59 protein-coding genes, 1 tRNA gene and 1 other RNA gene (1 of these 61 only partly in view) are annotated in these 56526 nt (G+C 45.5%); 29 read left to right on the forward strand and 32 right to left on the reverse strand.

All coding sequences use genetic code 11. The features are described from left to right. Positions 1-52 precede the first annotated feature (52 nt). The 4 genes from EX191_RS13350 to mutY all read right to left on the reverse strand — a co-directional run bounded on the left by EX191_RS13350 (position 53) and on the right by mutY (position 2815). Positions 53-128: transfer RNA gene (locus EX191_RS13350), tRNA-Phe, on the reverse strand. A gap of 100 nt (positions 129-228) precedes the next feature. Next, positions 229-1368: a membrane-bound lytic murein transglycosylase MltC gene (gene mltC, locus EX191_RS13355; protein WP_005393998.1), complete on the reverse strand. Its 1140-nt coding sequence runs from the start codon at positions 1366-1368 to the stop codon at positions 229-231. A 78-nt stretch (positions 1369-1446) separates the two neighbouring features. Then, positions 1447-1719 (reverse strand): oxidative damage protection protein, encoded by a 273-nt coding sequence (locus EX191_RS13360; protein ID WP_005381002.1) that lies wholly within the window; start codon positions 1717-1719, stop codon positions 1447-1449. Between the two features lie 19 nt (positions 1720-1738). After that, a complete protein-coding gene (mutY, locus tag EX191_RS13365; protein ID WP_193447893.1) occupies positions 1739-2815 on the reverse strand; it encodes an A/G-specific adenine glycosylase in 1077 nt (358 codons plus the stop codon). 203 nt (positions 2816-3018) lie between these two features. Here mutY and trmB point away from each other — a divergent pair, with 203 nt between their 5' ends. The 3 genes from trmB (at position 3019) to glsB (ending at position 5803) form a co-directional block, all read left to right on the forward strand. Beyond that, complete coding sequence (gene trmB, locus EX191_RS13370) at positions 3019-3738, forward strand: tRNA (guanosine(46)-N7)-methyltransferase TrmB (protein WP_193447894.1); 720 nt, start codon at positions 3019-3021, stop codon at positions 3736-3738. A 17-nt stretch (positions 3739-3755) separates the two neighbouring features. Beyond that, complete coding sequence (locus EX191_RS13375; protein WP_074191811.1) at positions 3756-4784, forward strand: TRM11 family SAM-dependent methyltransferase; 1029 nt, start codon at positions 3756-3758, stop codon at positions 4782-4784. A gap of 98 nt (positions 4785-4882) precedes the next feature. Further along, the gene (glsB, locus tag EX191_RS13380) at positions 4883-5803 is read left to right on the forward strand and encodes a glutaminase B (protein WP_005393987.1); all 921 of its coding nucleotides are present in this window, start codon (positions 4883-4885) and stop codon (positions 5801-5803) included. Positions 5804-5863: 60 nt separating this feature from the next. Here glsB and hemW read toward each other — a convergent pair whose 3' ends face one another. The 7 genes from hemW to EX191_RS13415 form a co-directional block, all read right to left on the reverse strand. Then, entirely contained in the window at positions 5864-7042 is a 1179-nt protein-coding gene (gene hemW, locus EX191_RS13385) for a radical SAM family heme chaperone HemW (RefSeq protein WP_193447895.1), read from the reverse strand. Between the two features lie 18 nt (positions 7043-7060). Beyond that, entirely contained in the window at positions 7061-7663 is a 603-nt protein-coding gene (locus tag EX191_RS13390) for an XTP/dITP diphosphatase (RefSeq protein ID WP_193447896.1), read from the reverse strand. A 118-nt stretch (positions 7664-7781) separates the two neighbouring features. Beyond that, the gene (locus EX191_RS13395) at positions 7782-8213 is read right to left on the reverse strand and encodes a DUF4426 domain-containing protein (RefSeq protein WP_005393982.1); all 432 of its coding nucleotides are present in this window, start codon (positions 8211-8213) and stop codon (positions 7782-7784) included. Positions 8214-8340: 127 nt separating this feature from the next. Next, positions 8341-8631 (reverse strand): DUF167 family protein YggU, encoded by a 291-nt coding sequence (gene yggU, locus EX191_RS13400; RefSeq protein ID WP_005393980.1) that lies wholly within the window; start codon positions 8629-8631, stop codon positions 8341-8343. Further along, positions 8631-9188, reverse strand: coding sequence for a YggT family protein (locus tag EX191_RS13405; protein WP_012841393.1), 558 nt, complete (start codon positions 9186-9188; stop codon positions 8631-8633). The genes yggU and EX191_RS13405 overlap by 1 nt, the downstream gene beginning before the upstream one ends. Before the next feature lie 52 nt (positions 9189-9240). Beyond that, positions 9241-10059 carry a pyrroline-5-carboxylate reductase gene (gene proC, locus EX191_RS13410; RefSeq protein ID WP_047008834.1) on the reverse strand — a complete coding sequence of 273 codons (819 nt, stop codon included), beginning with the start codon at positions 10057-10059 and terminating at the stop codon, positions 9241-9243. Positions 10060-10216: 157 nt separating this feature from the next. Then, positions 10217-10918: a YggS family pyridoxal phosphate-dependent enzyme gene (locus EX191_RS13415; RefSeq protein ID WP_134648191.1), complete on the reverse strand. Its 702-nt coding sequence runs from the start codon at positions 10916-10918 to the stop codon at positions 10217-10219. Positions 10919-10946: 28 nt separating this feature from the next. Here EX191_RS13415 and EX191_RS13420 point away from each other — a divergent pair, with 28 nt between their 5' ends. Then, complete coding sequence (locus tag EX191_RS13420; RefSeq protein WP_005381015.1) at positions 10947-11987, forward strand: type IV pilus twitching motility protein PilT; 1041 nt, start codon at positions 10947-10949, stop codon at positions 11985-11987. Positions 11988-12017: 30 nt separating this feature from the next. Next, positions 12018-13124, forward strand: coding sequence for a PilT/PilU family type 4a pilus ATPase (locus EX191_RS13425; protein ID WP_006743091.1), 1107 nt, complete (start codon positions 12018-12020; stop codon positions 13122-13124). A gap of 61 nt (positions 13125-13185) precedes the next feature. Here EX191_RS13425 and ruvX read toward each other — a convergent pair whose 3' ends face one another. From ruvX to metK, 8 genes are all read right to left on the reverse strand, one after another. Then, complete coding sequence (gene ruvX, locus EX191_RS13430) at positions 13186-13611, reverse strand: Holliday junction resolvase RuvX (protein WP_005381017.1); 426 nt, start codon at positions 13609-13611, stop codon at positions 13186-13188. Between the two features lie 34 nt (positions 13612-13645). After that, positions 13646-14209, reverse strand: a complete 564-nt coding sequence (locus EX191_RS13435) for a YqgE/AlgH family protein (RefSeq protein ID WP_005393973.1) — start codon at positions 14207-14209, stop codon at positions 13646-13648. Between the two features lie 128 nt (positions 14210-14337). After that, positions 14338-15288 carry a glutathione synthase gene (gene gshB / locus EX191_RS13440; RefSeq protein WP_193447897.1) on the reverse strand — a complete coding sequence of 317 codons (951 nt, stop codon included), beginning with the start codon at positions 15286-15288 and terminating at the stop codon, positions 14338-14340. 13 nt (positions 15289-15301) lie between these two features. Next, complete coding sequence (gene rsmE / locus EX191_RS13445) at positions 15302-16033, reverse strand: 16S rRNA (uracil(1498)-N(3))-methyltransferase (RefSeq protein WP_150919465.1); 732 nt, start codon at positions 16031-16033, stop codon at positions 15302-15304. A 116-nt stretch (positions 16034-16149) separates the two neighbouring features. Beyond that, positions 16150-16845 (reverse strand): deoxyribonuclease I, encoded by a 696-nt coding sequence (gene endA / locus EX191_RS13450; RefSeq protein WP_047008832.1) that lies wholly within the window; start codon positions 16843-16845, stop codon positions 16150-16152. Between the two features lie 150 nt (positions 16846-16995). Beyond that, the gene (locus tag EX191_RS13455) at positions 16996-17493 is read right to left on the reverse strand and encodes a SprT family zinc-dependent metalloprotease (protein WP_193447898.1); all 498 of its coding nucleotides are present in this window, start codon (positions 17491-17493) and stop codon (positions 16996-16998) included. 69 nt (positions 17494-17562) lie between these two features. Then, positions 17563-18360, reverse strand: coding sequence for a DUF2189 domain-containing protein (locus tag EX191_RS13460; RefSeq protein ID WP_005393959.1), 798 nt, complete (start codon positions 18358-18360; stop codon positions 17563-17565). A 401-nt stretch (positions 18361-18761) separates the two neighbouring features. Then, entirely contained in the window at positions 18762-19916 is a 1155-nt protein-coding gene (metK, locus tag EX191_RS13465) for a methionine adenosyltransferase (protein WP_005381027.1), read from the reverse strand. 315 nt (positions 19917-20231) lie between these two features. On the opposite strand from metK, the gene tkt reads away from it, so the two are divergent. Then, positions 20232-22226 carry a transketolase gene (gene tkt, locus EX191_RS13470; RefSeq protein WP_005393956.1) on the forward strand — a complete coding sequence of 665 codons (1995 nt, stop codon included), beginning with the start codon at positions 20232-20234 and terminating at the stop codon, positions 22224-22226. A 93-nt stretch (positions 22227-22319) separates the two neighbouring features. Here the strand turns inward: tkt and EX191_RS13475 are convergent, their stop codons facing one another. Beyond that, positions 22320-23213: a LysR family transcriptional regulator gene (locus tag EX191_RS13475; protein ID WP_193447899.1), complete on the reverse strand. Its 894-nt coding sequence runs from the start codon at positions 23211-23213 to the stop codon at positions 22320-22322. Between the two features lie 140 nt (positions 23214-23353). Between EX191_RS13475 and EX191_RS13480 the strand changes: the two genes are divergently transcribed. The 5 genes from EX191_RS13480 to mscS all read left to right on the forward strand — a co-directional run bounded on the left by EX191_RS13480 (position 23354) and on the right by mscS (position 30327). Then, positions 23354-25312 (forward strand): ligand-gated channel protein, encoded by a 1959-nt coding sequence (locus EX191_RS13480; protein ID WP_005393952.1) that lies wholly within the window; start codon positions 23354-23356, stop codon positions 25310-25312. Positions 25313-25443: 131 nt separating this feature from the next. Continuing rightward, a complete protein-coding gene (gene epd / locus EX191_RS13485; protein ID WP_046875106.1) occupies positions 25444-26481 on the forward strand; it encodes an erythrose-4-phosphate dehydrogenase in 1038 nt (345 codons plus the stop codon). A 153-nt stretch (positions 26482-26634) separates the two neighbouring features. After that, positions 26635-27795 carry a phosphoglycerate kinase gene (locus EX191_RS13490; RefSeq protein WP_193447900.1) on the forward strand — a complete coding sequence of 387 codons (1161 nt, stop codon included), beginning with the start codon at positions 26635-26637 and terminating at the stop codon, positions 27793-27795. A gap of 154 nt (positions 27796-27949) precedes the next feature. Then, on the forward strand, positions 27950-29026 hold the full coding sequence (gene fbaA, locus EX191_RS13495) for a class II fructose-bisphosphate aldolase (RefSeq protein WP_005393947.1): 1077 nt from the start codon (positions 27950-27952) through the stop codon (positions 29024-29026). A 434-nt stretch (positions 29027-29460) separates the two neighbouring features. Beyond that, a complete protein-coding gene (gene mscS, locus EX191_RS13500) occupies positions 29461-30327 on the forward strand; it encodes a small-conductance mechanosensitive channel MscS (protein WP_005393946.1) in 867 nt (288 codons plus the stop codon). A 46-nt stretch (positions 30328-30373) separates the two neighbouring features. On the opposite strand, the gene EX191_RS13505 is transcribed toward mscS, so the two are convergent. Beyond that, positions 30374-30856 (reverse strand): YbaK/EbsC family protein, encoded by a 483-nt coding sequence (locus EX191_RS13505; RefSeq protein WP_074191803.1) that lies wholly within the window; start codon positions 30854-30856, stop codon positions 30374-30376. 19 nt (positions 30857-30875) lie between these two features. Next, positions 30876-31505: a LysE/ArgO family amino acid transporter gene (locus EX191_RS13510; protein WP_012841398.1), complete on the reverse strand. Its 630-nt coding sequence runs from the start codon at positions 31503-31505 to the stop codon at positions 30876-30878. Between the two features lie 146 nt (positions 31506-31651). Between EX191_RS13510 and EX191_RS13515 the strand changes: the two genes are divergently transcribed. Next, positions 31652-32548 (forward strand): LysR family transcriptional regulator ArgP, encoded by an 897-nt coding sequence (locus EX191_RS13515; protein WP_046875104.1) that lies wholly within the window; start codon positions 31652-31654, stop codon positions 32546-32548. 227 nt (positions 32549-32775) lie between these two features. Next, positions 32776-33468: an oxidative stress defense protein gene (locus tag EX191_RS13520; protein WP_005393939.1), complete on the forward strand. Its 693-nt coding sequence runs from the start codon at positions 32776-32778 to the stop codon at positions 33466-33468. Between the two features lie 59 nt (positions 33469-33527). Here EX191_RS13520 and serA read toward each other — a convergent pair whose 3' ends face one another. From serA to EX191_RS13545, 5 genes are all read right to left on the reverse strand, one after another. Further along, positions 33528-34760, reverse strand: coding sequence for a phosphoglycerate dehydrogenase (gene serA, locus EX191_RS13525; protein ID WP_005393937.1), 1233 nt, complete (start codon positions 34758-34760; stop codon positions 33528-33530). A gap of 273 nt (positions 34761-35033) precedes the next feature. After that, positions 35034-35690 carry a ribose-5-phosphate isomerase RpiA gene (gene rpiA / locus EX191_RS13530; protein ID WP_005380982.1) on the reverse strand — a complete coding sequence of 219 codons (657 nt, stop codon included), beginning with the start codon at positions 35688-35690 and terminating at the stop codon, positions 35034-35036. Between the two features lie 53 nt (positions 35691-35743). Beyond that, a complete protein-coding gene (locus EX191_RS13535) occupies positions 35744-36343 on the reverse strand; it encodes a 5-formyltetrahydrofolate cyclo-ligase (protein WP_074191801.1) in 600 nt (199 codons plus the stop codon). Positions 36344-36348: 5 nt separating this feature from the next. Continuing rightward, a non-coding RNA gene (ssrS, locus tag EX191_RS13540) (6S RNA) lies at positions 36349-36533 on the reverse strand. Between the two features lie 8 nt (positions 36534-36541). Beyond that, entirely contained in the window at positions 36542-36850 is a 309-nt protein-coding gene (locus tag EX191_RS13545) for a cell division protein ZapA (protein ID WP_005393932.1), read from the reverse strand. Between the two features lie 249 nt (positions 36851-37099). On the opposite strand from EX191_RS13545, the gene EX191_RS13550 reads away from it, so the two are divergent. Genes EX191_RS13550 through EX191_RS13560 form a run of 3 tightly spaced genes read left to right on the forward strand, consistent with a single transcriptional unit; the run spans position 37100 to position 40120 of the window. Next, entirely contained in the window at positions 37100-37678 is a 579-nt protein-coding gene (locus EX191_RS13550) for a YecA/YgfB family protein (RefSeq protein WP_005393931.1), read from the forward strand. Positions 37679-37701: 23 nt separating this feature from the next. Next, complete coding sequence (ubiH, locus tag EX191_RS13555) at positions 37702-38880, forward strand: 2-octaprenyl-6-methoxyphenyl hydroxylase (protein WP_193447901.1); 1179 nt, start codon at positions 37702-37704, stop codon at positions 38878-38880. A gap of 31 nt (positions 38881-38911) precedes the next feature. Beyond that, positions 38912-40120: an FAD-dependent 2-octaprenylphenol hydroxylase gene (locus EX191_RS13560; protein ID WP_005393929.1), complete on the forward strand. Its 1209-nt coding sequence runs from the start codon at positions 38912-38914 to the stop codon at positions 40118-40120. Positions 40121-40185: 65 nt separating this feature from the next. Here the strand turns inward: EX191_RS13560 and EX191_RS13565 are convergent, their stop codons facing one another. From EX191_RS13565 to ygfZ, 3 genes are all read right to left on the reverse strand, one after another. Then, complete coding sequence (locus EX191_RS13565) at positions 40186-40392, reverse strand: DUF1107 domain-containing protein (protein ID WP_005380970.1); 207 nt, start codon at positions 40390-40392, stop codon at positions 40186-40188. Between the two features lie 638 nt (positions 40393-41030). After that, positions 41031-41504, reverse strand: coding sequence for an aminoacyl-tRNA deacylase (locus EX191_RS13570; RefSeq protein WP_031780369.1), 474 nt, complete (start codon positions 41502-41504; stop codon positions 41031-41033). Further along, entirely contained in the window at positions 41497-42465 is a 969-nt protein-coding gene (ygfZ, locus tag EX191_RS13575) for a tRNA-modifying protein YgfZ (RefSeq protein ID WP_104974800.1), read from the reverse strand. The genes EX191_RS13570 and ygfZ overlap by 8 nt, the downstream gene beginning before the upstream one ends. Positions 42466-42654: 189 nt before the next feature. Between ygfZ and EX191_RS13580 the strand changes: the two genes are divergently transcribed. Further along, on the forward strand, positions 42655-42915 hold the full coding sequence (locus EX191_RS13580; RefSeq protein WP_005393925.1) for an FAD assembly factor SdhE: 261 nt from the start codon (positions 42655-42657) through the stop codon (positions 42913-42915). Beyond that, positions 42863-43345 carry a protein YgfX gene (locus tag EX191_RS23120; protein WP_309474405.1) on the forward strand — a complete coding sequence of 161 codons (483 nt, stop codon included), beginning with the start codon at positions 42863-42865 and terminating at the stop codon, positions 43343-43345. Before EX191_RS13580 ends, EX191_RS23120 begins: the two co-directional genes overlap by 53 nt. Positions 43346-43367: 22 nt before the next feature. On the opposite strand, the gene nadB is transcribed toward EX191_RS23120, so the two are convergent. After that, on the reverse strand, positions 43368-44981 hold the full coding sequence (gene nadB / locus EX191_RS13585) for an L-aspartate oxidase (protein ID WP_041853018.1): 1614 nt from the start codon (positions 44979-44981) through the stop codon (positions 43368-43370). 553 nt (positions 44982-45534) lie between these two features. Between nadB and rpoE the strand changes: the two genes are divergently transcribed. The 11 genes from rpoE to acpS all read left to right on the forward strand — a co-directional run bounded on the left by rpoE (position 45535) and on the right by acpS (position 54774). Next, positions 45535-46113 (forward strand): RNA polymerase sigma factor RpoE, encoded by a 579-nt coding sequence (rpoE, locus tag EX191_RS13590; protein ID WP_005380946.1) that lies wholly within the window; start codon positions 45535-45537, stop codon positions 46111-46113. A gap of 26 nt (positions 46114-46139) precedes the next feature. Next, the gene (locus tag EX191_RS13595; protein WP_012841405.1) at positions 46140-46766 is read left to right on the forward strand and encodes a sigma-E factor negative regulatory protein; all 627 of its coding nucleotides are present in this window, start codon (positions 46140-46142) and stop codon (positions 46764-46766) included. After that, the gene (rseB, locus tag EX191_RS13600) at positions 46763-47728 is read left to right on the forward strand and encodes a sigma-E factor regulatory protein RseB (RefSeq protein ID WP_005393918.1); all 966 of its coding nucleotides are present in this window, start codon (positions 46763-46765) and stop codon (positions 47726-47728) included. The genes EX191_RS13595 and rseB overlap by 4 nt, the downstream gene beginning before the upstream one ends. Then, positions 47725-48195 carry a SoxR reducing system RseC family protein gene (locus EX191_RS13605; RefSeq protein WP_005384575.1) on the forward strand — a complete coding sequence of 157 codons (471 nt, stop codon included), beginning with the start codon at positions 47725-47727 and terminating at the stop codon, positions 48193-48195. Before rseB ends, EX191_RS13605 begins: the two co-directional genes overlap by 4 nt. Before the next feature lie 159 nt (positions 48196-48354). Continuing rightward, entirely contained in the window at positions 48355-50148 is a 1794-nt protein-coding gene (lepA, locus tag EX191_RS13610) for a translation elongation factor 4 (protein ID WP_046875099.1), read from the forward strand. 104 nt (positions 50149-50252) lie between these two features. Then, positions 50253-51152 (forward strand): signal peptidase I, encoded by a 900-nt coding sequence (gene lepB, locus EX191_RS13615; RefSeq protein ID WP_193447902.1) that lies wholly within the window; start codon positions 50253-50255, stop codon positions 51150-51152. 20 nt (positions 51153-51172) lie between these two features. Then, the gene (rnc, locus tag EX191_RS13620; protein ID WP_005393907.1) at positions 51173-51850 is read left to right on the forward strand and encodes a ribonuclease III; all 678 of its coding nucleotides are present in this window, start codon (positions 51173-51175) and stop codon (positions 51848-51850) included. Beyond that, positions 51843-52805 carry a GTPase Era gene (era, locus tag EX191_RS13625; RefSeq protein WP_006743309.1) on the forward strand — a complete coding sequence of 321 codons (963 nt, stop codon included), beginning with the start codon at positions 51843-51845 and terminating at the stop codon, positions 52803-52805. The genes rnc and era overlap by 8 nt, the downstream gene beginning before the upstream one ends. A gap of 115 nt (positions 52806-52920) precedes the next feature. Continuing rightward, positions 52921-53652 (forward strand): DNA repair protein RecO, encoded by a 732-nt coding sequence (recO, locus tag EX191_RS13630; protein WP_005384578.1) that lies wholly within the window; start codon positions 52921-52923, stop codon positions 53650-53652. Then, positions 53649-54380 (forward strand): pyridoxine 5'-phosphate synthase, encoded by a 732-nt coding sequence (pdxJ, locus tag EX191_RS13635; RefSeq protein WP_048625989.1) that lies wholly within the window; start codon positions 53649-53651, stop codon positions 54378-54380. Before recO ends, pdxJ begins: the two co-directional genes overlap by 4 nt. Before the next feature lie 13 nt (positions 54381-54393). Continuing rightward, the gene (acpS, locus tag EX191_RS13640; protein ID WP_012841407.1) at positions 54394-54774 is read left to right on the forward strand and encodes a holo-ACP synthase; all 381 of its coding nucleotides are present in this window, start codon (positions 54394-54396) and stop codon (positions 54772-54774) included. Between the two features lie 69 nt (positions 54775-54843). On the opposite strand, the gene barA is transcribed toward acpS, so the two are convergent. Next, a protein-coding gene (gene barA, locus EX191_RS13645; RefSeq protein WP_193447903.1) for a two-component sensor histidine kinase BarA crosses the window boundary here: on the reverse strand, positions 54844-56526 show its 3' portion. 1116 nt of this gene lie beyond the right edge of the window; only the last 1683 of its 2799 coding nucleotides appear in the window; its start codon lies beyond the right edge, outside the window — the gene reads right to left on this strand; its stop codon occupies positions 54844-54846.

Here is a 56526-nt window from a genome sequence, read left to right on the forward strand (position 1 = left end):
GTGCTTTTGTCCGTGTTATAACATTTCGTTAAGACACCAACAAATCAAATTGTGGTGCCCGGAGGCGGAATCGAACCACCGACACGAGGATTTTCAATCCTCTGCTCTACCGACTGAGCTATCCGGGCGACGGAGCGCTATTAAACGGATTTTCCCGCTTTGCGTCAACCACTTTTTTTAAATAATTTCAAAAAAGTGCTTGTTCGAACGCTTTTTATTCAACTGTCACTACAAAGTTTGCTTTGAGTTAAATTCCTTTTTGAAATTTGTAACTTTTTCTAGGTAACGACGTGCTTCTGCGTTCGGGTGTTTCTTAGTTAGTGCCCAATAAACTTGGTTGGGTTGCAACGAATTAAGATCTTGCATTGCGCGTTTGCGATCGCTGCGATGGAATGTGTTTAAAACACCTCCAGTACCGCCATTGTAAGCGGAAATCATACTGTACTCGAGAGAGGTAGGGTGATGGACTTCTCTTAAATAACGATTTTTTAAGATGTAGAAATACGCAGTACCGGTATCGATGTTGTTTTCTGGATTAAACAAATATTCAGGGCTTGGTTGGCCTGAGCGCTTTTTCACGAGCTTGAATACGTCTCGACCGGCGGTTTTAGGTACAACTTGCATTAAGCCATACGCATTTGCCCAACTTACTGCGTACGGGTTGAAGCTGCTCTCGGTTTTAATAATGGCGTATATCAAATCTTCTGGAATATCGTATTTTTTGGAAGCTCGGCGCACGATATCGGCGTATTGGTAGCTGCGTGTTGAAAAATGATCTTCAACCATGGGGATTTCGACGTAATACGCTTTCTTGAAATCAACGTCTTTGGTCTTGATCTTGTTTGCGATGAGATACTCCGCAAATCGGTTTGCCCGCCAAGACCACTGAATTGGCTTATTGTCTTGATCGACAACTTGTTTATACAGAAATGGTTGCCCTTCTAACGTGATTCCTTTTGAGGAGAACAAGTCGACGTGAGCTGGATCGTCTGGCGTGAGTAAGGTAGTGACAATCGCCTCTTTGAGGTGCTTTTGGGGCTCGGTCGGTGATACGGTTTCAATCGTGATCACGCCTTTGCGAAAGTCGACCTCGGCACGGCTAAGGTAGTTATCGATATATTTGACGTAATTACTTTTGCCTGCGTACTTAATTTCTTTTTTACCCCAGCGCTTTTGAATATTACCAGAGAAACTATTGATCAGGGCATCTAACGCGGCGGTATCTTTTTCAAATTGTCCAGGTAGCTCAGCTAAGTTATTGGCAAAACGGTTTGTGGGCTCGTAGTTGACGTCATAAATCTTTTCGACGAATTCACGGCTACAGCCAGCCATTAAAAGTGCGGCAGCAATAAAGACAATTTTTTTCATAAGTATCAGGGCTATTGAAGGTAATAGAAAAATGACACCACAAGTGGTTGTGATGTCATTGTTTTAACTCAAGCGACTTTATTCGCTCGGCGGTGTGTAACCTTCGATATGAACGTCTTTTCCTTCAAAGAGGAAGTTTACCATTTCTGTTTCGATCAGTTTTCGGTGCTCTGGATCCATCATGTTGAGTTTCTTTTCGTTGATCAACATGGTTTGTTTGTGTTGCCACTGAGCCCACGCTTCTTTCGAGATGTTGTCGAAAATGCGTTTACCTAGTTCACCAGGGTAAAGTTGAAAGTCTAGACCTTCGCCTTCTTTTTTTAGTCGAGCACAAAATACAGTGCGGCTCATAATGACTCCTTGTATTCAATTAACGAAGTTCGTGGGGTAGCGCTTCCAGCAATAGTTTTACTGGCGCGGCTAAACCGACTTCTTCAGGTTTAGATAAGTTATACCAAAGACCTTTGTTGCCTTCCATTATCACGTCCGGTTGCTTTGATAAATCAATCAAAATTGGCGTGATATCGAGGTGGTAATGGCTAAAGGTATGGCGAAAGGTAATCAGTGTTTGCTGCTGCTTGATATTGCTGGTTTGAATGCCACGTTGATCCAGTAGCAATTCAATGTCGCTTTCTACATCTACATGTTCGGTTTGTGGGAAGCAAAATAAGCCACCCCAAATGCCTGTTTGTGGTCTTTGTTCTAACCACACTTCATGACCATTTTCGGTGTTGTGATGAAGCATTACAAAACGAGTTTGCTTGATTGGCTTGTCTTTTTTCGGTTTTTTACCCGGGTAGTCGAGCACATTGCCTTGTTGTTTTGCCACACACAGATCCGCAACAGGGCAGAGGCTACATTTGGGTTTGCTGCGTGTGCAGACCATCGCGCCCATGTCCATCATTGCCTGGTTATACTTATCTACGTCCGTTTGTGGGGTATGCGTTTCGGCAATTTCCCACAGCTGGTTTTCAACCTTTTTTTGTCCTGGCCATCCTTCGACTGCGAAACAGCGGGATAGGGTGCGCTTCACGTTGCCATCAAGAATCGCATGTGGTTGTTTATACACAGACGATAAAACGGCGGCTGCGGTAGAGCGGCCAATCCCCGGTAAGGCGTTCATTTTCTCTATATCAAGAGGAAACTCACCATTGTATGTAGAGGCGACCTCTTGTGCTGCTTTGTGAAGGTTACGGGCTCGGGCGTAATACCCTAAGCCAGTCCAAAGGTGCAGGACTTCATCTTGCTCAGCATTGGCAAGATCGAGCACGGTTGGAAAACGCTCTAAGAAACGTTGGTAATACGGAATAACCGTAGTGACCTGAGTTTGCTGAAGCATGATTTCAGACAACCAGACACTGTATGCGGTCTTATTTTGTTGCCACGGAAGATCTTTTCTTCCATATGCGTCATACCATTCTAGGATGGCATTGGCGAAAGGTGTCACGACTTGCTCTGTATTCTATTATTGGTTAGGTGCAAAATTGCACCACATAATGGGCAAGAAGTACAACGGATAAACAGTAGGGATATAAAGAGGTGTGCTATTGCTTTTGGGCTGCCATAGGCCAAGAGCTCAACAAATACTTGCACCTCAGTAAATTCTTTGGATAATCCCCGCTTTGATTAATCAATGTGCAGGCAAAATCAATGAGTGAAGTAACCACTAACGAATACAACGAAGACGGAAAGCTGATCCGCAAAATCCGCAGCTTTGTGCGCCGTGAAGGGCGTTTGACTAAAGGTCAAGAGAGCGCGATGAATGAATGCTGGCCAACGATGGGTATTGACTTCAAAGCTGAACTTCTCGATTGGAAAGCAGTGTTTGGCAACGATAACCCAGTAGTGCTTGAGATCGGTTTTGGTATGGGTGCTTCATTGGTTGAAATGGCAAAGAATGCACCAGAGAAGAACTTCATTGGTATCGAAGTACACAGCCCGGGTGTTGGTGCTTGTCTTGCGGATGCGCGTGAGGCGGGAGTTACTAACCTGCGTGTGATGTGCCATGACGCAGTGGAAGTGTTTGAGCATATGATTCCAAACGGCAGCCTATCGACACTGCAGTTGTTCTTCCCAGACCCTTGGCACAAGAAACGTCACCACAAGCGTCGCATTGTTCAATTAGGTTTTGCTGAAATGGTTCGTGAGAAGCTGATCCCTAATGAAGGTGTTTTCCACATGGCGACAGACTGGGAAAACTACGCAGAGCACATGATTGAAGTTATGAACCAAGCGCCAGGTTTCGAAAACATTGCTAAAGATGGTGATTTCGTTCCTCGTCCAGACGACCGTCCTTTAACGAAGTTTGAAGCTCGTGGTCACCGTCTTGGTCACGGTGTGTGGGATATCAAATATAAGCGTATCGCGTAACTAGAGGAGTTCATGGGATGTACCATTACGCGATATTAGCGAATCCGGGTCATAACCGAATTTACTTTGATAGCGCAATGACCATTGCCTGTTCAGAGCTAAAAGCAATTTTAGCTTCACAAGGCGTGGATGTGACAGAAATTGGTAGTAAAGAGGTTGGCTTACCTGCAGCGTTGGTGTTTTCTTGTCAGGAAGCTCTAAGCGATGAGCAGACGCGAAGAATCGCAGCCTCTTCGATTTACTATGCACTATTTGAAGTGCGCGAAGATGGTTTACTTCGACCAATTCAAGCGCCAGCGTTCAATACTTTCCCGGAAAGCATGAGTCAGATTCTGCGTTATACCGGGAAAACAAACGAGCAGTTTACTCGCTTGATGGTGAATATCGGCATTAGTGCGTCCAATACGGGAAGTGAGCAGCTGACCTTAATGGATCCAATGTGTGGTAAAGGTACAACCTTGTTTGAAGGCTTGATCCATGGTTTGAACGTGGTGGGGGTAGAGATCAATGCCAAGTGGGTGCAAGAGATCCAGACCTTTATCGTTAAGTTCATGAAGAATGGCCGCTTTAAGCACAAAGTGAGCAAAGAAAAGCGCACTGCGGGTGGCAAGAAAGTGGCGGATGGTTTCGTGGTTGAAGCTGCAGCAAATAAAGAAGATTACAACCAAGGCAATCTTCAGTTTATGAAGCTGTATTCGGCTGATACTCGTATCGCTGATCAAGTCGTGAAAAAGAACTCAGTTGATGTGATGGTGTCTGATCTGCCTTATGGTGTGCAGCACGGCAGCAAAAATGCCAAGGACAGCAAACTGAACCGCAGCCCACTAGAGCTTTTAAAAGAGGCTCTGCCTGCATGGAAAGTGGTACTGAAAAAACAAGGTTCAGTGGTGTTGTCTTTCAATGAATTTACGTTGAAATGGAAAGACGTCGCGGCATTATTTGAAGAGCAAGGTTGGAAGGTACTTTCAGAAGAGCCTTACATCGGTTATCTTCACCGTGTTGATCAATCTATCAACCGCAATATTATTGTGGCAGTAAAACCATAATCGACTTGAGTCGAACGAACCCTATGGAAAAGCCAACGACACGTTGGCTTTTTTTACCTCTGAGCTCAACGAGTTCTCTTGTAAATAGAAGGTAGAGAATGAAACCGACAGTGGAAATTTTGACAGATATTTTGGCGGAAGTGCGCCCTTTAATCGGCCAAGGCAAAGTGGCTGATTACATTCCTGCTCTGGCAAAAGTACCCAGCAACAAGTTAGGTATTGCGGTATACACCAACGAAGGTGAGGTTATTAAGGCGGGCGATGCCGATGAACCTTTCTCTATCCAATCTATTTCAAAAGCATTGAGCTTGACGTTAGCGATGTGCTTGTACAAGCAAGAAGAAATTTGGTCTCGAGTGGGAAAAGAGCCTTCGGGGCAGGCATTTAACTCGCTAATCCAGCTAGAAATGGAGCAAGGTATTCCTCGCAATCCTTTTATTAATGCTGGAGCGATAGTTGTGGCGGATCTGTTGCAAACTCGCTTATCTGCACCTCGTCAGCGTCTGTTGGAGTTTGTACGTCAGCTTTCTGGTGATACCCATATTGTGTATGACAAAGTCGTTGCGGCATCCGAAATGATGCATGGTGATCGTAATGCGGCGATTGCATATCTCATGCGTTCGTTTGGCAACTTCGAAAATGAAGTGATTCCAGTACTACAAAACTACTTCCACGCTTGTGCGCTGAAGATGAGTTGCGTCGATTTGGCTAAAACGTTTAGCTATTTAGCAAACAAGGGCACATCGGTACAAACGGGTAAGCCTGTAGTTTCTCCTGTGCAAACCAAACAACTTAATGCACTGTTAGCAACGTGTGGCTTGTATGATGGCGCGGGCGAGTTTGCTTATCGCGTTGGTATGCCTGGTAAGTCTGGTGTTGGTGGTGGCATTATCGCGGTAGTACCTGGTGAAATGACCATTGCAGTATGGTCTCCAGAGCTTGACCCTTCAGGTAACTCCCTTGCTGGTACTAAGGCGCTTGAATTGCTATCGGAGCGAATTGGCCGTTCGATTTTCTAATGTTGAATGTTCTATATAAAAAGCCTCTCAATTGAGAGGCTTTTTTGTTTTTGGGCTGCGTTACTCTTCGCTTTCTTCGGCCATAAAGGCTTCGAGCAAGTCATTAAGGAAGAGCTTCCCTTTTTCAGTAATTTGCCAATGAGGGGCGGTTTCACTCAAGTAGCCCATTTCTAACGCCCAATCAATCGTTTCTTGAATCGTACTGAGCGGCAAGCCTGTGGTGTCCACGTAATCTTGCTTCGGGCATGCTTCCATTAAGCGGAATCGGTTCATAAAGAACTCGAATGGACGATCTTCATCCGCGACGACATGTTCCGTATGCAGATAAGGTTTGACCATATTTTGATAAGCCGCTAAATAGCCACGCGGGTGTTTTACCTTTGTCGTTCGAATAATACGTCCGTCGGTAAAACTGAGTTTGCCATGAGAGCCACAACCGATACCAAGGTAATCGCCAAAGCGCCAGTAGTTGAGGTTGTGCTGACACTGATAGCCCGGCTTGCTGTAACCCGAGATTTCATATTGCACATAACCCGCTGCTGAAAGTTTTTGGTGTCCGAGCTCGAAAATATCCCACAAGTCATCATCGTCAGGTAGCGTTGGTGGCTTGTAGTAAAACATGGTGTTTGGTTCGATGGTCAGCTGATACCAAGACAAGTGCGGCGGTGCCAACTCAATCGCTTTTTCCAAATCTGCCAAGGCTTGTTCGATGCTTTGATCAGGTAAGCCGTGCATGAGATCGAGGTTAAAGCTGTTCAAACCGATTTGGTGCGCCAGCTTAGCAGCATTGACGGCTTCGTCTTGGCCGTGAATGCGCCCCAAACGCTCAAGCTTATGTTGCTCAAAGCTTTGCACGCCGATAGAGATACGCGTTACACCAGCTTTGCGGTAGCCAACAAAACGCTCTGCTTCGATGGTACCTGGGTTCGCTTCCATGGTGATTTCGATTTCAGGCTTGAACGGAATACGCGCTTCAATGCCCTTAAGTAGACGCTCGATGCCTTCTGCCGAAATCAAACTCGGCGTACCACCACCAATGAAGATTGAATGCAGTGGACGTGGCGCTTCGTTAAGGCGGTATTTCTGAATGTCAGTATCCAAATCTTCTAGAAGGGCACTGATGTACTCTTCTTCTGGAATCTCGGTTTTGAGCGCGTGAGAGTTAAAGTCGCAATACGGGCACTTTTGTACACACCAAGGGATGTGTACATACAAGCTGAGTGCTGGGGGCGTTAACATGGTCTAATTCGCTCGTGATTACTGAGACACTTGCTCAGATAGTTGAGCAAACAACGACTGGAGCGCTTTACCGCGGTGAGACAGTTGTTTCTTACGTGCAGGTTCAAGTTCGGCTGACGCACAGTTGTCTTCAGGAACAAAGAAGATTGGGTCGTAGCCAAAGCCATTTTCACCGTGCGCTTCAGTTAGAATGCGGCCTTCCCATTTTCCGTGGCAGACGATAGGCGTTGGGTCGTTCTCGTGGCGCATGAGGACTAATACGCAGTGGAAACGTGCTGTACGTTCTGCTTCTGGTACGCCTTCCATTGCCGATAGCAATTTTTCTAGATTCTCTTGATCAGATGCGTTCTCGCCTGCGTAACGTGCAGAGTAAATGCCCGGAGCGCCTTTTAAGAAATCGACTTCTAAGCCAGAGTCATCTGCAATCGCAGGAAGCCCTGTTTCTTGTGCGGCATGGCGAGCTTTGATGATCGCGTTTTCAATGAAGGTTGTACCCGTTTCTGCTACTTCCGATACATTGAATTCACTTTGCGCTAATACTTCAAAACCGAAGTCAGACAATAAATCTGCCATTTCACGAACTTTGCCTTGGTTACCGGTTGCTAGCACAATTTTTTTCATGGGAATCTCTTTTAATAGTGATAGAGGAGAACAAATCGTTCTCCTCTAGATATTCTTTAACTAATAAGTGGTTTTTAGCCTGCTTAGATCCAAAAGCTTTTGGATCATCACAACCCAATTACTCTTCAACATAAAACTTCTGGGTGAATTTAAGCTTACCTGAGCCTTTGTTTCCAGCTTTTACGTCAATATCGAAAGTAAAAGTTTCTTCGTGGGTAATTGGCAGTTCGGCTAAATAGTATATCGCATTGCCTTCTTTGACTTCACGAAAGGACAAGGTCTGAGTTTGGCCGATGAGGTTTTTCGCGCGTCCAGCAATTTTTGCTTCTAATGCAGGTTTACCCAATGAAGCTCTATCTAGCACGCTAATATTAACCACAGCGAGGTATCCATTACGCTTGATATCGTAGCTACGTGCGACTTTCGGTGTTAAGAATGTCGAGTTAAACGCGACATAGTGTACTTCGATATCTTTCATATTTTTAAACTGATCGGCGAAGCTTGGTAACGACAATAGGCTGATCAGTAATGCGGTAATCCATTTGCTCATTGTTACTTCCTCAAAGCACTTGTTATAAAACAACCATAGCCGCAATTTTACCTTGGTCACGGGGTAAAAATGCGAACTCAGTCATTGGTACTAGTAAGTGTGGTACAAAATTGTAAATAAAAAGCCATCATAAGATGGCTTTAATTTCTGTCGGTATCTGGGTAGGTGATTCTATCCGAATTTGTTTGTGCCGTCCTAATTCACCTTTTTCTATGTGAACCAAACCCTTAGCGATTTTAAACTGCTTGGCTAAGAACTTAGTTAGGTGCGCATTAGCTTTGCCATCGACAGGTGGAGCAGTAATGGCGATTTTGAGCTCTTCACCATGCAAGCCAACAATTTTATCGCGGCTTGCTTTAGGTTGAATATAGAGCTTTAGGATGATGTCCTCGCCATCTTGCCAAACTGCGGCTGACATTATAACTGGAACCAAATTGGACCAATGATATCACCCATCAAGAAGTTCGCGAACTGCAAGCCGATAAACAGCACCAGTACGCTCAAATCAAGACCACCAATAGCCGGAATAATACGACGGATTGGTGCGCACATTGGCTCGGTTAATTGATGGAATACGTACTCGATAGGGCTGCGACCTTGGCTTACCCAGCTCAAAATTGCACGGATCAATAGTACCCAGAACAGCAGACCTCCAGCGGCTTTGATTAATGATAACAAGCCCAAGAACAAGAAATCAGCGCTGAAAGAGACGGAACCGTTCGAAGCTATCAGGATCAGAACGACAAATTTAAGCACACACAACACGTAGGCAAACAACACTGTTGCTAGGTCAATATTCCCCACGGAAGGGATAATGCGGCGCAGTGGACCAATGACCGGCTGAGTCGCTTTTACTATGAATTGCGAGAATGGGTTGTAGAAGTCTGCGCGTGCAGCTTGCAACCAAATTCGCAAAATTACGACCATGATGTACAGGTCAAATAGGGTTGAGATGAGAAAACTCATTGAATTCATAAGGTACCCTTAACAAGTGATGGATGATACTAAACGGAGTTCATCCAAATAATTAAAACAGTTTTTCCATTTCTTCCGCGCGAGCCACAGCAGCTTGCATGGCTTTAGCAACAATATCTGAAAGTTGATGTTCGTTGAATGTACGCAGTGCTTCTGCCGTTGTCCCACCTTTCGATGTCACGTTCTCACGCAGGGTCGATAGCTCAGTTTCTGGGTTGCTAACCACCATACTGGCCGCGCCCAATGCAGCTTGCTGAACCAATAGTCGAGCGGTGTCTTTATCAAAACCTTGAGCAATCGCTTCTGCTTGCATCGCCTCCATAAACAGGAAGAAGTATGCCGGAGCACTGCCTGCTGCGGCAATCACATTATTGATGCCAGACTCTTGCTCAACCCAACATACTTTACCGACCGCTTCCATTAACTCTGCAGCAAAAGCTTTGTCTTGCTCAGTTACATGGGCTGGTGCGAATAAACCACTCATGCCCAACCCAAGTTGTGATGGCGTATTTGGCATAACACGAACCAAGTTCAATTTGGTGGCTAGCATATCATCCAATCGTGAACAGTTGATGCCAGCGGCAATAGAAATCACCAGTTTATTAGTGAAATCGATCGCTTGCAGTGGTTTACAAACATCAGCCATCATTTGCGGTTTCACAGACAATACCACCACATCCGCTTCGGTCGCAGCTTGGATGTTATCGCTGGTGGTACGGATGCCAAAATCTTGTTCTAGCGGAAGACGGCGTGCCTCTGAAGGCGCTGTCGCGGTAATGTTTTGCGCTGGGTATCCGTTAGCAACCAAGCCAGAAACAATGGCTCTCACCATGTTGCCAGCACCAATGAAGGCGATTTTTTTATGTTCCATTTGTCTGATTTCCATCATGATATTTAGAGTTTGTTGTGCGCTCAGGTGTATAATGGCGCCGCTGTTACTTACTGCTCCTATTGGCGAGTAAGATGATTGCGCGATTTACTCTTTAATTTAACGACGAATTTATGTCGCTAGTGAGCGTTTTGTTGATTTAGCTGTAGTCTCGCGCGCCGAAAATAGCGGTTCCAATACGAACCATTGTACTACCAGCTTCGATTGCAGCGGTCATATCACCACTCATTCCCATTGATAATGTATCGATTTCTGGGAACTGAGCTTCGAGTGTTTGCTTCAATGTGGCCAACTTCTGAAACTCATGAAGCTGTGATTCGTAGTCAGACACGTTGGCAGGAATCGACATCAACCCTCTTAAAGTGAGGTTGGGTAGGCGAGAAATCAACTCCGCCAGCTCGAATACTTCCGCTTCGGTGACACCAGACTTAGATGCTTCACCACTGGTGTTAACCTGAATCAGAACTTGTAGCGGTTTAAGTTCGCTTGGACGCTGATCATTCAGGCGTTGAGCAATCTTGGTTCGATCGATGGTGTGAACCCAATCGAAATGTTCGGCAACAAGTCGCGATTTATTCGACTGAATCGGGCCAATGAAGTGCCATTCGATTCGATTATCTGGATAATGCTCGGCAAAGTGCTGAACTTTACTGACGCCCTCTTGGACGTAGTTTTCACCAAAGGCGGTTTGTCCCGCTTGGTGGGCTTCGAGAATTGCCTCGACAGGTTTAGTTTTGCTTACCGCTAGAAGTTGCACTGACTCTGGAGTTCGACCACATTTTTGTTCGTCATATCGAATTTGAGAGGTGATATGTTCAATATTTTGTTGAATACTACTCATAGCTGTACTTTAGACTTAAGGATTTTAAATGGATATCACTGAGTTACTGGATTTTAGTGTAAAACATAATGCCTCAGATCTACATCTTTCTGCAGGTGTCCCACCAATGGTTCGTATTGATGGGGATGTGAGAAAACTAGGCATTCCAGCGTTTACACACCAAGAAGTGCATCGTTTGGTTTTCGAAATCATGAACGATGCCCAACGCAGTGAGTTCGAAGAAAAACTCGAAGTCGACTTCTCTTTTGAGTTGCATAACGTTGGTCGTTTCCGTGTCAACGCTTTCAACCAATCTCGTGGCTGTGCGGCAGTATTCCGTACCATTCCAAGTAGCATTCCAACTTTGGAAGAGCTGGAAGCTCCCGAGATCTTCAAAAAAATTGCGAACGCTGAAAAAGGCTTAGTTCTGGTTACTGGCCCAACAGGTTCTGGTAAATCGACGACCTTAGCAGCCATTGTTGACTACATTAACCGTAATCACAACAAGCACGTACTCACAATTGAAGATCCGATTGAATTTGTTCACAACAACAATAAATGTTTGATCAACCAGCGTGAAGTACACCGTGATACGCATAGTTTCCAAAACGCACTGCGCAGCGCATTACGTGAAGACCCGGATGTCATTCTGGTTGGTGAGATGCGTGACAAAGAAACCATCAGCCTTGCGTTAACGGCAGCGGAAACGGGGCACTTAGTGTTCGGCACGTTACACACCAGCTCGGCGGCAAAAACCATTGACCGTATTATCGATGTGTTCCCTGGTAGTGATAAAGATATGGTGCGCTCGATGCTTTCTGAATCCCTTCGTTCGGTTATCGCACAAAAATTATTGAAACGTAATGGTGGTGGCCGTATTGCATGCCATGAAATCATGATGGCAACGCCTGCGATTCGTAACTTGATCCGTGAAGACAAAGTCGCGCAGATGTATTCGATCATTCAAACTGGTGCGGCTCACGGCATGCAAACCATGGAGCAAAATGCTCGTCAGTTAATGGCACAAGGTATGGTCGCTCGTGAAGAGGTCGATAGTAAGATCGGGTTAGAAGTGCAGCAATTCTCGTAACGTTCATACAGATAATGGTGAATACGGAAGATGGATCTAAATAAATTTCTCGAAGGTATGCTGGCGCTGAAAGCGTCGGATCTGTACATCACGGTTGGTGCGCCAATTTTGTTTCGCGTGGATGGCGAATTGCGACCTCAAGGTGAAAAACTCACCGAGAGTGATGTGGCGGCATTACTCGACAGTGCTATGGAGCCAGATCGGCGTCAGGAATTTCGTAAAAGTCGTGAATCGAATTTTGCCATTGTGAGAGATTGTGGCCGCTTCCGTGTTAGTGCTTTTTTTCAACGGGAATTACCGGGTGCGGTGATTCGTCGTATTGAAACCAATATTCCCACCTTTGAGCAATTAAAGTTACCGTTAGTGTTGCAAGATTTAGCGATAGCCAAGCGTGGTTTGGTGCTGGTGGTTGGTGCTACTGGGTCAGGTAAGTCCACCACAATGGCGGCAATGACGGGCTATCGAAACAGCAACAAGACGGGGCACATTTTGACGGTCGAAGATCCGATCGAATTCGTGCATGAGCATAAGCGCTGTATCGTGACTCAACGCGAAGTTGGGTTAGATACGGAAAGCTATGAAGTTGCGCTTAAAAACTCGCTGCGTCAAGCGCCAGATATGATTTTGATTGGCGAGATCCGTAGCCGTGAAACAATGGAATACGCGATGACCTTCGCCGAAACGGGCCATTTGTGTATGGCAACGTTGCACGCCAACAATGCCAACCAAGCTTTAGAGCGCATTCTTCACTTGGTACCGAAAGATCAAAAAGAACAATTCTTGTTTGATTTGTCGATGAACCTAAAAGGTGTGGTTGGTCAGCAGCTGATCCGAGATAAGAATGGGCAGGGGCGTCATGGTGTGTTTGAGATCTTGCTAAATAGCCCACGTGTGTCGGATTTGATCCGTCGCGGAGATTTGCATGAGTTGAAGTCAACCATGGCTCGCTCAAATGAGTTTGGTATGCTGACGTTCGATCAATCTCTTTATAAGTTGGTGATGCAAGGTAAGATCAGCGAAGAGGACGCGCTGCACAGTGCCGATTCGGCGAATGATTTGCGCTTGATGTTGAAAACACAGCGTGGCGAAGCATTCTCTACGGGCAGTCTTGCTAACGTTAAGATCGATATGGATTAAGCGTGTTTAGACGAAAAAAGGTTGGCACTTGCCAACCTTTTCTTGTTTTGAGTATTGTGTTTTATTCACCCCAGAGGGCTTCAAACCAGCTTTCTAGAATCACCACCGCTGACTGGCAGTCCACATTCCCTTTCGATAGGGCTTTGTAGCCGCCCATGCTGAACAACTCCGCACGAGCTTCTGCTGTAGATAAACGCTCATCATGCAGTTCAACAGGTAAGCCGTATCGGCCTTGCAGACGCTTAGCAAATTTTCGTGCACGAGGGGTTATGGTCTCAAGGTCTTTGCCATGAAGATCAGTTGGTAAACCGACCACTAGCAAATCTGGCTGCCACTCTTTGATTTGCTTTTCGATATCGTCCCAATTTGGAATACCGTCATTGGCTTTAAAGGCTTTTAATGGGGAAGCTGTACCAGTAATTTCTTGGCCAATAGCGCTACCAATGCTTTTGGTTCCAAAGTCAAAAGCCATAATTGTGCGTGACATAAGGTGTCTCTATCTAATGTAACTGTATTTCGGACTAAGCATGTCCAGAGTCTGCTGAAAGATGACTGGGGTCGATGCCCAGCTTTTCGACCGCTTTCTTCCAACGCTCGTTGATTGGTGTATTAAAGATAATTTCAGGCGTCGCTTCAATGGTGAGCCAAGAGTTTTCGACCAGCTCATTTTCTAATTGGCCTGCACTCCAACCTGAGTAGCCAAGTGCCACTAAGTAATCACTTGGTTCTGCTTCTGTTCCTAACACCGAAAGAATATCACGTGAAGTGGTTACCGCGAGGTCATCGGTCATTTGAACGCTGGACTCGTAGTAATCTTTAGGTTTATGCAGAATAAAACCACGATCTTCCGAGATTGGGCCGCCATTGTAGACTGGTCTATCTAGGCTGGCTTCAAATAGGCGCGGGTGTACTGGCTGAACTTCCACCTGCTTGAGCATGTTGCCGACGGTGATATCAACAGGAGCATTGATCATCAACCCCATAGCGCCGTCTTCGTTGTGCTCACAAACGTAGATCACGCTGTTTTGAAAGTACGGATCTTTCATCCCAGGCATGGCAACTAAAAAGTGATTTGTGAGATTCATACTCATATTGACCCTTAACTCTCGTAAATGCCCTTAAGCAAACATCATACAGTTTACCATCTAGGTATGTGCATGAGTTTGCTTAAGTTAATGTACTACGCTCTCTATTAACTGTAATACAGTTTGAGTTATTCGCCTTTTACTCGACGCTCAATCGCATCCATCAGTTTGCCAGTGATTGAGATGTCAAAAGCCGCTTCAATTTCACGAATACAGGTTGGGCTGGTGACGTTGATTTCCGTTAGCTTATCGCCAATTACGTCAAGGCCAACAAAGATAAGGCCTTTTTCTTTCAGTGTAGGAGCCACAGTTTGAGCAATCTTAATATCGGTCTCGCTTAGTGGTCGAGCCTCACCTGTGCCACCAGCTGCAAGGTTACCGCGCGTTTCACCTTTTGCAGGAATACGAGCTAGACAGTAAGGCATTGGTTCACCATCTACGACTAAGATACGTTTGTCACCGTTGCTGATATCTGGCACGAAGGTTTGCGCCATTGCGTAGTTTTGACCGTGGTTGGTCAGTGTCTCGATGATTACAGAGACGTTAGGGTCGTTTTCTTTTACGCGGAAGATAGATGCGCCGCCCATACCATCAAGCGGTTTTAGGATGACATCACCATGTTTTTCACGAAACTCTTTAATTTTCTCTGCTTTTCGCGTCACGATTGTCGTTGGTGTCAGCTCAGGGAACCACGCTGTAAACAGTTTTTCATTACAATCACGTAGACTTTGAGGTTTGTTAACGATCAGTGCACCTTGTTCTTCTGCACGCTCAAGGATGTAAGTCGCGTAGATGTATTCTGTGTCAAACGGAGGATCTTTACGCATTAGTACAGCGTCTAGCTCAGACAGTTCGATCGTTTGCTCTGATTTGAACTCGTACCAACCGTTTGGATCTTCTTTTAGTTCCACCACTTTAGTATCTGCAATGGAAACGCCTTGATCGAGATGCAGATCATTCATTTCCATGTAGTGGATTTCATAGCCGCGTCGTTGCGCTTCAAGCATCATGGCAAAGCTAGAGTCTTTTTTGATGTTAATGGACGAAATTGGGTCCATCACAATGCCGAGTTTGATCATTATTTTTCTCCGTTTAACCAAGATCGCCGAAACGAACTTGTAAGGCTGTAATTGCTGTCAGAGCCGCTGTTTCGGTGCGCAGAACGCGAGGGCCGAGTAGCGTTTCTTCAAATTGATATTCTCGAGTCATCTCGATCTCTTCAGACGATAAACCGCCTTCAGGGCCGATCAGTAGGCGCACTTTCTCAACAGGTGTTGGCAGTGTGTTGATTGAGTAGTTAGCACGAGGATGAAGATTGAGCTTTAAGCCATCGTACTCTTCTTTACACCACTCTTCCAAGCTCATAATTGGACGAATTTCTGGAACGACATTGCGTCCACACTGCTCACAGGCACTGATGGCGATTTTTTGCCATTGCGCGAGTTTTTTCTCAAAGCGCTTTTGGTCAAGCTTGACGCCACAACGTTCGGAAATCAGAGGTGTGATGGTATTGACGCCAAGTTCCACTGACTTTTGGATAGTGAACTCCATCTTATCGCCACGTGAAATAACTTGACCAAGGTGCAGGTCTAAAGGGGATTCAATACTGTTTTCTACACGCTCAGTAATGTTAACCAAAACCGTCTTTTTGCTGACTTCACTGATAACCGCTGGGAATTCTGTGCCGCTGCCGTCAAATAGGAGAACGTCTTGGCCTTCTTTCATGCGCAGAACACGGCCAATATGGCCTGCTGCGTCGTCACTTAAAGCAAGTGAGCCAAGTTGATGAATGGTTTCTGGATGATAAATTCGAGGGATACGCATGAGATTTCCAGCAAGAGAATAAACTTAAACCCTAACATGGATGCTTTCCACCGAAAAAACAAGGGGCAAGAAGCGTTTCAATATCAGTTATTGAAACGCTTCAAGGTAGAGGAGCACTAGAGTGCGCGACAGGCTTTTTGAACAAATGGGTTATGATTGCCTTGTACTTTGGCAATGCGCTCGTCACGCTCACATTCCCATTTATCGACTGGGTAGGTTTTGTTCCAAGCACTCATCAACTGCGTTTGCTGTTTTGATAATTTAAAGCCGTACTCTTTGCTCATGTATAAGTAGGTACGAGCAATCGAACCTCGAGCACGGTCTGGTGGCATGACTTTACGCTGCTTAAAGTTCACTTGCATCTCACAGCGACCATAACTCACGCCATCGATACCGTTCCATTGGCTAAAGTTGTAGTTCGAACGGTCACCGTTTACTTCACCAATGGCAGGGGTTAGGTTGTGCAGGTCTGCTTCCATCAAGCGAAAGGTTTTGTCTTTTTTCTTGCAGTTTTTACGTCCGCCATCTTGCCAGCATTGACGCTGGTGGCCAAATTGCCACGCAGGTACAACGTGCTCCCATTCGATTCGTGCGGCCCGCTTTTCCTGTTTACGGACTTGGTAACCGCAAGAGGCTAAATCTGGAGAGCCTTTTTTGCCTTGCCATTGAATGTTGCAGCCACAGTAAAAGCTCGTTGGATGGTCTTGATAAATTTTTACCGCCTCACGTTTGGCGGCAGAGAATGAACTTGGTGGCGCGGCAACCGCAGTGCTAGAAAGCGCGATAAGCAACAGAGAGAATAGGTATTTCATGATTAAAGTCTTTATAAAGTATGACTTTATTCATGATAACACGCATAAAATAGCTTTAGTGATGAGTAAGTTAACAATAAATGGCGAAGGGAAGGTTTTGATAAACTCGATCTTTATTTTGGGAACGCAAGTAACACTATGAGATATAGATTACGATAACTGAACGCCCGTGAAGTTAAGTGGTTGGCGGCATTTTTGACAAGAGTACGTCGCCTCTTTGCGCAGCACTCTATTATGACGGCGAATCGATAGAGGGTAGGTCATACAGCCACAACGATACTCAAAGGTTTTACCTTGAACGGATTTTACTTCAAAGCTGTGAGTGGTTTTGGCTGGTACGTTAAATACGGCTTCCATGACGCCTTTCCATTCTTTGCCATGAGGCCTAACTCGCCCGTAAACCTGATAGGTAATCAGGTGCGCTACCTCATGAGGAATGACTTCATCTAAGAATGCTTGGGTGTTTTCACGAAATAAAACAGGGTTTAGGCGTACTTGATTTAATTGAAGGTAGGCTTTTCCTGCCGCTTTCCCACGGACGTCGAAGGTGATTGTTGGAATCGGGAAAGAACGTTTGAAAGCTTGCTCTGCCATCGCGATGCAGTCCGCCATCACTTGCTTGGCTTTATAGCTTAGTTCTATATCCACAATTCACCTCGATAAATCAAATAAAAAAGCCCCCCGCATTTGCGAGGGCCAGATCATAGCATCAGTTAATTACGGAGTGTGTTTTTTCTTGATGGTGGCATGGTAAGCATGCCATGTACCGTAGCCTAGAATTGGCATGGTAAACAACATTCCGATCCCGTACGTTGCAAAGCCGATAAGAATACCGCCGCAGATGATCGCCGCCCAAACAATCATCGCTGGAATGTTGGATTTCACCGCATTAAAGCTGGTAAATACAGCGGTCATCATATCCACTCGACGCTCCATCATGAGCGGAATAGAAAAGGCTGAAATGCTAAACACCACACAAGCCAAAACAAAGCCAACTAAAGATCCTATGACAAGGAAGGGTAGGAACTCACTTAAAGATGCCCCTTGAACAGAAGGGTAAAGCGCATGAAGTAGAGCGGCAATGCGCATCCAAAATATCATACACACTGCGAGTAACACGGCGAATGCCCATTGAGATGTTGAGTTACGACCGATCGCTTTCATGGAATGGAACAAGCTAGCTTTGTGTCCGCGCTCTCTCTCCCAACTGGCATCATACAAGCCGAGCGCGAGAAACGGACCGATTAACATGTAAACAATCAAACTGGGCATGACGACCAAGTGTGTGCCTTGCCACTGAACGAGCAAAACAATGCCTATGGCAGCTGCCATAAAACAGATGCCATAGAAAGCACTGATGAGGGGCATTCGCACGAAATCATGCAGACCTAATGCGAGCCAATGAAAAGGTGCAGAAAGATTAACCGTATTGCACGGAATGGTTCTGGCGTATTCGTTATCTGGCACTTCCTTTCGCTTGTTGTGGAAGTCCGATGGATTAACAGTTCGAGGCATAACTCCTCCTTGATTTATTCCCACATTATCCGCTTATACCAACTGACAGCGGTTTTTGTTCAGTCAAACTTGAAGCGACTTTTTCAAGCTTACATCTGAGCATTGGCTTAGTTTGGTATCGGCCATAAAGATGCTTGACTCGTGTCTTTCGTAAGTGTTGCTGCCACAGTCACCAGCATCCGACGTCTCTATTTAAATTGGAATTAACAATATTTTAACTATTGGCGGAGATGGGATAATTTACAAATAATTGCTGAAAATTTATTCGGTATAAAAGTGAGGGAGAAACAGGACTGCTTCATGGGGCTGGGCGGTATGAGCTGAAATGGCTGGATAAACGTTGCTGAAAATACAAAGCCCCCGCCATAGGCGAGGGCTTGATTGATTCTTGCTTGGCTTGATTATTTGATGCCAGCGAAATCGCGTAGAAGTGCAGCTTTGTCTGTCGCTTCCCACGGGAATTCTTCACGACCGAAGTGACCGTAAGCCGCTGTCTTCTTGTAGATAGGTTGAAGAAGGTTAAGCATTTCTTGTAGGCCGTATGGACGTAGGTCGAAGAATTGACGAACTGCTTCAATGATGATGTCGTGAGATACTTTCTCAGTACCGAACGTTTCCACCATGATAGACGTTGGATCAGCAACACCGATTGCGTAAGAAAGTTGGATCTCACAACGGTCAGCCATGCCAGCCGCTACGATGTTTTTCGCTACGTAACGTGCTGCGTATGCTGCACTACGGTCAACTTTTGATGGATCTTTACCAGAGAACGCACCGCCACCGTGACGAGCTGCGCCGCCGTAAGTATCTACGATGATCTTACGACCTGTTAGACCACAGTCACCCATAGGACCACCGATTACGAAGCGACCCGTTGGGTTGATGAAGAAGTTTGTTTCTTTGTTGATCCACTCAGAAGGTAGCACTGGTTTAATGATCTCTTCCATTACCGCTTCACGCAGGTCTGAAGTTGAGATTGAATCACAGTGTTGAGTTGAAAGAACAACCGCGTCGATACCAACGATGTTACCTTGATCGTATTGGAATGTTACCTGAGATTTTGCATCAGGACGCAACCAAGGTAGTGTGCCGTTTTTACGAACTTCTGCTTGCTTTTGAACAAGACGGTGAGAGTAAGTAATTGGCGCTGGCATTAGTACTTCAGTTTCGTTACAAGCGTAACCAAACATGATGCCTTGGTCGCCTGCACCTTGTTCTTTAGGGTCAGCTTTATCAACACCTTGGTTGATATCTGGCGACTGTTTACCGATTGTGTTTAGTACCGCACAAGAATCTGCGTCAAAGCCCATATCTGAATGTACGTAGCCGATTTCACGAACGGTTTCACGAGTTAACTCTTCGATGTCTACCCATGCTGAAGTCGTGATTTCACCACCCACCATTACCATACCGGTTTTAACGTAAGTCTCACATGCAACACGAGCCTTTGGATCTTGCTCTAGAATCGCGTCAAGAACCGCATCAGAAATCTGGTCTGCAATTTTATCTGGATGACCTTCTGATACTGACTCAGAAGTAAACAGGTGCTTAGCCATGTTAGCTCCACTATATCTGGTTTAAAACTGGGGAATGATAAACTCTCCAGCGCAAATTAATACTAATTTTTGTAGGTGTATCTACATCTAGACGTCTATTCTAAATTTGATTGCTCGAATTACAAGCTCTTTTTTGGTTTTTGTTATAACCAAACGTTTGCCTGATTTATTGATAATTTTAAGAACTTCGAACGATTTGGCGCGAAAGGTGCAATATTTGTGAGGTTTTGGACTGGAAAACGTTTGCACACCCAAGAGGGCTTTGAGAGAATTATGACCTACTTTTCGTTTCGCTTAATGTACTCAGGAGCAGACATGTCGTCTCGTAAACATCTTGCCAATGCAATTCGTGCTCTAAGCATGGATGGTGTTCAACAAGCTAACTCAGGCCACCCAGGCGCACCAATGGGTATGGCTGATATCGCTGAAGTTCTTTGGCGCTCTCACCTAAACCACAACCCATCAAACCCAGAGTGGGCCGACCGCGACCGCTTCGTGCTATCAAACGGTCACGGCTCAATGCTTATTTACTCTCTACTGCACTTAAGCGGTTATGAGCTATCTATTGACGATCTGAAAAACTTCCGTCAATTGCACTCAAAAACCCCAGGTCACCCAGAGTACGGCTACGCGCCTGGTATCGAGACAACAACGGGTCCTCTTGGTCAAGGCATCACTAATGCTGTTGGTATGGCTATCGCAGAGAAAGCACTAGCGGCACAGTTCAACAAAGAAGGTCACGACATCGTTGACCACTTTACGTATGTGTTCATGGGTGACGGCTGTCTGATGGAAGGCATCTCGCACGAAGCATGCTCTCTAGCAGGTACGCTAGGTCTAGGCAAACTGATCGCGTTTTGGGATGACAACGGTATCTCTATCGACGGTCACGTTGAAGGTTGGTTCTCTGACGATACACCTAAGCGTTTCGAAGCTTACGGCTGGCACGTAATCCCAGCGGTAGACGGTCACGATCCTGAAGCAATCAACGCAGCGATTGAAGCGGCTAAAGCGGATCCTCGCCCGACTCTAATCTGTACTAAAACAATCATCGGTTTCGGTTCTCCTAACAAGTCTGGTTCGCACGACTGTCACGGTGCGCCATTAGGTCACGATGAGATTCAAGCGGCTCGCGAATACCTAGGTTGGGAGTACGGTCCATTTGAAATCCCTGCAGATGTTTACGCTGAGTGGGACGCAAAAGAAGCAGGTGCAGCGAAAGAAGCGGCTTGGAATGAAAAGTTCGAAGCATACGCAGCAGCTTACCCTGCAGAAGCAGCAGAGCTTAAACGTCGTCTAAACGGCGAACTTCCAGCGGAATGGGAAGAAAAAGCGAACCAAATCATTGCTGATCTTCAAGCAAACCCAGCGAATATTGCATCACGTAAAGCATCGCAAAATGCACTAGAAGCGTTTGGTCAAATGCTTCCTGAGTTTATGGGGGGTTCTGCTGACCTAGCGCCTTCTAACCTGACCATGTGGTCTGGTTCTAAGTCTCTAGAAACGGATGACTTCTCTGGCAACTACATCCACTACGGTGTACGTGAATTCGGTATGACCGCTATCATCAACGGTATCGCATTGCACGGTGGTTTCGTTCCTTACGGCGCAACATTCCTAATGTTCATGGAATACGCTCGTAACGCAATGCGTATGGCTGCGCTGATGAAAATTCAGAATATCCAAGTGTACACGCACGATTCGATCGGTCTTGGCGAAGATGGCCCAACTCACCAACCTGTTGAGCAAATGGCATCTCTACGCGTAACGCCAAACATGAGCACATGGCGTCCGTGTGACCAGGTTGAGTCTGCCGTAGCATGGAAACTAGCGATTGAACGTAAAGATGCACCAACAGCACTTATCTTCTCTCGTCAAAACTTAGCGCAACAAGATCGTACAGCTGAGCAAGTAGCGAACATCGCGAAAGGTGCATACATCCTGAAAGATTGCGAAGGCAAGCCAGAGCTTATCCTTATCGCAACAGGCTCTGAAGTTGAGCTAGCAGTAGAAGCTGCGACTCAACTAACAGCAGAAGGTAAGAAAGTACGCGTTGTTTCAATGCCATCAACGGATGCATTTGACAAGCAAGACGCCGCTTACCGTGAAGCCGTTCTGCCATCAGACGTAACAGCACGCATCGCTATCGAAGCGGGCATCGCAGACTTCTGGTACAAGTACGTTGGTTTCGATGGTCGCATCATCGGCATGACGACATTTGGTGAATCTGCACCTGCTGGTCAGCTATTCGAGATGTTTGGCTTCACGACTGAAAACGTAGTGAACACAGCAAAAGAATTGCTAGCGTAATTGCTAGATTGTCTCAATAGTCGAACGTAAAGGACGACTGTTAGATAATAAAGTTGGAAAGGCCATCATTGCGATGGCCTTTTTTGTTTTTTGTCAGGTTTTCCAACCTTGTGGAATGCTTTGGTGAATACAGTCTAAAAGTACGGATAAGCGTAATGGCGGTCTTCCTGCAGGCGTATAGCAGTTAATGGAGATGGGCTCTGAAAGCCAACCTTCTAAGCAAGGTGTGATTCGACCCGGATGATGTTTCTCGTAGCCGCTTGCTGTCCAAGTTGGCAGCAGTCCTATACCATGACCATTCGCGATGCTGTCGATCTGCATTGCGATGTTGTCGCTGTATAAGCGACTCACAAATGGCTCTAAAAAGAACTCACCGTGTTGAGGGTGTGTGAGCATCAATCCATTTTCTTGTACCGAGCCAAAATCGATCCACGGATGCGCTTCAAGCTCTTTGGGGTGCAGGATCGAACCGTGCTTATCAAGATAAGCTGGAGAGGCAAAGGGCGTGTAACGAAATGAGCCTAATACCTCTTTGCGCCAATCGAGATCTTTACGCTCACCGAGCCAGATGAACAAATCTGGATCATGGTGCGCTTCAGAAAAGTCACTGGTAAGCTGAACCCTAACGTCAGGATTATCGGCAAGAAAACCGTTGAGCACACCACCTAGCCAACTTCTAACTAATGCTGTGTGACAAACAATATGCAGCGGCCCTGAAGCTTGGTTTGTTAAACCTTGAAGCGCGTCATAACTCTCTTCACTTAGCTCAAGAATCTGGCGACTGTAGTGGGCAAAAATTTCTCCCGCTCTTGTCAGAACTAATCGGTTACCTTGTCTTGCGGTTAGAGCCTGACCGAAATCTTCTTCTAATTGTGCTAAGCGACGACTCAGCGTTGATTTAGGCTGGTTAAGGGCCTTGGCAGCGGCGGTCAAACTCTTATGCTGATTGAGCGCATCAAAGGCTCGAATTGATGCTAAGTCGTGCATATTTCATTTACTCCTTACTGCGTTATGCACGGGTTCCATAAATGGGAAGAACCGTTCCATAACTCTCACTATGCATCTCATTCTATTTGTGAATAATTCACTTTCGAAAATAATAATCATTATCAATTATGGAGATGTAGATGTCTACTCTTAGACTGCCAGTTATTACTGCAACTGGTATTTTAGCCTTCGTCAGTGTTCCTCATGTGTTTGCCAATGATGCGGTTTCTAAAATGGAAACAGTGGTTGTAACTGCATCAAGTTATGAGCAATCTCAAGCGGACGCGCCTGCAAGTATTAGTGTGATTTCGCGTGAGGAGTTGGACTCTCGTTATTACCGCGATGTGACTGATGCACTAAAAAGTGTGCCTGGTGTCGTCGTTACAGGTGGTGGTGACACTACCGATATCAGTATCCGTGGTATGGGCTCCAAATACACTTTGATACTGGTCGATGGTAAACGTCAAAGCACACGTGAAACTCGTCCAAATAGTGACGGCCCTGGTATCGAACAAGGTTGGTTGCCTCCTCTTCAAGCGATTGAGCGAATTGAAGTTATCCGTGGTCCAATGTCGACGCTTTATGGCTCTGATGCGATTGGTGGTGTAATTAACGTGATCACGCGAAAAGACGCGATGGAGTGGACAGGTAATGTTCAGCTAGGCACGGTTCTGCAAGAAAACAGTCGCTCGGGCGGAGAGCAGAGCGCGAATTTCTTCGTCAATGGGCCGCTAGCCGAAAATCTATCTCTCCAAGTATACGGTCAGTATACCGCAAGAGAAGAAGACGATATTGAATACGGCTATGAAGATAAAGATATGCAAAGTATCTCTTCAAAACTGACCTACCAGATTAATGACCGCCATTCTGTGCAACTAGAGGGTGGCACATCGGCACAAAGTCGTCGCGGTAACGTTGGCCTTTCCGTACCAACGACGGGTTGCCGAAGAGGTTGTGAGGATTCACTCAACGAATATCGTCGTAATTATGTAACGCTAAGTCACAATGGCGACTGGGACTCGGTTGGCATCTCAGATACTTACTTACAACGTGAAGAGAGCGAGAACAAATCTCGCGAGATGACGATCACCAACACCACGTTCAAATCGAGCTTGGTGACTGGTATTGGAAACCATACGTTGACGACTGGTGTGGACGCCACTCATGCAGAGCTTGAGGATTTCACCTCCAACAAAGCGTCATCGAAGACCGAAACATCGAATACGCAGTGGGCTGTTTTCATTGAAGATGAGTGGAGAATCGCCGATCCGTTTAGCGTTACGCTTGGTGGTCGTCTAGATCATGACGAAAACTATGGCGCGCACTTTAGTCCGCGTGTCTATGGTGTATGGCGAGTTGACCCGTCTTGGACTGTGAAAGGTGGCGTGGCAACAGGTTTCCGTTCTCCGCAATTACGTGAAATTACTCCTGGTTGGGCGCAAGTCAGTGGCGGCGGTAATATCTACGGTAACCCAGACCTTGACCCTGAAACGTCGCTAAACAAAGAAATCAGTGTCTTGTATCAAGGTGACTCTGGTTTAGATGTCTCTTTGACTGCGTTCCATAATGAGTTCAAAGACAAGATCACGCGTGTTGTTTGTCCAGATACCATCTGTACAGATGGACCAAACCAATGGGGTGCAGATCCAACGTACCGCATTAACGTGGACGAAGCGGTCACACAAGGTATTGAAGCGACTTTAGCATCGCCATTAACGGAAACCATTTACCTCAGCTCGAGCTACACATTTACCGACTCAGAGCAAAAAACAGGTGAATACAAAGGCATGCCGCTGCAGCAGTTACCAAAGCATTTGTTTAATGTGGATGTAACTTGGCAAACAACAACAGATCTAGAAAGCTGGGCTAAAGTCACTTACCGAGGTAAAGAAATGGATCCGGTTACTGGCCCATCAAGAAACAGTATTGTAGAGCCTGCTTATACCTTTGTGGACGCTGGTGTGACATACCAGTTAACCGATAATACTCGTATTAAAGGCGCGATCTATAACTTGCTGGATGAGGAAATCAGTTACGAAGAATACGGATATGTCGAAGATGGTCGTCGCTACTGGTTAGGTTTAGACGTCGCATTTTAATTATTGTTGTAATAAGGCCGAGCATTGTCTCGGCCTTTTTTAATCCTGCTTTACTATGATTCAACAGGTGCGTTTTTCAGCCTGATCAGGTAGTATCTGTGACACGAAATTTTTGGTAGGGCGAAGGATAAATGCTAAAGGTTGCGATCAATGGATTTGGACGTATAGGTCGTAATGTTCTGCGAGCCGTGTATGAAAGCGGAAAACATCAGCAGATCAAGGTTGTGGCGGTTAACGAATTAGCGCAGCCAGAAGCGATGGCGCACCTACTGCAATATGACACTAGTCATGGTCGCTTCGGTAAAAAAATCTCCCACGACCAAGAACACTTGCATGTTCATCATGACAGCGGCGAATATGATTCTATTCGCATTCTTCACCTCTCTGAACTCGAATTACTTCCTTGGCGCGATCTAGAAGTCGATATTGTTTTGGATTGCACTGGCGTGTTTGGTTCACAAGCCGATGGGCAAGCGCATATAGAAGCTGGCGCGAAGAAAGTGCTGTTTTCACACCCGGGCGCAAGCGACATAGATAATACGATTATCTATGGTGTGAACCACGAAACTCTGAAAGACGAGCACCGTGTTGTCTCCAATGGCTCTTGTACTACCAACTGTATCGTTCCCATCATTAAAGTGTTAGACGAAGCCTTCGGTATTGAGTCCGGTACCATAACCACGATTCACTCTTCCATGAACGATCAGCAAGTAATCGATGCGTACCATAACGATCTACGCCGTACCCGCGCAGCGAGCCAATCTATTATTCCGGTTGACACCAAGTTGCATAAGGGGATTGAAAGAATCTTCCCGAAATTTTCCAACAAATTCGAAGCAATTTCTGTTCGTGTCCCAACCGTTAACGTCACCGCAATGGATTTAAGTGTCACAATTAATACAAATGTGAAAGTTAATGACGTAAATCAAACCATTGTTAACGCATCTCAGTGTACATTACGTAACATTGTTGACTATACTGAATCGCCACTCGTTTCCATCGACTTTAACCACGACCCCCATAGTGCGATTGTAGATGGAAGCCAGACTAGAGTGAGTAACGGGCAACTCGTAAAAATGCTCGTTTGGTGCGACAACGAATGGGGCTTTGCTAACCGGATGCTGGATACTGCCTTAGCAATGCAAGCTTCTTCTCAAGTGGAGCAGTAATGACGAAGAAGTGATGGAGAATTTTTATTTCAAGCCTTGAAATAAATCCATGATATCTCCATATCATCTATAACCAGTTTGAAGAATTAACAGGCTTGGCAGGGTTGCCGAGTTTTCAAAAACTTTAATTATCAATATTTGAGAGGACACATCATGTCTGTAATCAAGATGACTGACCTGGATCTTGCAGGTAAACGTGTATTTATCCGTGCTGACCTAAACGTGCCAGTAAAAGACGGTAAAGTAACTTCAGATGCACGTATCATCGCATCTCTTCCAACTATTAAGCACTGCCTAGAAGCAGGCGCTAAAGTAATGGTTACGTCTCACCTAGGTCGCCCAACTGAAGGTGAATACGCTGAAGAGTTCTCTCTACAACCAGTTGTTAACTACCTAAACGACGCACTAGATTGTGAAGTTAAGCTAGCAAAAGACTACCTAGATGGCCTAGAGCTAAACACTGGTGAACTTGTTGTTCTAGAAAATGTTCGCTTTAACAAAGGCGAAAAGAAAAACGACGAAGAGCTATCTAAGAAATACGCAGCACTATGTGACGTATTCGTAATGGATGCATTCGGTACGGCTCACCGCGCTCAAGCGTCAACTCATGGTGTTGGTATGCACGCACCTATCGCTTGTGCTGGCCCTCTTCTAGCAAACGAGCTTGAAGCGCTAGGTAAAGCAATGGACAACCCAGCTCGTCCAATGGTTGCTATCGTAGGTGGTTCAAAAGTTTCTACTAAGCTAACTGTACTTGAGTCTCTATCTAAAATCGCTGACCAACTAGTTGTTGGTGGTGGTATTGCTAACACATTCATCGCAGCTGCTGGCCACAACGTTGGTAAGTCTCTATACGAAGCGGATCTAGTAGACACTGCTAAGAAGCTAATGGATGAGTGTGCAATTCCAGTAGCAACTGACGTTGCATGTGCGAAAGCATTCGACGAAAACGCAGAAGCAGAAATTAAACACGTTTCTGAAGTACAAGACGACGACATGATCTTCGACCTTGGCCCAGATTCAACAGCTGAACTAGCAGAAATCCTTAAGAACGCGAAGACTATCCTATGGAATGGTCCAGTAGGCGTATTCGAATTCAAGAACTTCGAAGCAGGTACTAAAGGTATCTCAGAAGCTATCGCAGCATCTGAAGGCTTCTCTGTTGCAGGTGGTGGTGATACGCTAGCAGCTATCGACAAGTTCGGTATCAAAGCTGACGTTTCTTACATCTCTACAGGTGGTGGCGCTTTCCTTGAGTTCGTAGAAGGTAAAGTTCTTCCAGCAGTAGAAATGCTAGAAGCACGCGCTAAGTAATTAAAGCAAAGCGGGGGAGTGATTCTCCCGCTTTCTTGTTTGCTGCAACGTGTGAGGAACTCTGCTAGAATAGCCTCAGTTGTGAGCAAACGTTTGCAAGATTTTCAACTTAACAAGTTTTGTTTAAAAACGACAGATAAATAGGATTACATCCATGTCTAAGATCTTCGACTTCGTAAAACCAGGTGTTATCTCTGGCGATGACGTTCAGAAAGTATTTGAAGTTGCAAAAGAAAACAGCTTTGCACTTCCAGCAGTAAACTGTGTGGGTACTGACTCTGTAAACGCAGTACTTGAAGCAGCTGCAAAAGTTAAAGCTCCAGTTATCGTTCAATTCTCTAACGGTGGCGCTGCTTTCTTTGCTGGTAAAGGTCTAAAACTTGAAGGTCAAGAAGCTCAAATCCTAGGTGCTGTTGCTGGTGCGAAATACGTTCACGCTGTAGCTGAAGCTTACGGTGTACCAGTAATCCTACACACTGACCACGCTGCTAAGAAACTACTTCCTTGGATCGACGGTCTACTAGACGCTGGTGAAGAGTACTTCGCGCAAACTGGTAAGCCACTATTCTCTTCTCACATGATCGACCTTTCTGAAGAGTCTCTAGAAGAGAACATCGAGATTTCTGCTAAGTATCTAGAGCGCATGGCTAAAATGAACATGACTCTAGAAATCGAACTAGGTTGTACTGGTGGTGAAGAAGACGGCGTTGACAACTCTGATATGGATGCGTCTGAGCTATACACTTCTCCAGAAGACGTTGCATACGCATACGAGAAACTAAGCGCAATCAGCCACCGTTTCACTATCGCAGCATCTTTCGGTAACGTACACGGCGTGTACAAGCCAGGTAACGTTGTTCTAACTCCAACTATCCTACGTGATTCTCAAGCGCACGTTTCTGAGAAATTCGGTCTTCCAGCGAACTCTCTAAACTTCGTATTCCACGGTGGTTCAGGTTCTTCTCTAGAAGAAATCCGTGAGTCTATCGGTTACGGTGTTATCAAAATGAACATCGATACTGATACACAGTGGGCAACTTGGGATGGTATCCGTAAGTTCGAAGCTGAAAACCACGATTACCTACAAGGTCAAATCGGTAACCCAACTGGTGAAGATGCACCAAACAAGAAGTACTACGATCCACGCGTATGGCTACGTGCTGGTCAAGCTTCAATGGTAGCTCGTCTAGAGCAAGCATTTGCTGACCTAAACGCAGTTGACGTACTATAATCGTTACTGATTAAGTTACTTAAAAACCCGCTTTTTGAGCGGGTTTTTTTATGTCTATCATTTTGCCCCTATGTTTCTTTCCCTGTTTTCCTATTGATATCTTTATGCGTCAGGTTGTATTTTCTGGTGGGATGTTCCCCCTTTAACGTTTTTAAATAAAAACATAGGAATATCAGTCATAGGAGTGGCGAAATAAGAGTGCATTGCGTAACCTGTAACAAGCCAATATCAGAAAACTCTGATAAAGTCTTGTTTTGCATATCTTTGCGAAACTCTGACTTTGAAAAAAGTCAAAGTTGGGATATTGTGCCAAAAATCTGACACTGTTCAGTGGGGCAATAGGGATGTTGTTTTAGAAAAGAGCCTTTAAAAAACAAGGTTCATAAATTAACGGCAATTGGATTTATATATCTTTATTTTTGAGGATAAGAATTATGGCAGGTGAATCGGTGGGTATCGATACCACTTTAACGGATGGTCTAACTCAGGCTGAAACTTGGCTGACAAACAACTCAGATCTACTGGTTCAGTACGGTGTGAACATTATCTCTGCGCTGCTTATTCTGTTTATCGGTAATATTATCGTTAAAGCAGTCGCTGGTAGTGTTTCTAAAGTACTAGAAAAGAAAAACATGGATAAGGCTGTCGTTGAATTTATTCACGGTCTTGTTCGTTACTTGCTATTTGTAATCGTACTTATCGCAGCTCTTGGTCGATTAGGCGTTCAAACCGCTTCAGTCGTGGCTGTAATCGGTGCGGCAGGTCTTGCTGTTGGTCTTGCGCTACAAGGTTCACTATCAAACTTTGCAGCTGGTGTACTCATTGTTGCGTTCCGTCCATTCAAATCTGGCGACTACGTAGAAATTGGCGGTGTAGCGGGTAGTGTTGAAGCAATTCAAATCTTCCAAACTGTTCTAAAAACACCAGACAACAAGATGGTTGTTGTGCCTAACTCGTCAGTAATCGGTGGTGCAATTACTAACTACTCTCGTCATGCAACGCGACGTGTCGACTTAGTGATTGGTGTGTCATACAAAGCGGATCTTAAACTAACGAAGAAAGTAATTCGCGAGACGCTAGAAAAAGATCCGCGTATCTTGAAAGATCCTGATATCACAATCGGCGTACTTACGCTGGCAGACTCTTCAGTAAACTTTGTGGTTCGCCCATGGGTGAAAACTGCAGATTACTGGGGCGTATACTTTGATGCAATGCAAGGTATTAAAGAAGCATTGGATGAAAATGGTATCGAAATTCCATTCCCACAAATGGATGTTCATCTGAACAAAATCGACGCTTAATACAAGCGGTAGATATTCGAAAGCGAGGCCAATTGGCCTCGCTTTTTTATATCTCATAAAGAATGTGATTACCGGCAAGCAATAGACGTTTTAGATGTTTACCTGCAAAGCCAAAGGTGAATTCAGGCAATCCTGGCGTATAGAGCAACTCTTCGTGTTGATACAGGGTTGTATCAACAATGAGTGTGACATATTCAGGTAAGCCAATCGGACATACCGCTCCAGGCAAACAACCTAACACTTCGACCATTTCATCGTCGTCACAAATTGAGGGGCGTTTGCCTGTGACGGCTTTTATTTGTTTGGCATCGAGGCGAGAGTCTTTTTCTGTTAGATAAATTGCGTAGCCTTGTCCTTTAAGTTTTAAGAAGAGGCTTTTGGTGTGCGTGCCTGTCCATCCAAGCTCGGACGCAATTCTTATATCCGTGTCAAAGTCTAAGATGGCTTCATGCTGCCATTCCCTAAAAGGAATAGAGAGCGCGTTGAGTCGCTCTCTATTGATATCATAGATACGCTTTAGTGACTCCATGTCTTTGTTGTCCTGTTGATTACCAGTACTTTTCAATAAGTTCACTAGCTAAAATATACGCTATCGTGAACATCATTACTGCGACCGCGATGTCGATGCCTTTTTTCACTCTTGGCTTTGACAGGGTAGGGCCTAGTTTTGCGGCTCCTATCGACAAGGTATAGAACCAAACAAAGGAAGCCATCATCGTACCTAGTGCAAAAGCAATTCGGTCATGGCCTTCAAACTGCCCACCAATAGAGCCCAGAATAACGACTGTATCTAAGTACAAGTGTGGGTTAAGTACTGTGACGGCTAAAGCACCTAATATGACCGTTCGGCGACCACGAGCGACGACTTCACCTTTTGATTCTGACTCACTGTCTGACTTAAACGCACTCTTAAGTGACAGTAATCCATAAAAGCTCAGGAAGGCAATACCACCAAGCGTCACCGATGTTAGTAAGATTTCGTTTTGAGACAGAATCGCACCACCACCAAAGATACCTAGAGAAATGAAGATCATATCTAGGATGCTACAAATAGTGGCAGTCGTCAGGTGATGATTGCGCTTTATGCCTTGATTTAAGACATACGCATTTTGTGCGCCGATCGGAATGATCATTGATGCCCCTAAACCAAACCCTTGCAATAGAACCCACAAGCTCACACTTCACCTCACTTCAAAATAACCAATAAATTCTCAGAAGAGTGAAAGATAAAGAGTTTATCTAAATAAGTATAATTAATGATTTTAATATTATATTAGCTAGGCTAATTTAAGGGTTGATGTTTTATCAGGAGAGGAAGAGCAGGATGAGAGGGTTGGACTATAAATGGATTGAGGCATTAGATGCCGTGGTTTATCAGGGGAGCTTTGAGCGTGCAGCCGAACATTTATTTGTCTCGCAATCAGCGATTTCTCAACGTATTAAACAATTAGAGAAGTTTCTCGCACAACCCGTTTTGGTTCGTAGTCAACCACCCAAGCCAACGCCGATTGGTAAAAAGTTATTAGGCCTTTATCGTCGAGTGCGCTTACTCGAGCATGAAATTCTGCCCGAACTCAAGAATGATACCAGTACTCGACCTGTACAACTCTCTTTGGCGACCAATGCTGATAGCCTTGCTACTTGGCTACTGCCTGCACTGCAAGATGTCATGAAGCAGCGTCAGGTTGAACTCAAACTCACTATCTATGGTGAATCTCGTTCCATCGAAAAGCTAAAAAGTGGCGAAGTGACGGGGGCGATCAGCTTAGAATCCCAGCCGATACCTGGCTGTAGAGCGGATTACTTGGGACGTGTTGATTACGTTTGTGTCGCGAGTCCGGAGTTTTATCAGCGTTACTTTGCTCAAGGCGTCAATAACCAGACTTTGGCCAAGGCGCCGGCCGTTTCGTATGATCAATATGATGACCTACATAAAACCTTTCTTACCGAGCATTTCAATGTCAGCCCTGATAGCGTCATTCACCATAACATCAGCAGCTCTGAAGCGTTTCTAAAAGTGGCGTTAGCTGGTGTAGCCTATTGCTTAATCCCTCGTTTGCAAATTACCGACGAGCTAGAGCGTGGCGCGTTGGTTGATGTTACTCCCGGTTTTTTAATGTCCCATCGGATTTATTGGCATCATTGGCAACTGGAAACGGGGGTTCTACAAGAAATCTCACACGCGATAGTCGGGTATGCTCAGCGGCACTTACCTCAATAAGTTCATTGTCGCATCGATGGGTTCATTGCCGACAGAGTGTTTCGTTGAAAAATTACGCCAATGTTACATAGTCAAAGTTGTGTTAGAAGTCATTCTGAGTGCTTGGATAATCGACAGAAGTTTCTATTATGAAACCATACACTTTCTCAGTAGTGATAGTTTTGTTTGAATCTTGAGCCTTTCTGCTGAGAGTAAGTACTTTATTTTTGTATGGATGGATTTATTGAATGAGACTGTATTCATTTTTGCTGGCTTCTGCACTCAGCCTTACTAGTGCTTCAGTGTTGGCGAACTCGCCTGAATTTGCTCACGTAACGACGACGGGTTATGGTGAAGTTATTGCTACACCAGATATGGCGACGTTTTCTGTGAAAGTGGTAGATACGACAATGACTGCTGAACAGGCCAAGCAGTCAGTTGACAAAACCGTTGAGCAATTTCTGAAAAATCTGTCCGATGCTGGCTTATCAAAAGACAATGTTACCAGCTCGAATTTATACCTTGCGCCTCAATACCACTACCCTAAATCAGGCAAAGCAGAGCTCGTTGGTTATCGCGCTTCTCGTAGCATTGATGTGACGGTTACGGATCTAAAAAACCTAAACCAGTACCTAGATATGGCGTTAGAAGCAGGGATTAATCAGGTTGATAATATTCAACTTAAGGTAAGCAACCAGGCTGAGTATCAGCAAAAGGCACGCATGGCGGCTATCCAAGATGCGCGAGAAAAAGCAGCGTCACTGGCTACTGGCTTTGAGAAAAAATTGGGTGATGTCTGGCAGATCAATTACAGACAGATGCACGTTCAGCCAGTTCTAATGCGCTCGATGGCGATGGACAGTAAAGAAGGGGCAAACAGCTACCAAGATTCTACCATGATTATTCGCGATCAAGTTGACGTGATTTACAAGCTGAAGTAATACTGGGTGCAAAAGAAAAGGCAGGGTATTCCCTGCCTTTGTTATTTCTGCTTCACAAATTAGTGAAGGATACGAGCACGGATAGTGCCTTCAATACTTTTCAGTTTCGCTAGCGCTTCTTCTGAGCGCTCGGTTTCAACATCGATCACTACGTAGCCGATTTCAGCGGCTGTTTGTAGGTACTGTGCAGCAATGTTAATACCGTCTTCCGCGAAGATGGTGTTGATCTGAGTAAGAATACCAGGACGGTTTTTATGGATGTGAAGCAAGCGAGAGCATTCACCACCGTGCTCTGGCAGTGACACCTCTGGGAAGTTTACGCTTGAAAGCGTAGAGCCGTTGTCAGAGTACTTCGCCAGTTTTCCTGCGACTTCAACACCGATGTTCTCTTGTGCTTCTTGCGTTGAACCACCAACGTGTGGAGTGAGAATGACATTATCGAACTTCTGCAAAGGAGATTCGAACGGGTCGGCATTCGTTTTCGGTTCTGTTGGGAATACATCAATCGCAGCGCCCGCAATATGACCTGCTTCTAAACTATGGCAAAGCGCTGGAATATCCACGACAGTGCCGCGTGCTGCATTAATAAAGATTGAGCCTGGCTTCATGCGAGCAAACTCAGCTTCACCCATCATATTTTTTGTTTCTGGCGTTTCAGGAACGTGCAGAGAAATTACGTCACACTTGTTTAGTAGTTCACTCATGGTATGTACTTGCGTCGCATTACCAAGGGACAATTTGTTCTCGATGTCGTAGTAGTAAACGCGCATACCTAAGTTTTCGGCAATAATACCTAGCTGCGTACCAATGTGGCCGTATCCGATAATGCCAAGACGTTTGCCACGTGCTTCGTAAGAGTTGTCTGCACTTTTCTTCCAAATACCGCGATGTGCAAGCGCATTCTTTTCAGGAATGCCACGCAGAAGTAGTAGGATTTGACCAAGCACTAGCTCAGCCACACTGCGTGTGTTAGAGAACGGTGCATTAAACACAGGAATGCCGCGTTTTGCTGCTGCGTCTAGGTTTACTTGGTTAGTACCGATACAAAAACAGCCAATTGCAACCAGTTTATTCGCCGCATTGATTACCTCTTCGGATAGGTTCGTACGGGAGCGAATACCGATGAAGTGCACGTCTTTAACCGCTTCAATCAATTCTTCTTCCGGAAGGGAACCTTTATGGTACTCAATGTTGGTATAACCAGCTGCTTGAAGAACTTCAACTGAAGAAGGGTGTAGTCCCTCTAACAAGAGGATCTTAATCTTTTCTTTTTCCAGTGAAACTTTGGCCATTTTTTCTCGTCCTTAAAATGGAAAGGTGGGCTAATGTGGCGCACATTGGGCAAAACTATTAAAAAGGGGATAATTGATAGTTTTGTAGGAGGACAAACGTTTCCTTGTGCGTCTTCTGTTCAATAAAGTAACAAAAAAAAATTGCTTTGGGTAAGAAAATTACGGAATAAGAGATAATTTTCTTAGAGAAAGGAATAAAAAACGGTGCCTTGCAGCACCGTATGTAATGAAATAACAGAAAAGTGAACCAGATAGGTCGATTTGAGCTGTTATTTATTCTTCAATTTTTGCGCCTTCTGGTGTGCCTGTGATTACGACGTCAGCACCACGGTGAGCAAAAAGACCCACAGTCACCACACCCGCGATACCGTTGATCTTGTCTTCCATTTCTTTCGGGTTAGTAATCTGCATGTTGTGTACATCCAAAATTACGTTGCCGTTGTCAGTCACAACGCCTTCACGGTAAGCCGGGTCACCACCCAGTTTTACTAATTCGCGCGCAACGTAAGAGCGTGCCATTGGGATCACTTCTACAGGTAGTGGGAACTGACCTAGTACGTCAACTGCTTTGGTGCCGTCAACAATACATACAAACTTATCAGAGATTGCTGCGACAATTTTCTCACGAGTCAGAGCCGCGCCGCCGCCTTTGATCATTTCACGTGCTGGGTTAATTTCGTCTGCGCCATCAACATACACATCCAGCTTCATTACGTCGTTACACTCGTATACTTCAATACCAAGCTCTTTAAGGCGCTCAGTTGAAGCGACAGAGCTAGACACTGCACCTTTAATATCGTCTTTGATAGTGCCTAGTGCATCGATGAAGTGATTCACGGTAGAGCCAGTACCAACACCGACAATGCTGCCTTTCTCAACATATTTTAGTGCTGCCCAACCAGCCGCTTTTTTCATTTCATCTTGAGTCATGCCAATCTCCTGAATAGATGTTCGTTAACGTTTGCGGGCGTGATTATAGCGGCTTACTTGCCACTTTCCCATTGCCATATTCGGCTTGGGGTCACGATCTTAGGTAATGGAATGTCCCAGCTTTCAATTGGTAAGCGTTCTACATGTTGGCAGTCGTGAGCGATACCAACAGGCTTGGCACCCTCTCCGGTTATAAACCAATGAGACAGGGTACGGTCATAATACCCTCCGCCCATGCCTAAGCGGTGGCCGATGCTGTCGAATCCAACCAAAGGTGTACAAATGATATCAAGTTGACGAACGGGCTTGAGATGGCGGATGTCCAGTTTGGGCTCTAAGATGCCGTATTTGTTGTAGACCAATTGATCATCACTTACGTACAGAAGAAACAGTAACTGACCTTTGGAAAACGGATGGATGACAGGTAGATAAACCGATTTTCCCTGTTGCCACAACCACTCAATGAGCGGCTTGGTATCAAGTTCACCGTCAGCAGAAAGATAAATAGCAATATGCTGTGCTTGCTGGATTTCAGGAAGTTGAGAGAACTGAGTGACAAGGTCGATCCCCGCTTGGAATTGCGTATCGCTACACAATGCGTTGCGCTTTTCACGAATCAGTTTGCGGAAGTCTTGTCGAGAGAGGTCTGACATAGAGAGAATACCCCAGGGTGCCGTTGAGGATTGTGGCCCTTGAACCAGCTGGTTCAAGGCGGATCAGCAATGACAACCGTAGGCTTCTCGGTACATGCCGAGCTTGCTCAATAGTTACCAAATACTAACCCTTAGGTATTGCTTATCGGCTCAGGGACTTAAATCCTGCTGACGCACACCCCAGGGTAAATTTTGTATTTACTGCTGTCCTTGCGTAACTTTGCTTAGTGCGTTCTCAAGAGACGCAGTGAGCTTTTCCATTCGCTCAGTAATTTCTTGCTGTTGACCGTTTGATTCGTATGACTTGGTGTGCAACTCATAACAAATATTCAATGCAGCGAAGGTCAGCAGTTGGATTTCATTGGTTACCTTAGTACGTTCGCTCATTTCTTTCAATCGGCGATCCAGATCTTTTGCCGCTGCAACAAGAGACTCTTCTTGTCCTGTCGGACAATTCACTCGTGTAACTTTGCCTAATATTTCAACGTCGATCGCTTGATTGCTCATGATGAATAAACTCTATATTCGCGCTATCTAAGGTGTTGCTTCATACAACTACCGAGGAGCAAACTATAGGAAAACCGCTATTAAGATTCAAGCATTTCCCATCACAGAAAGAGAAATGATGACGAGATCACACAGGAATTGGGCAAATTGAGCAAATGCTGTTCAAAATTGAATTTGATAGCCGTTTCAGACCACTAACCTTGATGGTAGGATATACCAATACATTATTATGCAAGAATGAGCCAAGTTATGAGTGAAATCACCCTTCCTGAATACCAATCTATTGCTGCTGAACTGCAATCTGCAAGCCTAGCAGTAACACCTGCGGAATTACATGGCTTATTTGTCGGCATGTTAAGTGGTGGATTGGCGATTAATGATCAAACTTGGCAGCCTATTCTGTTTGACTACACCAATGATGGGATGGGGTGGCCTTCTACCGCGCTAGCGTTTGCTCAAAGCGTATTCACCGTTACTGTCAATGAACTCACGGGCACGTCGATGGAGCTGTCTTTATTATTGCCAGATGAGCCGGGAGAAGAAGGCTTATTCACGTTGGCTGACAGCGTGTCCGATTTCGTAAACCATTTTATTTCTGGGTTAGGTCTAGCAGGTGTTGCGCTAAATAAAGCGTCAGATGACGCTAAAGAAGCATTGGCTGACCTAGAAGAGATTGCCAAATTAGGCATTGATGAAGATGACGACCTCGGTGAACAAGCGCAATTGCTAGAACAAGTGATTGAACACATCAAAGCTTGCGTACTAACGATTCATGCTGAGTTTGGTGTTCGCCCTGAAAGTAGCGATAAAAAGCCTACTATTCATTAATCGTAGATGGTCCAGAGGTTAGCATGAAGCAATATGATGTAGTCATTGCTGGTGGTGCCATGGCTGGTGCAACGTTAGCATTGGCGATTGACCATTTGTCCCAGGGAAAGCTCCGCATTGCCGTCGTTGAGCCTTTTAAAGCGCAGTCAGATATGCACCCTGGTTTTGACTCTCGCTCAATCGCATTGTCTTACGGTACTGTCAATCTGTTGCGTCAACTACAGCTCTGGACTTCATTAGAACCGTTTGTCACACCTATTGAACATATCCACGTTTCTGACCGCTCTCATGCTGGGATGACGGAAATTACCAAGCAAGAGATTGGCGTTGAAGCACTAGGGTATGTTGTCGAATTAGCCGATGTTGGTCGCGTATATCAAGAATTATTAGATAGCAGCGCATCCATAACGCTGTTTTGCCCTGACTCTGTTACCGATATCGAGCGCGAGCAAGACTGTACCCATATTACGTTGAAAAGCGGTGAGCAGCTTGACGCAAAACTGTTGGTGGCAGCCGATGGTGCTGTTTCAACCTGCTGTCAGAAAATTGGTTTAGAGCTTTCTGAGCAAGATTTTGAACAAGTGGCTGTCATTGCCAATATTGTGACTCAAGAACCTCATCAGGGTAGAGCCTTTGAACGTTTTACTGAAAATGGCCCTGTTGCTTTATTGCCAATGAGTGACAATAGAATGTCCTTAGTTTGGTGTCTGCACCCTGAGGAAGCCCAAGCAGTTCTTGAGTTATCTGACCAAGCATTTCTCCAACGTTTACAACAAGATTTTGGCTGGCGTTTGGGCGCGATGAAAAAAGTGGGACGACGTGCGAGTTACCCATTGCTTCTTCGCCATCGAAAGCAAAATATCTCTCATCGTTTTGCGATTGTTGGGAATGCGGCGCAAACGCTGCATCCGATAGCTGGACAAGGTTTTAATCTTGGTATTCGCGACGTTGTCTCGCTAGCAGAAGAAATCGTGCAGCAAAGCGATGATGTTGGTCTTTATCAAGGCTTGATGCGCTTTAGTCTGCGTAGAGAGGCAGACCGAAGCGAAACGATCTGGCTAACCAGTGCCTTAGTGCATATTTTTTCAAATGATTTACCCGCGATGCGAATTGGGCGAAATACAGCCTTAGCAGCGATGGATAACCTTTCTATTTTTAAGCAGCCGCTACTGCGCCATACGCTTGGTTTGGTAAAACGATGAACGGCCGCACTGAATTAGGTAATAAAAAGCAATGATGCAAAGTGTAGATATCGCCATCATCGGCGGAGGGATGGTTGGGTTGGCACTTGCTGCCGCGTTCAAGGACAGCGATCTGCGTGTCGCCGTAATAGAAGGCAAGGTGCCAGATGAGTCGTTGAAAGAGTTACCTGATGTGCGTGTGTCTGCGTTGAGCCGTTCTAGTGAGACTATCTTGCGTAAGCTTGGCGCTTGGCAGGGGATAGAGCAACGCCGAGCTTCACCATACTACGGTATGGAAGTGTGGGAGCAAGATAGCTTCGCTAGTATTGAGTTCAATGCACAAAGCATGGCACAACCTGATTTAGGGCATATTGTTGAGAATCGAGTGATTCAACTTGCACTGCTCGAACAAGTCCAAAAGCTCGATAACGTCACTATGTTTATGCCTGCACGTTGCGCGACCTTAGCGGTGGGCGAACAAGAAAGTTGGTTGACGCTCGACAATGGTCAAGCCATGACGGCTAAGTTAGTGGTCGGAGCCGATGGGGCAAACTCGTGGCTTCGTCATCAAATGGATATTCCGTTAACGCATTGGGATTATGGGCATCATGCTCTGGTCGCGAATGTTAAAACCGCTGCTCCGCACAATAGCATTGCACGACAGATTTTTACTCCTCAAGGGCCATTGGCGTTTTTGCCAATGTCGCAACCAGATATGTGCTCTATTGTTTGGTCCACTGAGCCAAATCGTGCAGAGCAGCTATTGGCAATGAGTGAGCATGATTTCAACAAAGCATTGACGAGCGAATTTGATACACGACTTGGTCTATGTGAAGTCGTGGGAGAGCGTGCCGCGTTTCCTCTGAAAATGCGTTATGCGCGAGATTTTGTTGTGGAGCGAGTCGCATTGGTTGGTGATGCAGCGCATACCATTCATCCTCTAGCGGGCCAGGGGGTAAATTTAGGTTTATTAGATGCAGCCAGCCTCGCTCAAGAGGTGTTAGCGCTATGGAAGCAAGGCCAAGATATTGGCAGCAAACGCAATCTAAGAGGTTATGAGCGTTGGCGCAAAGCGGAAGCAGCAAAGATGATCGCTGCAATGCAAGGATTCCGAGACCTGTTCTCTGGAGAGAATCCTGCCAAGAAGCTGGTTCGTGGCATTGGTTTGAGTTTAGCGGGTCAACTGCCGGGAGCGAAAGATGAGATCATGAAGCGTGCGCTTGGTCTAAAAGGTCATCTGCCGGATCTGGCACGTCAGTAGGTGTAAAGCGAACTTCAAATACACAAAAGGCTGGTTAATCCAGCCTTTGTTTTATCAACGTTTTGCTAAGCATATGCGCATCGGAGTTTCATTATTTCTTGGTTGATCTCTTTGACCGCTCGGAAATGGCGTTGCTCTGCTTTCTCCGGCAGTATTAACTTGCCGTTATCAAACTCGAATCTACCGACCCCGTAAATATAAATTCTTCCTTTAAAAAGACGACTTATATGTTTAGCAATCATACTTGGTGTATAGCGCTTAAACAGTCTCATATTTACTTTCCTTTTATCTAACCTAGCCTAGGTATTCTACGTTTTGGACGCGAAAATTATTGTGACAGCCATAGTATTAAATACAGATGTAGGGTGTTGCGTCAGAGATTTGTGTTGTCTTAGACAATTTGACAGTGTCATCTCTTAAATAGCGTGAGGATTACCCCAAAAAATCACCGTTCAAGGAACCCTTACGACAATACACTCCTTTTCACGTGACGCATTAAGCAATAGTTTTGTTACAGAATTAAGAATAGAACGAAAATGATTGTTTGCTAATTGTTTCTATTAAGGTGGTATCCAACAGAACAAACTTTACGTCCTAACGGTTAGAGAAAGAGGAAGAGAAAAAAGTTCCGTACAAAAAAAGCCCGCTTCAGCGGGCGAATAGTCACAGATGCATTACACAAAAGTGGACAGCTGACGGCATGAATACTGTCATTCAGTCAGCTGATTCACTTTATGTTGGTTAAGTGCTTGTTTGAAACTTAACCAACAAATTCAGCATATACGAGTTTTATCTTTGTGACTATTTATGTTTTATATGTGATTAAAAATTCTCTCGTCTATTTTTATAGATATGAGCGAGATCACGTGGTGATAGAAAAACTACGTGCTATTACATTATTTTTAGACGACTAACGACATATCTCAGCTACGGTCGGCTGACACAATTGGATCAGATCTTGGATAGAAAGCGCCAGTCCAGCCATGCGATCGCCACTGCTGATCGTGACTTCCTGTTCTTCTAGTAAGCTAGGATCGAACACGATCGGCATGTGTCGTTTGAGTAATAGTGGAGTGACAGTACCAATTTTGTAACCTGTGATGGCCTCAACGTCGGCTTGATCAACGCAAGTCATCCGGCGGCATTGCAGTAACGAGCGCACTTTTTTGGGATCGACACTACGATCACCTGGAGCACAGGCGAGAGCATATTGATTACCCATGTCTCGTAGCAAGATCGCTTTTACCATTTGAGAAGGGCGAATGCCGCGTTGTTGCGCGGCATCCTCAATAGTGGTTGCTGGTCTTTGATGCGGTAACAGACGAAACGGAATGTGTTGGTCTGTGAGAAATTGCATCAAAGGAGTATTGATTGTATTACTCATCATCAAGGCTGTAAGGCAGTGATTCGATTGTCCATTCACATTCTGGTTGAGCAACCAAACGAAGACGAGTGTCTTCATCGAGATTATTGGGCAGTACGATCAGGCCAATCGCTTGATTGTCGCTGAACTGGTAGTGGTTTAATAAAGCACCCACTGAACGCCAGTTTTCACCCACGCTGCGTTCGAGCTCAATTGGCTCGTCACTAAATGGAGCAGAAGTTGCCCCTTTTACGATGTACATCGCACGTTTATTTGTACCGCGATACTTAGCTCGTGCTACCGTTTCTTGTCCTGTGTAGCAGCCCTTTGTGAAGCTAATGCCTCCTAAAGCTTGCACGTTGAGTGCTTGTGGAATGTGAGCATTCTGCGCGGATGCAGAGACAAATGGTAAACCAGCTTCAATGTCGAAACGATTCCAAAGCTCATTTGTCGTAAGGGCAGCATCTGTATTTTCAACGACTTGTTGCGCAGCTGACGCACTTAATATCAGTAGCCAGCGGCTTTGTGAAACTTGTACCGCGGTGCCGCCTTCAACAGGACGAACGCTGCCAGTCGTTTTGCTCATTGAAGAAATAAGCTCGTCGGCTTTGACGCCGGCAACACCTAAGATAACTTCATCAGAAGCTTCAATCGTTACTTTAGAGAAAATGGCGTATTTTTTTATTTCGCTAAGTTCTACGTCAATCGCCGATTTTGGTTGGATCATGCCGTAGCCATCGTGGTGATGGAAAAGGCGGAACACACTCCACACTTTACCTTTCGCATCACAATGTGCGCCTAACGTTGATTGGTCTTGTTCTAAAGAAACGACATCGCAGGTAACCTGACCTTGTAAGTATGATTTTTTATCGTCACCGACCATGGTGATCATGCCGAAATTGTCCAGCAGCGAGATAGATAACTCTGGAAGTGCGTCTTGAGTTGAGAGAGGTAGTGCTGAAAAACGAGTTTGCCATTCCATAATTACAATGCCTTTTGAAGATATTTTTCCGCTATGTTATACCCAAATAACCTTGAGATACTAGGGGAGCGATTTACGAATCAACATTTGTCTGCTTTCACTATCGTATTGTGACCCGCACACTAGTGACGTAGCACATCCCTTGTTACACTCCGCACTAACAACAAGACATCTATGAAGGAATAGTGAATGTACACTCCGGAAGAAAAAGCGCGTATTAAATGGGCTTGTCGTCGAGGCATGCTTGAGCTTGACGTAGTAATTATGCCGTTTTTTGAAGAGTGCTTTGATACTCTGAGTGAACAAGAGCAGCGTGACTTTGTTTCTTTACTTGAATGCGATGATCCTGATCTGTTTACTTGGATAATGGGGCATGGCCGCAGCGAAAACTTAGGTCATGCTGCAATGGTTGATAAAATTGTCGCCCATAACCTCAGCAAAGTTCGTTAATTTTACCGCTTCTCCCTCTCTGACTGCCCGAGTTCTCAATGTAATACTTTTCTTACTGATGACTTGGGCCGTTACCCTCTCTAGCATCCCTCTCGTATTATCGATTTATTTGTTATTAATGATTGTTAAGGCACTATTGAGCCAAGGCTTTGTTAAACCGACAAGTCAGGGTTATTGGTATGTGCATTGCGATGGCTCGGTTAGGTTTGAGGCCCTTGAGTATAGTGAATGTTCGGCGGCTCTTGAGTCTGAAAAGGATCAGTTACAACGAATCGATACATCGACATTGCCATTCAAGATAACATTTCGATTGGAGTCTGGCCGTAGCGTCACGATTTGGCGTGATAGCTGTGACGATCAGCATTACCGTCAATTATCTTTGGTATTACGCCAGTGGGAAATGAAACAGGGAGCCAATGCTCCCTGTTGATGTAATAGTTTATTTTGTCGAATTAAAGCTGTTTAGCTGGAACCAAAATCGTTGGTCCGCTGTTTTCCAGTTGGTTCGGATAATCAAGCGTGTAGTGCAAACCTCGACTCTCTTTACGCTGCATCGCACAACGAACCATCAGCTCTGCTACTTGTAAAAGGTTACGCAGTTCTAATAAGTTGTTCGATACACGGAAGTTGCTGTAGTACTCATGCGTTTCTTGTTGCAACAGTTGGATACGGCGCAAGGCGCGTTCTAAACGCTTGTCAGTTCGTACAATGCCCATGTAGTCCCACATAAACAGACGAAGCTCGTGCCAGTTGTGCTGAATGATCACTTCTTCATCACTGTTGGTCACTTTACTTTCATCCCAACATGGCACCTGTGAAGGAAGCTCCACGTTAGTGTGATGTTTTAGAATATCTTTCGCCGCAGACCAAGCATAAACCACGCATTCGAGAAGTGAATTTGATGCCATGCGGTTAGCACCATGCAGCCCTGTATAGCTGACTTCGCCAATTGCATACAAGTTTTTAAGATCGGTGCAGCCATTTCTATCCACCATGACACCGCCACAAGTGTAGTGCGCAGCAGGTACGATTGGGATTGGCTCTTTGGTCATATCAATGCCCAAGTCCATCAAACGTGAGTAAATGGTTGGGAAGTGCTTAGTAATAAAGTCCGCAGGTTTGTGACTGATGTCGAGGTACATACAGTCGGCACCCAAACGCTTCATTTCGAAGTCGATAGCACGAGCCACGACGTCACGCGGAGCAAGCTCTTTACGCTCATCGAAATCTGGCATAAAGCGAGAACCATCGGGACGACGCAGGTAAGCACCTTCACCACGTAACGCTTCGGTCAACAAGAAGTTACGTGCTTCTGGGTGATATAAACACGTCGGGTGGAACTGGTTAAACTCCATATTTGCCACACGACACCCTGCACGCCAAGCAATGGCAATACCATCACCAGACGAAACATCTGGGTTAGAGGTGTATTGATAAACTTTTGAAGCGCCACCTGTAGCGAGAACCACAAATTTGGCTCGCACGGTTTCGACATGCTCTTCGTTGCGGTTCCAAATATAAGCACCGATAACTTTGTTTTTATCACCGCCAATTTTGTCTTCGGTGATTAAGTCCAGAGCATTGTGACGTTCGAGAACATGAATGTTTGGATGGTTGTGAGCGTTATCTTGCAGAGAGGTTTGCATCGCCATACCTGTTGCATCTGCCGCGTGAAGAATACGACGACGGCTATGGCCACCTTCACGAGTTAAGTGGTAACGAGGCTCATCGTCAGAGTCATCCTCTTCACGATCAAATGGGACACCACCGTCGATCAACCACTGTACGCACTCTTTTGAATGTTCAGCAATGAACCTCACAGTATCTTCGTCACAAATACCATCGCCGGCGATTTGTGTATCTTCAACGTGTGACTCAATGGTGTCTGACTCATCAAATACAGCAGCAATACCACCCTGGGCATAATAGGTCGCCCCTTCGCTGCGTGGCCCTTTACTCAGCACCATCACTTTACAGTGGTTAGCAACGCGCAAAGCCAACGACAAACCAGCCGCGCCACTCCCTACCACTAACACATCACACTCATGTTCACGATTTGTGTTCATATAACTTTTATAATCCCAAGCTAAGGTAACAAAGTCACCTTGTGTATTATTTGCACACCATGTGCATTCCATTATCGCGACACCTGTCGCTAAGGGCTAAGTTGGGAGACCTATCGACATCCGTGTTACTGCGGTGACTGAGCCACTCTTCTTTTTCATGCAGAGCATGAGCATGCTTCCTAAGTTATATTTGTAACGCGGTGTTCAGATAGCCATTAGCCATGCAAATGAAAAGTAATAGTTTGTCAATGCCATTGCTTTTCCATGCTCGACCCAGCACAATCTGGGACAGAGATCATTCATTATACCCAATTCCCCTCAAGATGCTCGCTTGTCAAACTTAGACTAAAGTGAGGCAACGGTGGTCATTTGGGTATAGACATCACACTGTGAAAAAACAATGACAAAAAACTTGAGAAACCATGGAACTTTCTCATTCACGTTAGGGTCACAATAGTGCTCAAGTAAGCAGTGGTGTCAATACTACGTTTTGCATAATTAGTACCCATATCTGAGAAGAGTAGGGGCATAACAAATAGGAGTATCCGCTCGAATGAACGAGCAGCTGACCGATCAAGTATTGATTGAGCGAGTTCAGAATGGCGATAAGCAAGCATTCAACCTGCTGGTAACGAAGTACCAGAACAAGGTATGTAATCTTATTTCCAGATACGTTAGTAATCCTGGCGATGTACCAGATGTAGCACAAGAAGCGTTTATTAAAGCTTACCGAGCTATTCCCAGCTTTCGTGGGGAGAGTGCGTTTTATACGTGGCTGTATCGCATTGCAGTGAATACTGCGAAAAATCACATTGTTGCTCAAGGGCGTAGACCTCCAGCGACAGATGTCGATGCTGAAGATGCTGAATTTTACGAAACAGGTAGTGCACTTAAAGAAATATCGAACCCTGAGAACTTAACGTTGTCCAAAGAATTGCAACGGGTGGTGTTCAGTGCAATCGAAGCTTTACCTGAAGATTTAAAAACCGCAATGACATTACGAGAGCTCGATGGCTTGAGTTATGAAGAAATTGCAGAAGTGATGGATTGCCCGGTAGGAACGGTACGATCGCGTATCTTCCGTGCTCGTGAGGCGGTGGAAAAGAAAATCAGACCTCTTTTGCAACGCTAGTACAAGTAATAACTATGGTGAAAATAATGGCTGACAAAGAAAAACTTTCAGCTCTCATGGATGGAGAATTGGTCGATAAGGCTTTAATTCAAGAGTTAGAGCAAGACCAAGAGAGCCGTGATGCTTGGCAGAACTATCACCTGATAGGTGATGTGATGCGAGGCGAAGCGCCAGCAAAACCTGAGTGGAATATTGCTGAAAGCGTGGCGTTAGCGTTAGAAGATGAACCTGCACACCGTGCGTTTGATGCGCACAGTGCAAATGTTATCTCAATCGCTGATACGCCAAAAGAGTCGCAACCAGAACCGCAAAAAGCAAAACGTCAGTTGCCAGGTTGGTTGACACAGTTTGGTCAAGTTGCTGTTGCTGCATGTGTATCGCTTGTCGTTATTTTAGGTGTACAGCAGTACGGTGGTAGCGATTCAATGTCGCCGCAAACAGACCAATTACCTGTGTTGCAGACAGTTCCGTTTGCTGGCAGCGCAGAGCCTGTGAGTTTAACTCGTGAGTCTGTTGAGCGTTCTGTAGGTGAAGCAAATATGCAAGAGCAACGTAAGCGTGTTCATGCTATGCTGCGAGACTACGAATTGCAATTACGAATTAACAGTGATGCATCTCAACAAGATGCAAATCTGAATCCGGATATTGAATGAAAAAATTTCTGATCAGCGCTTGCGCTCTGTTCAGTATGATGTCTTCTCAAGCCTTTGCTGGTGATAAGCCAGCGGAGGCTTTATTGCATCAAATGAGCGAGGCGAGTAAGAATTTAAGTTACGAACTCTCTTATATCCTTATCAAAAAGAACAGCATTGAGCCGTTGCTGTATCGTCATGCGACGCATGGTGACGATCAATATGCTCATCTTGTCTATTTAAGTGGCCCTGTGCGCGAAGTGATTCGTCGTGGCACAGAAGTAAGCTATATCGAAACGGGTTTAGAACCATTCACCATCGAGTCAGGTAAAATGGTCGCTCCGACCATGCCTATGCTCAACACCAATATCGATGAGCTAAACTTGTATTACGACTATGTAAAAGTGGGTAGAGCTCGTGAAGCAGGTGTAGCAACACAAGTGCTGCGTGTCGTCCCTAAAGACGGTCTGCGCTATTCATACGTACTATGGATCGATGAAAAGAGTAAATTGCCGTTACGTGCCGACCTTGTGGACCGTGATGGTGAGATGCTTGAACAATATCGCACTATTTCTTACACGGTGAATCCAAAAATCGCAGAGTTAATGAGTGGCCTACAAGATGTTCAATTACCAGCTGTTCTCACCATGCCAAAAGGCGATATTGGAACCAGCAATTGGCAGGTAGGTTGGATCCCTGAAGGTTTCGAACCGAACGAGCTGAACCGCTACCGCATGGCTGTTACCAATCAAATGGTGGAGAGTCAGCTGTACTCTGACGGTCTATTTAGCTTCTCTGTTTACGTAGCAAACAAAGATGAGCATTCGTTAAAAGGGCAGTTGGTTCGCCAAGGCAGAAGAACGCTACACAGTTTTGTGAGCGGTCAACATGAAATCTCCGTTGTAGGAGACATTCCGCCGACCACAGCACAACGTATCGCCCAATCTGTCACATTTAATGTAACAAAGAGTAAACAACAATGATGACCGCGTTGGCTACTGTGACAGACGTACATCGTCGCGGTAAACAATACGAAATTGATTTAAGCTGCGAACAGCAGACCAGTTGCAGTAGTTGCTCTTCACAGAAAAGCTGTGGAACGGGCGTTGTGACTAAAGCCATTGGTAACAAGAGTTTATCTTGGCACCTGCGCACGGATAAATCAGTGAAGATAGGTCAAGTCGTCGAGATAGGCTTTCCTGAGTCGAGCCTGATAAAATCAGCAATGGCGGTTTATTTACTGCCGTTGTTTGGTTTGATTATCGGTGCGATGTTTGGTCACTTCCTATTAGCGCCGCTGACCGCGGGCGGGGAAGGTATCATCATATTGGCATCAGTACTATTTGCAGCTGGTGGAATGTGGATCGCAAAACGTGTTTCTCGTCCGTTAGAGGATGAATCTAAGCGCCAAGTTACCCTTGTTCGGGTACTTGGAGAGCCAATCCAGTAAGCGCCGTCCCCCCTCCACTAAAGGTTATTTGGGTATGTACTTTAAATTACGTGCGCCCGTTAACGAAATTCGGTAGAATCTGCCAACTTGATTGAAATGCCGTCAGTAGATGGCGTTTCTTACTGTCCCTATTTGTAAAGAGTTAGTCACCCTAAATCTATGAAGCACATTCGTAACTTTTCGATTATCGCCCACATCGACCATGGTAAGTCGACCCTATCAGACCGTCTAATCCAAGTTTGTGGCGGGTTAACCGATCGTGAAATGGCCGCACAGGTTCTGGATTCTATGGATCTTGAACGTGAGCGTGGTATCACCATTAAATCTCAGAGTGTGACGCTAAACTACACCGCTAAAAACGGTGAAACGTATCAGCTGAACTTCATCGATACTCCGGGGCACGTTGACTTTGCATATGAAGTATCACGTTCTCTAGCGGCTTGTGAAGGTGCGTTATTGGTTGTAGATGCGGGTCAAGGTGTTGAGGCTCAAACACTGGCTAACTGTTACACCGCGATTGAGATGGATCTAGAGGTTGTGCCAATCTTGAACAAGATTGACCTACCAGCAGCCGATCCTGAGCGTGTAGCGGAAGAAATTGAAGAAATCGTTGGTATCGATGCAATGGAAGCAACCCGCTGTTCTGCGAAGACAGGCATCGGTGTTGATGACGTTCTAGAGAACATTGTGTCAGCGATTCCAGCACCGGAAGGTGATCCAGATGCGCCACTACAAGCGCTGATCATTGACTCATGGTTTGATAACTATCTTGGCGTTGTTTCTCTAGTACGTATTAAAAACGGCGAACTGAAGAAGAACGACAAGATCAAAGTGATGAGTACGGGCCAAGTTTGGGGTGTAGACCGTCTTGGTATTTTTACGCCAAAACAAGTAGATACCGATATCCTTCGTACTGGTGAAGTAGGTTGGGTGGTTTGTGGTATTAAAGACATCCTTGGTGCACCAGTTGGTGATACGCTGACTATGGCTAAGAACGGCTGTGAAAAACCGCTACCAGGTTTTAAGAAAGTAAAACCTCAGGTTTACGCAGGTCTGTTCCCGGTATCTTCTGACGATTACGAGAACTTCCGTGATGCGCTGGGCAAATTAAGCCTAAACGATGCATCGCTATTCTACGAGCCAGAAAACTCCGCGGCACTTGGCTTTGGTTTCCGTTGTGGTTTCCTTGGCATGCTGCACATGGAAATCATCCAAGAGCGTCTAGAGCGTGAATACGACTTAGATCTTATCACCACGGCACCAACGGTAGTTTACGAAGTTGAAAAGACCGATGGTGAACTGCTGTACGTTGATAGCCCTGCCAAACTGCCAGCGATCAATGATATTGAAGAAATTCGTGAACCGATCGCTCGTTGTAATATCCTGGTACCTTCAGAGTACCTAGGTAACGTGATCACGCTGTGTGTTGAAAAGCGTGGTACTCAGGTCGATATGGTTTACCACGGTAACCAGGTTGCCGTGACTTACGATATTCCAATGGCAGAAGTGGTACTGGATTTCTTCGACCGTCTGAAATCGACATCTCGTGGTTATGCGTCTTTGGATTACAACTTCCAGCGTTTTGAAGCTTCGAATATGGTACGTGTAGACGTTCTTCTGAACGGTGACACCGTTGATGCATTGGCGATGATCACACACAAAGACCAGTCTCAGACTCGCGGTCGTCAGCTGGTAGAGAAGATGAAAGAATTTATCCCTCGCCAAATGTTTGATATCGCAATCCAAGCAGCGATTGGTAACCACATTATCGCACGTTCAACTGTAAAACAGCTGCGTAAGAACGTAATCGCGAAATGTTACGGCGGTGACGTAAGTCGTAAGAAGAAACTTCTGAAGAAACAGAAAGAAGGTAAGAAGCGCATGAAGCAGATCGGTAACGTTGAGCTGCCTCAAGAAGCGTTCCTAGCCATCCTTCACGTAGGTAAAGACTAAAGTTGAACTTTGTCTCACACTTGTCGGTCTTAAGACGTTAGATATTAAAATAAGTGAAAGGGTTTCGGCTCTTTCACTTTCGTATTTTTAGATAAGGGAATTTAATGGCGAATACATTCTCACTGATGTTGGTTATTGCGACTTTGGTAACTGGCGTGGTTTGGCTACTGGAAAAGCTGGTTTTCGCGAAAAAGCGTCAGGAAAAACTGGCTGAGATTCAAGCTCAGACGTCTAATGGTTTGGATGCAGTGACCTTGCAAAAAGTTGAGCGTCAGCCTTGGTGGGTTGAAAATAGCGTCTCAATTTTTCCTGTGATTGCGTTCGTTTTAGTATTGCGTTCTTTTATCTACGAACCATTTCAAATTCCATCAGGCTCAATGATGCCGACTTTGTTGGTGGGTGACTTTATCTTGGTAGAAAAATACGCCTATGGCTTGAAAGATCCGGTATGGCGCACGCAGTTAGTTGAAACAGGTAAACCTGAGCGTGGTGATATCGTGGTATTCAAATACCCGCCACAACCAAGTGTGGATTACATTAAGCGTGTTGTTGGTTTGCCTGGTGATATCGTGCGTTATTCAAGTGATAAGCAGCTTTGCGTGCAAAGCCAAGGTGAATCGGCGTGTAAACCAGTTAAACTGAGCAATGTTGAAGAAAGTCAGTTTAGTTCGAACGGTATTCCAATGATCCAACTGGATGAAAAATTGGGTAACGTGGAGCACAATATTTTGGTTAACCCTCTTGTTCGTAACCGTGTGGAGCAATACTTCCCACGTAGCGGCACGACAGAGTGGGTTGTACCACAAGGTCAGTACTTTGTGATGGGTGATAACCGTGACAACAGTGCTGACAGCCGTTATTGGGGCTTCGTTCCTGAAGCAAACTTAGTCGGCAAAGCTGTCGCCATTTGGATCAGCTTCGAGTTTGAGCGTGGCGCAGATAGCGTTCTACCTTCATGGATTCCAACTGGTGTGCGTTTTAACCGCATCGGTGGTATTCACTAACCATTTTATATCGAGAGAGTATGAATTCTCCAATTGATAAACTAGAGAGAAAGCTCGGCTACCAGTTTCAAGATGCCGGGCTTATCAACTTGGCGCTGACTCACCGCAGCGCCAACAGTAAGCATAATGAACGTCTTGAGTTTCTGGGCGATTCAATTTTAAGTTTTGTCATCGCTGATGATCTGTACCATCGTTTCCCGAAAGTGAACGAGGGTGACATGAGCCGTATGCGTGCTACTTTGGTTCGCGGACATACATTGGCGGAACTGGGTCGTGAATTCGATCTAGGAGATTATTTAAAATTAGGTCCAGGTGAATTGAAGAGTGGCGGTTTTCGCCGAGACTCTATTTTAGCCGATGCGGTTGAAGCCATTATTGGCGCAATTTACCTAGACAGCGATCTTGAAGTTGTGCGAGGCATTGTACTGAGTTGGTACAACTCACGCCTTGAAGCCATTAAACCTGGCGTCTCACAAAAAGATCCGAAAACTCGCCTACAAGAGTTCCTACAAGGCAGAAGAAAACCGCTGCCTGTGTACACAGTGACTAATATTAAAGGTGAAGCGCACAACCAAGAGTTTACGGTTGAGTGTGAAGTAGCAGGTGTGGACAAGCCTGTAATCGGGAAAGGCACCAGCCGCCGCAAGGCAGAACAAGCGGCTGCTGAAACAGCACTTGAGCAATTAACAAATGGCTGATAACGAATTCGATATCGATGCGTTTTTCGCATCACAAGGTGAGCCAAGCTCGCCAGAAAACCAGCACTGTGGCTTTATTGCTATTGTTGGTCGCCCAAACGTAGGTAAGTCGACACTTCTGAACAAAATCTTGGGTCAGAAGATTTCGATCACCTCACGTAAGCCACAAACAACACGCCACCGCATTATGGGCGTGGACACGGACGGCGATTACCAAGCGATTTACGTTGACACGCCAGGACTTCACATTGAAGAAAAGCGTGCGATTAACCGCCTGATGAACCGTGCGGCTAACTCATCTCTAAGTGATGTAAACCTAGTGTTCTTCTTAGTCGATGGTACGCATTGGACCAAAGACGATGAGATGGTGCTAACTAAGCTTCAAAAATCGAACTTCCCAGTTGTGCTTTGTGTCAATAAAGTCGACAACGTGCAAGATCGTAACGAAGTGATGCTGCACATGGCGGAGATGTCTAAGAAGATGGACTTCGTTGACGTTGTGCCAATCTCTGCGAAGCAAGGGAAGAACATTGATGTACTGCGTAAGCACGTGCGTAATCACTTACCTAAAGCAACGCACCACTTCCCAGAAGAATACGTGACTGATCGCTCCCAGCGTTTTATGGCATCTGAAATTGTGCGTGAAAAGTTAATGCGTTTCACGGGTGAAGAATTGCCATACTCGGTAACGGTCGAGATTGAACGTTTTGATTACAACCCAGAAACCGACGGTTTCCATATCAATGCCTTGATTCTTGTTGAGCGTAATGGCCAGAAGAAAATGGTGATTGGTAAAGGTGGCGAGAAGATCAAGACCATTGGTCGTGAAGCGCGTTTAGATATGGAAGAGTTGTTCGGTCGTAAGGTTTACCTAGAAACCTGGGTAAAAGTGAAATCTGGCTGGGCAGACGACGAACGAGCACTGCGCTCGTTGGGTTATATCGACGACTTATAATCTTGGCTGCGAAGATGCTTCGCTCCAACATCGATGAAAAATTAGTATCGATTAAAATAAGGAGCCGCTCGGCTCCTTATTTTTTATTTCACACTTTTTAGGCACAATGACTTAGATGAGTAATCTGTCTTCCGAAGGTTTACAGCGCTGTTTTGTTTTACATCGCCGCCCTTACAGTGAATCGAGCTTAATCCTTGATGTATTTAGTGAGGAATATGGCCGAATGACTTTAATGGCCAAAGGCGCGCGCAGTAAGCGTTCGAACTTAAAAGGCGCATTGCAACCTTTTACTCCGCTGTTACTTAAATGGTCGGGAAAAGGTTCAATGAAGACTTTGCGTCAAGCTGAGCCGATAAGCCTAGGTTTACCGTTAACGGGCATTAATCTCTACTCAGCCATGTACGTCAATGAACTGATTGGCCGTATCTTGATGGCGGAAGTGCCGATGCCAGCGCTATTTCATGATTATTTGCATGCGTTAACAGAGTTGGCACACAACGAGAACCCTGAGCCAGCACTGCGTCGTTTTGAGTTAGCATTGCTATCTGCGATGGGGTATGGCGTAGATTTCTTGCACTGTGCAGGTACTGGCGAGCCCGTCGACCCAGAGATGACGTATCGTTACCGGGAACAAAAAGGCTTCATAGCTTCGGTTAGGCGCGATAACCTCACGTTTTTAGGGAATGAACTGATTGCTATCAGTGAGCGGCGGTTCGTCACTAAAGAGCAGCTAAAAGCGGCAAAACGCTTTACACGTATAGCCTTAAAGCCGTATCTTGGCGGCAAACCTTTAAAAAGTCGTGAATTTTTCATTCAGACCCCCAGAGCACGGAGTAACGGAAAATGAGCTCAATTTATTTAGGCGTCAATATCGACCATATTGCCACTCTACGTAATGCACGTGGTACAAAATACCCTGATCCTGTTCACGCTGCAGAAATTGCTGAGCGTGCAGGCGCGGATGGTATCACAATTCACTTACGTGAAGACCGTCGCCATATTTTGGACCGTGATGTACGTATTCTGCGTGAAACCATTCAAACGCGTATGAATCTAGAGATGGCTGTGACGGACGAAATGGTTGAGATTGCGCTGCAAACTAAACCAGAGTTTGTGTGCTTAGTGCCTGAAAAACGTGAAGAACTGACGACGGAAGGTGGCTTGGACGTTGTGGGGCAGCTTGAAAAAATTAAAGCTGCGACGAAAAAGCTGACAGATGCAGGCATTAAAGTTTCACTCTTTATTGATGCTGATCGTCAACAGATTGAAGCTGCGAAAAAGTGTGGTGCTCCGTTTATTGAGCTACACACTGGTCATTATGCTGATGCGACGACAGAAGACGAACAGCAAGCAGAACTGAAGAAGATTGCCGCTGGTGCGAGTTATGCTCATGACCTAGGTATTATTGTTAATGCCGGGCATGGACTGACTTATCACAATGTCGCGCCAATTGCTGCATTACCAGAAATTTACGAACTCAACATTGGTCACTCAATCATTGGTCGCGCGGTATTTGATGGTTTGAATAAAGCGGTTGCGGACATGAAAGCACTGATGATTGAGGCACGCCAATAATAGGGCTATCTAGATGGCGATTATAGGGTTAGGGACCGACATTGCAGAAATTGAGCGTATTGAAAAAGCGTTAGCTCGTAGTGGTGAGCCTTTTGCTCAGCGTATTCTTTCAGAAGAAGAAATGGCTAAATTTTCACAGCTTAAGCTGCAAGGCCGCTATCTTGCTAAGCGCTTTGCGGTCAAAGAAGCGGCCTCAAAAGCATTGGGAACAGGGATCGCAAAAGGGGTCACGTTTCACGATTTTTCCATCTCGAACGATGCGCTTGGAAAACCAGTGCTCGCATTGACGGGCACAGCAAAGCAAATAGCGGATGCGATGGGCGTTAACCACATTCACCTGTCCATTTCCGATGAGCGTCATTACGCTGTGGCGACGGTCATTTTTGAATCCTAGCTTGTAAGTCTTAAACAAAATACTAAAAAGCCAGAGCAGATGCTCTGGCTTTCTTGTCTCTCGAGCAGATTACTGTTCAAGGTATAATTTTGCAGTCGTTGTGACTTTAATCATTTCATCTTGCAGCTCGAACATTTCAGGCTCAACCTCCTCAAGACTGATCCCTGAGCGCAGTGCTTGCTCAAGCGTCGCACAGAGTGACTTCAGCCTAGGCACTCCGCAATATGAGCTACTGCCGTGCAGCTTATGGATGACATGAATTAGGTCATCACGGGAGATATCTTCTTGCTCCAGAGCTTGGTCAACGACTGCTTCTACTTCAGGGATAAACTCAACCAACATGCGCAGCATGTCTTTGGCGAGATCCTCTTTATTCGCGCTCTGTTTTAAGGCAGCTTGCCAATCAATAATCACATCCTGTTGAGGCGAAGAAACGGATTGTGGCGCGCTCCCTTCAGGCTCATCAACGTATGAAGGGGCGACTTTGCCAATGCTCTCTGTACAAGCATTTGGGTTCCAGTGAACCAAAACCTGTTGTAGCACATGCTCTTCAATAGGTTTGGTCAAGTAGTCATCCATTCCTGCCGAGAGCAAGCGATCTCTTTCACCCGACATGGCATGCGCAGTTACCGCAATCACTGGCGTGTCTTTATTTAACTCCAACTCTTTAATGTGCTGACAAGCGGTCACACCATCCATTTGTGGCATTTGGATATCCATGAAGATTAAGTCGTACTTTTTCTCCGTCGCAAGGTTCACCGCTTGCTGGCCATTGCTACAGGCGGTGACGGTTTCTACTCGTTCGCGAAGCAGAGCGGAAATCAGCTTCAAGTTTGCTGGGTTATCATCCACCGCTAACACCGTCAGAGGTAAACGCTCCCCTTCGCTTGGCGTAATTGGAGCACTCAATGTTGGTGGTGATTCGACATGTTCGCTAATCAGGCTTTGTAGCAGTTTACGGCGAGACAACGGCTTCGTCAGGCATTGGACGTGATGCTCTGTCATAATTTGGTCGGCAAGTGCCAGTTCGGTACTCGGCGTCCCTAGGATCACACTCGGAGCCATGCGTTTCGCTTGTTCTATCCAAGGTGTAATGACGTCTACATCATGCGTTTGATTTGCCGCTAAATTCAGTAATACATAGTCATATTGTTCTTCGTTTTTCGGTAGCGAAGAGCGGTAGGTTACTAAGATACCTTCTTGACTTAGAATCTGTTGGGTTACGGATGCGGCTTGCATGTTTGGTTCAATCAATAGCAACTGTTTGCCAGTCAGAAGTTCCACTTCAATCAGTTCGCTCATCGGCATTTCGGTTGAGTGCAAGCGCACCGTAAACCAGAACGTCGAACCTTGGTGTAGGCGGCTGGTTAAGCTGATCTCACCACCCATCTGGCTTACCAATTTCTGCGTGATAACCAAACCTAACCCAGTACCGCCGTAGCGACGTGAAATGCTGGCATCCGCTTGGCTAAATGCTTGGAATAATTGCGCTTGCTGACGTTCAGAAATACCAATGCCGGTATCACGCACCATGAATTGCAGTTCGACGGAGTCCCCTGATTGAGAGCGCATTTCAACGCTAACATCAATGTTGCCTCGCTCGGTAAACTTGATTGAGTTACCGACTAAGTTCGTCAAAATTTGCTGGATACGTAGTGGGTCCCCAACTAAACCCGGTGGAATTTTAGGGTCCACTTTTAGGGTGATTTCTAACCCTTTCTCATGTGCACTTGTGGCTTGTAGGTTAATCAC

Source organism: Vibrio chemaguriensis (assembly GCF_012275705.1).
GTDB classification, from domain to species: domain Bacteria; phylum Pseudomonadota; class Gammaproteobacteria; order Enterobacterales; family Vibrionaceae; genus Vibrio; species Vibrio diabolicus.

Excerpts from the sequence above, each read along its gene's own strand:
- mltC (WP_005393998.1), bottom strand. The coding sequence starts at position 1,368 with ATGAAAAAAATTGTCTTTATTGCTGCCGCACTTTTAATGGCTGGCTGT.
- EX191_RS13360 (WP_005381002.1), bottom strand. The coding sequence starts at position 1,719 with ATGAGCCGCACTGTATTTTGTGCTCGACTAAAAAAAGAAGGCGAAGGT.
- trmB (WP_193447894.1), top strand. The coding sequence starts at position 3,019 with ATGAGTGAAGTAACCACTAACGAATACAACGAAGACGGAAAGCTGATC.
- EX191_RS13375 (WP_074191811.1), top strand. The coding sequence starts at position 3,756 with ATGTACCATTACGCGATATTAGCGAATCCGGGTCATAACCGAATTTAC.
- glsB (WP_005393987.1), top strand. The coding sequence starts at position 4,883 with ATGAAACCGACAGTGGAAATTTTGACAGATATTTTGGCGGAAGTGCGC.
- hemW (WP_193447895.1), bottom strand. The coding sequence starts at position 7,042 with ATGTTAACGCCCCCAGCACTCAGCTTGTATGTACACATCCCTTGGTGT.
- EX191_RS13390 (WP_193447896.1), bottom strand. The coding sequence starts at position 7,663 with ATGAAAAAAATTGTGCTAGCAACCGGTAACCAAGGCAAAGTTCGTGAA.
- EX191_RS13395 (WP_005393982.1), bottom strand. The coding sequence starts at position 8,213 with ATGAGCAAATGGATTACCGCATTACTGATCAGCCTATTGTCGTTACCA.
- yggU (WP_005393980.1), bottom strand. The coding sequence starts at position 8,631 with ATGTCAGCCGCAGTTTGGCAAGATGGCGAGGACATCATCCTAAAGCTC.
- EX191_RS13405 (WP_012841393.1), bottom strand. The coding sequence starts at position 9,188 with ATGAATTCAATGAGTTTTCTCATCTCAACCCTATTTGACCTGTACATC.
- proC (WP_047008834.1), bottom strand. The coding sequence starts at position 10,059 with ATGGAACATAAAAAAATCGCCTTCATTGGTGCTGGCAACATGGTGAGA.
- EX191_RS13415 (WP_134648191.1), bottom strand. The coding sequence starts at position 10,918 with ATGAGTAGTATTCAACAAAATATTGAACATATCACCTCTCAAATTCGA.
- EX191_RS13420 (WP_005381015.1), top strand. The coding sequence starts at position 10,947 with ATGGATATCACTGAGTTACTGGATTTTAGTGTAAAACATAATGCCTCA.
- EX191_RS13425 (WP_006743091.1), top strand. The coding sequence starts at position 12,018 with ATGGATCTAAATAAATTTCTCGAAGGTATGCTGGCGCTGAAAGCGTCG.
- ruvX (WP_005381017.1), bottom strand. The coding sequence starts at position 13,611 with ATGTCACGCACAATTATGGCTTTTGACTTTGGAACCAAAAGCATTGGT.
- EX191_RS13435 (WP_005393973.1), bottom strand. The coding sequence starts at position 14,209 with ATGAATCTCACAAATCACTTTTTAGTTGCCATGCCTGGGATGAAAGAT.
- gshB (WP_193447897.1), bottom strand. The coding sequence starts at position 15,288 with ATGATCAAACTCGGCATTGTGATGGACCCAATTTCGTCCATTAACATC.
- rsmE (WP_150919465.1), bottom strand. The coding sequence starts at position 16,033 with ATGCGTATCCCTCGAATTTATCATCCAGAAACCATTCATCAACTTGGC.
- endA (WP_047008832.1), bottom strand. The coding sequence starts at position 16,845 with ATGAAATACCTATTCTCTCTGTTGCTTATCGCGCTTTCTAGCACTGCG.
- EX191_RS13460 (WP_005393959.1), bottom strand. The coding sequence starts at position 18,360 with ATGCCTCGAACTGTTAATCCATCGGACTTCCACAACAAGCGAAAGGAA.
- metK (WP_005381027.1), bottom strand. The coding sequence starts at position 19,916 with ATGGCTAAGCACCTGTTTACTTCTGAGTCAGTATCAGAAGGTCATCCA.
- tkt (WP_005393956.1), top strand. The coding sequence starts at position 20,232 with ATGTCGTCTCGTAAACATCTTGCCAATGCAATTCGTGCTCTAAGCATG.
- EX191_RS13475 (WP_193447899.1), bottom strand. The coding sequence starts at position 23,213 with ATGCACGACTTAGCATCAATTCGAGCCTTTGATGCGCTCAATCAGCAT.
- EX191_RS13480 (WP_005393952.1), top strand. The coding sequence starts at position 23,354 with ATGTCTACTCTTAGACTGCCAGTTATTACTGCAACTGGTATTTTAGCC.
- epd (WP_046875106.1), top strand. The coding sequence starts at position 25,444 with ATGCTAAAGGTTGCGATCAATGGATTTGGACGTATAGGTCGTAATGTT.
- EX191_RS13490 (WP_193447900.1), top strand. The coding sequence starts at position 26,635 with ATGTCTGTAATCAAGATGACTGACCTGGATCTTGCAGGTAAACGTGTA.
- fbaA (WP_005393947.1), top strand. The coding sequence starts at position 27,950 with ATGTCTAAGATCTTCGACTTCGTAAAACCAGGTGTTATCTCTGGCGAT.
- mscS (WP_005393946.1), top strand. The coding sequence starts at position 29,461 with ATGGCAGGTGAATCGGTGGGTATCGATACCACTTTAACGGATGGTCTA.
- EX191_RS13505 (WP_074191803.1), bottom strand. The coding sequence starts at position 30,856 with ATGGAGTCACTAAAGCGTATCTATGATATCAATAGAGAGCGACTCAAC.
- EX191_RS13515 (WP_046875104.1), top strand. The coding sequence starts at position 31,652 with ATGAGAGGGTTGGACTATAAATGGATTGAGGCATTAGATGCCGTGGTT.
- EX191_RS13520 (WP_005393939.1), top strand. The coding sequence starts at position 32,776 with ATGAGACTGTATTCATTTTTGCTGGCTTCTGCACTCAGCCTTACTAGT.
- serA (WP_005393937.1), bottom strand. The coding sequence starts at position 34,760 with ATGGCCAAAGTTTCACTGGAAAAAGAAAAGATTAAGATCCTCTTGTTA.
- rpiA (WP_005380982.1), bottom strand. The coding sequence starts at position 35,690 with ATGACTCAAGATGAAATGAAAAAAGCGGCTGGTTGGGCAGCACTAAAA.
- EX191_RS13535 (WP_074191801.1), bottom strand. The coding sequence starts at position 36,343 with ATGTCAGACCTCTCTCGACAAGACTTCCGCAAACTGATTCGTGAAAAG.
- EX191_RS13545 (WP_005393932.1), bottom strand. The coding sequence starts at position 36,850 with ATGAGCAATCAAGCGATCGACGTTGAAATATTAGGCAAAGTTACACGA.
- EX191_RS13550 (WP_005393931.1), top strand. The coding sequence starts at position 37,100 with ATGAGTGAAATCACCCTTCCTGAATACCAATCTATTGCTGCTGAACTG.
- ubiH (WP_193447901.1), top strand. The coding sequence starts at position 37,702 with ATGAAGCAATATGATGTAGTCATTGCTGGTGGTGCCATGGCTGGTGCA.
- EX191_RS13560 (WP_005393929.1), top strand. The coding sequence starts at position 38,912 with ATGATGCAAAGTGTAGATATCGCCATCATCGGCGGAGGGATGGTTGGG.
- EX191_RS13565 (WP_005380970.1), bottom strand. The coding sequence starts at position 40,392 with ATGAGACTGTTTAAGCGCTATACACCAAGTATGATTGCTAAACATATA.
- EX191_RS13570 (WP_031780369.1), bottom strand. The coding sequence starts at position 41,504 with ATGAGTAATACAATCAATACTCCTTTGATGCAATTTCTCACAGACCAA.
- ygfZ (WP_104974800.1), bottom strand. The coding sequence starts at position 42,465 with ATGGAATGGCAAACTCGTTTTTCAGCACTACCTCTCTCAACTCAAGAC.
- EX191_RS13580 (WP_005393925.1), top strand. The coding sequence starts at position 42,655 with ATGTACACTCCGGAAGAAAAAGCGCGTATTAAATGGGCTTGTCGTCGA.
- EX191_RS23120 (WP_309474405.1), top strand. The coding sequence starts at position 42,863 with ATGCTGCAATGGTTGATAAAATTGTCGCCCATAACCTCAGCAAAGTTC.
- nadB (WP_041853018.1), bottom strand. The coding sequence starts at position 44,981 with ATGAACACAAATCGTGAACATGAGTGTGATGTGTTAGTGGTAGGGAGT.
- rpoE (WP_005380946.1), top strand. The coding sequence starts at position 45,535 with ATGAACGAGCAGCTGACCGATCAAGTATTGATTGAGCGAGTTCAGAAT.
- EX191_RS13595 (WP_012841405.1), top strand. The coding sequence starts at position 46,140 with ATGGCTGACAAAGAAAAACTTTCAGCTCTCATGGATGGAGAATTGGTC.
- rseB (WP_005393918.1), top strand. The coding sequence starts at position 46,763 with ATGAAAAAATTTCTGATCAGCGCTTGCGCTCTGTTCAGTATGATGTCT.
- EX191_RS13605 (WP_005384575.1), top strand. The coding sequence starts at position 47,725 with ATGATGACCGCGTTGGCTACTGTGACAGACGTACATCGTCGCGGTAAA.
- lepA (WP_046875099.1), top strand. The coding sequence starts at position 48,355 with ATGAAGCACATTCGTAACTTTTCGATTATCGCCCACATCGACCATGGT.
- lepB (WP_193447902.1), top strand. The coding sequence starts at position 50,253 with ATGGCGAATACATTCTCACTGATGTTGGTTATTGCGACTTTGGTAACT.
- rnc (WP_005393907.1), top strand. The coding sequence starts at position 51,173 with ATGAATTCTCCAATTGATAAACTAGAGAGAAAGCTCGGCTACCAGTTT.
- era (WP_006743309.1), top strand. The coding sequence starts at position 51,843 with ATGGCTGATAACGAATTCGATATCGATGCGTTTTTCGCATCACAAGGT.
- recO (WP_005384578.1), top strand. The coding sequence starts at position 52,921 with ATGAGTAATCTGTCTTCCGAAGGTTTACAGCGCTGTTTTGTTTTACAT.
- pdxJ (WP_048625989.1), top strand. The coding sequence starts at position 53,649 with ATGAGCTCAATTTATTTAGGCGTCAATATCGACCATATTGCCACTCTA.
- acpS (WP_012841407.1), top strand. The coding sequence starts at position 54,394 with ATGGCGATTATAGGGTTAGGGACCGACATTGCAGAAATTGAGCGTATT.